General features: G+C 54.2%; 46 protein-coding genes, 1 rRNA gene and 1 pseudogene. 33 read left to right on the forward strand and 15 right to left on the reverse strand.

The window, feature by feature from the left end; genetic code table 11:
• Positions 1-728: 728 nt before the first annotated feature.
• The 4 genes from hemY to hemC are packed head-to-tail and all read right to left on the reverse strand — an operon-like array spanning position 729 to position 4,752.
• Positions 729-1,925: a protoheme IX biogenesis protein HemY gene (gene hemY / locus QLG08_RS00290; RefSeq protein WP_014606992.1), complete on the reverse strand. Its 1,197-nt coding sequence runs from the start codon at positions 1,923-1,925 to the stop codon at positions 729-731.
• 2 nt (positions 1,926-1,927) lie between these two features.
• Positions 1,928-3,061, reverse strand: a complete 1,134-nt coding sequence (gene hemX, locus QLG08_RS00295; RefSeq protein ID WP_014595008.1) for a uroporphyrinogen-III C-methyltransferase — start codon at positions 3,059-3,061, stop codon at positions 1,928-1,930.
• A gap of 24 nt (positions 3,062-3,085) precedes the next feature.
• Positions 3,086-3,814, reverse strand: a complete 729-nt coding sequence (hemD, locus tag QLG08_RS00300) for a uroporphyrinogen-III synthase (RefSeq protein ID WP_015701294.1) — start codon at positions 3,812-3,814, stop codon at positions 3,086-3,088.
• A complete protein-coding gene (gene hemC / locus QLG08_RS00305; RefSeq protein WP_161611024.1) occupies positions 3,811-4,752 on the reverse strand; it encodes a hydroxymethylbilane synthase in 942 nt (313 codons plus the stop codon). The genes hemD and hemC overlap by 4 nt, the downstream gene beginning before the upstream one ends.
• A gap of 313 nt (positions 4,753-5,065) precedes the next feature.
• Here hemC and QLG08_RS00310 point away from each other — a divergent pair, with 313 nt between their 5' ends.
• The 9 genes from QLG08_RS00310 (at position 5,066) to QLG08_RS00350 (ending at position 15,758) form a co-directional block, all read left to right on the forward strand.
• On the forward strand, positions 5,066-7,624 hold the full coding sequence (locus QLG08_RS00310; RefSeq protein WP_013024068.1) for a class I adenylate cyclase: 2,559 nt from the start codon (positions 5,066-5,068) through the stop codon (positions 7,622-7,624).
• Positions 7,625-7,760: 136 nt separating this feature from the next.
• A complete protein-coding gene (locus QLG08_RS00315) occupies positions 7,761-7,976 on the forward strand; it encodes a lipoprotein (protein ID WP_013024069.1) in 216 nt (71 codons plus the stop codon).
• 29 nt (positions 7,977-8,005) lie between these two features.
• Entirely contained in the window at positions 8,006-8,830 is an 825-nt protein-coding gene (dapF, locus tag QLG08_RS00320) for a diaminopimelate epimerase (protein WP_015701292.1), read from the forward strand.
• Positions 8,827-9,531: a DUF484 domain-containing protein gene (locus QLG08_RS00325; RefSeq protein WP_013024071.1), complete on the forward strand. Its 705-nt coding sequence runs from the start codon at positions 8,827-8,829 to the stop codon at positions 9,529-9,531. The genes dapF and QLG08_RS00325 overlap by 4 nt, the downstream gene beginning before the upstream one ends.
• On the forward strand, positions 9,528-10,433 hold the full coding sequence (gene xerC, locus QLG08_RS00330) for a tyrosine recombinase XerC (RefSeq protein ID WP_161611022.1): 906 nt from the start codon (positions 9,528-9,530) through the stop codon (positions 10,431-10,433). The genes QLG08_RS00325 and xerC overlap by 4 nt, the downstream gene beginning before the upstream one ends.
• Positions 10,430-11,146, forward strand: coding sequence for a 5-amino-6-(5-phospho-D-ribitylamino)uracil phosphatase YigB (yigB, locus tag QLG08_RS00335; RefSeq protein ID WP_161611021.1), 717 nt, complete (start codon positions 10,430-10,432; stop codon positions 11,144-11,146). The genes xerC and yigB overlap by 4 nt, the downstream gene beginning before the upstream one ends.
• A 54-nt stretch (positions 11,147-11,200) precedes the next feature.
• Positions 11,201-13,363, forward strand: coding sequence for a DNA helicase II (gene uvrD, locus QLG08_RS00340; RefSeq protein ID WP_014606986.1), 2,163 nt, complete (start codon positions 11,201-11,203; stop codon positions 13,361-13,363).
• Positions 13,364-13,654: 291 nt separating this feature from the next.
• Positions 13,655-14,608, forward strand: a complete 954-nt coding sequence (gene corA / locus QLG08_RS00345) for a magnesium/cobalt transporter CorA (protein ID WP_014606985.1) — start codon at positions 13,655-13,657, stop codon at positions 14,606-14,608.
• A 97-nt stretch (positions 14,609-14,705) separates the two neighbouring features.
• Entirely contained in the window at positions 14,706-15,758 is a 1,053-nt protein-coding gene (locus QLG08_RS00350) for an AbrB family transcriptional regulator (RefSeq protein ID WP_024471029.1), read from the forward strand.
• On the opposite strand, the gene rarD is transcribed toward QLG08_RS00350, so the two are convergent.
• Positions 15,729-16,628, reverse strand: a complete 900-nt coding sequence (gene rarD, locus QLG08_RS00355; RefSeq protein ID WP_105087908.1) for an EamA family transporter RarD — start codon at positions 16,626-16,628, stop codon at positions 15,729-15,731. The genes QLG08_RS00350 and rarD overlap by 30 nt on opposite strands.
• A 120-nt stretch (positions 16,629-16,748) precedes the next feature.
• Positions 16,749-17,126, reverse strand: coding sequence for a helix-turn-helix domain-containing protein (locus QLG08_RS00360; RefSeq protein WP_013024078.1), 378 nt, complete (start codon positions 17,124-17,126; stop codon positions 16,749-16,751).
• Between the two features lie 234 nt (positions 17,127-17,360).
• On the opposite strand from QLG08_RS00360, the gene QLG08_RS00365 reads away from it, so the two are divergent.
• Entirely contained in the window at positions 17,361-17,834 is a 474-nt protein-coding gene (locus tag QLG08_RS00365) for an ester cyclase (protein ID WP_014595017.1), read from the forward strand.
• Between the two features lie 57 nt (positions 17,835-17,891).
• Here the strand turns inward: QLG08_RS00365 and QLG08_RS00370 are convergent, their stop codons facing one another.
• The gene (locus tag QLG08_RS00370) at positions 17,892-18,362 is read right to left on the reverse strand and encodes a thioesterase family protein (RefSeq protein WP_014595018.1); all 471 of its coding nucleotides are present in this window, start codon (positions 18,360-18,362) and stop codon (positions 17,892-17,894) included.
• Positions 18,363-18,552: 190 nt separating this feature from the next.
• On the opposite strand from QLG08_RS00370, the gene pldA reads away from it, so the two are divergent.
• The 3 genes and pseudogenes from pldA (at position 18,553) to rhtC (ending at position 21,904) form a co-directional block, all read left to right on the forward strand.
• Positions 18,553-19,428: a phospholipase A gene (gene pldA, locus QLG08_RS00375; protein WP_014606982.1), complete on the forward strand. Its 876-nt coding sequence runs from the start codon at positions 18,553-18,555 to the stop codon at positions 19,426-19,428.
• Between the two features lie 23 nt (positions 19,429-19,451).
• A complete protein-coding gene (gene recQ / locus QLG08_RS00380) occupies positions 19,452-21,278 on the forward strand; it encodes an ATP-dependent DNA helicase RecQ (RefSeq protein ID WP_088900769.1) in 1,827 nt (608 codons plus the stop codon).
• Between the two features lie 12 nt (positions 21,279-21,290).
• Positions 21,291-21,904, forward strand: a pseudogene (rhtC, locus tag QLG08_RS00385) (threonine export protein RhtC).
• Positions 21,905-21,980: 76 nt separating this feature from the next.
• Here rhtC and rhtB read toward each other — a convergent pair.
• A complete protein-coding gene (gene rhtB, locus QLG08_RS00390) occupies positions 21,981-22,604 on the reverse strand; it encodes a homoserine/homoserine lactone efflux protein (protein ID WP_013024084.1) in 624 nt (207 codons plus the stop codon).
• A gap of 114 nt (positions 22,605-22,718) precedes the next feature.
• Here rhtB and pldB point away from each other — a divergent pair, with 114 nt between their 5' ends.
• Positions 22,719-23,711 carry a lysophospholipase L2 gene (gene pldB, locus QLG08_RS00395; protein WP_014595021.1) on the forward strand — a complete coding sequence of 331 codons (993 nt, stop codon included), beginning with the start codon at positions 22,719-22,721 and terminating at the stop codon, positions 23,709-23,711.
• Between the two features lie 54 nt (positions 23,712-23,765).
• Entirely contained in the window at positions 23,766-24,566 is an 801-nt protein-coding gene (gene yigL, locus QLG08_RS00400) for a sugar/pyridoxal phosphate phosphatase YigL (RefSeq protein ID WP_013024086.1), read from the forward strand.
• A gap of 40 nt (positions 24,567-24,606) precedes the next feature.
• Here yigL and glpT read toward each other — a convergent pair whose 3' ends face one another.
• Positions 24,607-25,947: a glycerol-3-phosphate transporter gene (gene glpT / locus QLG08_RS00405; protein ID WP_013024087.1), complete on the reverse strand. Its 1,341-nt coding sequence runs from the start codon at positions 25,945-25,947 to the stop codon at positions 24,607-24,609.
• A gap of 351 nt (positions 25,948-26,298) precedes the next feature.
• On the opposite strand from glpT, the gene QLG08_RS00410 reads away from it, so the two are divergent.
• Positions 26,299-27,159: a carboxylate/amino acid/amine transporter gene (locus QLG08_RS00410; RefSeq protein ID WP_013024088.1), complete on the forward strand. Its 861-nt coding sequence runs from the start codon at positions 26,299-26,301 to the stop codon at positions 27,157-27,159.
• Between the two features lie 145 nt (positions 27,160-27,304).
• On the opposite strand, the gene QLG08_RS00415 is transcribed toward QLG08_RS00410, so the two are convergent.
• Positions 27,305-27,784: a DUF1456 family protein gene (locus QLG08_RS00415; protein WP_013024089.1), complete on the reverse strand. Its 480-nt coding sequence runs from the start codon at positions 27,782-27,784 to the stop codon at positions 27,305-27,307.
• Between the two features lie 72 nt (positions 27,785-27,856).
• Positions 27,857-28,786, reverse strand: a complete 930-nt coding sequence (gene metR, locus QLG08_RS00420; RefSeq protein WP_014595023.1) for an HTH-type transcriptional regulator MetR — start codon at positions 28,784-28,786, stop codon at positions 27,857-27,859.
• 138 nt (positions 28,787-28,924) lie between these two features.
• Here metR and metE point away from each other — a divergent pair, with 138 nt between their 5' ends.
• On the forward strand, positions 28,925-31,195 hold the full coding sequence (gene metE / locus QLG08_RS00425) for a 5-methyltetrahydropteroyltriglutamate--homocysteine S-methyltransferase (RefSeq protein ID WP_105088844.1): 2,271 nt from the start codon (positions 28,925-28,927) through the stop codon (positions 31,193-31,195).
• A 63-nt stretch (positions 31,196-31,258) separates the two neighbouring features.
• Here metE and QLG08_RS00430 read toward each other — a convergent pair whose 3' ends face one another.
• Positions 31,259-32,095: a dienelactone hydrolase family protein gene (locus tag QLG08_RS00430; RefSeq protein ID WP_238492874.1), complete on the reverse strand. Its 837-nt coding sequence runs from the start codon at positions 32,093-32,095 to the stop codon at positions 31,259-31,261.
• A 303-nt stretch (positions 32,096-32,398) separates the two neighbouring features.
• On the opposite strand from QLG08_RS00430, the gene udp reads away from it, so the two are divergent.
• The 9 genes from udp to tatD all read left to right on the forward strand — a co-directional run bounded on the left by udp (position 32,399) and on the right by tatD (position 40,541).
• A complete protein-coding gene (udp, locus tag QLG08_RS00435; protein WP_014606979.1) occupies positions 32,399-33,160 on the forward strand; it encodes a uridine phosphorylase in 762 nt (253 codons plus the stop codon).
• Positions 33,161-33,315: 155 nt separating this feature from the next.
• The gene (gene rmuC / locus QLG08_RS00440) at positions 33,316-34,815 is read left to right on the forward strand and encodes a DNA recombination protein RmuC (protein WP_238492875.1); all 1,500 of its coding nucleotides are present in this window, start codon (positions 33,316-33,318) and stop codon (positions 34,813-34,815) included.
• A gap of 76 nt (positions 34,816-34,891) precedes the next feature.
• Positions 34,892-35,650 (forward strand): bifunctional demethylmenaquinone methyltransferase/2-methoxy-6-polyprenyl-1,4-benzoquinol methylase UbiE, encoded by a 759-nt coding sequence (ubiE, locus tag QLG08_RS00445; RefSeq protein ID WP_014595026.1) that lies wholly within the window; start codon positions 34,892-34,894, stop codon positions 35,648-35,650.
• Positions 35,651-35,661: 11 nt separating this feature from the next.
• Positions 35,662-36,267, forward strand: coding sequence for an SCP2 domain-containing protein (locus QLG08_RS00450; RefSeq protein ID WP_026021046.1), 606 nt, complete (start codon positions 35,662-35,664; stop codon positions 36,265-36,267).
• Positions 36,264-37,901: a ubiquinone biosynthesis regulatory protein kinase UbiB gene (gene ubiB, locus QLG08_RS00455; protein ID WP_014606977.1), complete on the forward strand. Its 1,638-nt coding sequence runs from the start codon at positions 36,264-36,266 to the stop codon at positions 37,899-37,901. The genes QLG08_RS00450 and ubiB overlap by 4 nt, the downstream gene beginning before the upstream one ends.
• Positions 37,902-38,010: 109 nt before the next feature.
• Positions 38,011-38,265: a Sec-independent protein translocase subunit TatA gene (gene tatA / locus QLG08_RS00460; protein ID WP_013024098.1), complete on the forward strand. Its 255-nt coding sequence runs from the start codon at positions 38,011-38,013 to the stop codon at positions 38,263-38,265.
• A 3-nt stretch (positions 38,266-38,268) separates the two neighbouring features.
• Positions 38,269-38,901 (forward strand): Sec-independent protein translocase protein TatB, encoded by a 633-nt coding sequence (gene tatB, locus QLG08_RS00465; protein ID WP_089517710.1) that lies wholly within the window; start codon positions 38,269-38,271, stop codon positions 38,899-38,901.
• A complete protein-coding gene (tatC, locus tag QLG08_RS00470) occupies positions 38,901-39,659 on the forward strand; it encodes a Sec-independent protein translocase subunit TatC (protein WP_013024100.1) in 759 nt (252 codons plus the stop codon). The genes tatB and tatC overlap by 1 nt, the downstream gene beginning before the upstream one ends.
• A gap of 99 nt (positions 39,660-39,758) precedes the next feature.
• The gene (tatD, locus tag QLG08_RS00475; protein ID WP_019106790.1) at positions 39,759-40,541 is read left to right on the forward strand and encodes a 3'-5' ssDNA/RNA exonuclease TatD; all 783 of its coding nucleotides are present in this window, start codon (positions 39,759-39,761) and stop codon (positions 40,539-40,541) included.
• Here the strand turns inward: tatD and rfaH are convergent.
• Positions 40,538-41,026 (reverse strand): transcription/translation regulatory transformer protein RfaH, encoded by a 489-nt coding sequence (rfaH, locus tag QLG08_RS00480; RefSeq protein WP_014606974.1) that lies wholly within the window; start codon positions 41,024-41,026, stop codon positions 40,538-40,540. The genes tatD and rfaH overlap by 4 nt on opposite strands.
• Positions 41,027-41,327: 301 nt before the next feature.
• On the opposite strand from rfaH, the gene ubiD reads away from it, so the two are divergent.
• Together ubiD and fre are read left to right on the forward strand one after the other, a co-directional pair.
• A complete protein-coding gene (gene ubiD, locus QLG08_RS00485; protein WP_013024103.1) occupies positions 41,328-42,812 on the forward strand; it encodes a 4-hydroxy-3-polyprenylbenzoate decarboxylase in 1,485 nt (494 codons plus the stop codon).
• A 42-nt stretch (positions 42,813-42,854) separates the two neighbouring features.
• On the forward strand, positions 42,855-43,556 hold the full coding sequence (fre, locus tag QLG08_RS00490; protein ID WP_014595029.1) for an NAD(P)H-flavin reductase: 702 nt from the start codon (positions 42,855-42,857) through the stop codon (positions 43,554-43,556).
• Between the two features lie 66 nt (positions 43,557-43,622).
• Here fre and fadA read toward each other — a convergent pair whose 3' ends face one another.
• Both fadA and fadB read right to left on the reverse strand, forming a co-directional pair.
• Complete coding sequence (gene fadA / locus QLG08_RS00495; RefSeq protein ID WP_089517708.1) at positions 43,623-44,786, reverse strand: acetyl-CoA C-acyltransferase FadA; 1,164 nt, start codon at positions 44,784-44,786, stop codon at positions 43,623-43,625.
• An 11-nt stretch (positions 44,787-44,797) separates the two neighbouring features.
• Positions 44,798-46,981: a fatty acid oxidation complex subunit alpha FadB gene (gene fadB / locus QLG08_RS00500; RefSeq protein ID WP_014606972.1), complete on the reverse strand. Its 2,184-nt coding sequence runs from the start codon at positions 46,979-46,981 to the stop codon at positions 44,798-44,800.
• 185 nt (positions 46,982-47,166) lie between these two features.
• Between fadB and pepQ the strand changes: the two genes are divergently transcribed.
• From pepQ to QLG08_RS00525, 5 genes are all read left to right on the forward strand, one after another.
• The gene (gene pepQ, locus QLG08_RS00505; RefSeq protein ID WP_013024107.1) at positions 47,167-48,498 is read left to right on the forward strand and encodes a Xaa-Pro dipeptidase; all 1,332 of its coding nucleotides are present in this window, start codon (positions 47,167-47,169) and stop codon (positions 48,496-48,498) included.
• Positions 48,498-49,115 carry an IMPACT family protein gene (locus QLG08_RS00510; protein WP_013024108.1) on the forward strand — a complete coding sequence of 206 codons (618 nt, stop codon included), beginning with the start codon at positions 48,498-48,500 and terminating at the stop codon, positions 49,113-49,115. The genes pepQ and QLG08_RS00510 overlap by 1 nt, the downstream gene beginning before the upstream one ends.
• A gap of 31 nt (positions 49,116-49,146) precedes the next feature.
• Entirely contained in the window at positions 49,147-50,598 is a 1,452-nt protein-coding gene (gene trkH, locus QLG08_RS00515; protein ID WP_282472766.1) for a Trk system potassium transporter TrkH, read from the forward strand.
• An 18-nt stretch (positions 50,599-50,616) separates the two neighbouring features.
• Positions 50,617-51,153, forward strand: a complete 537-nt coding sequence (gene hemG, locus QLG08_RS00520) for a menaquinone-dependent protoporphyrinogen IX dehydrogenase (protein ID WP_015701289.1) — start codon at positions 50,617-50,619, stop codon at positions 51,151-51,153.
• A gap of 409 nt (positions 51,154-51,562) precedes the next feature.
• Positions 51,563-51,728, forward strand: a 16S ribosomal RNA gene (locus QLG08_RS00525); the annotation flags it as partial.

Below are 51,728 nucleotides of genomic sequence, written 5' to 3' on the forward strand. Positions count from 1 at the left end.
GGCGCGTCCCGCAGGGGCGCGTAATCCTCTCTCGCCGACCATTTTTAGAAACCTGTCTGCAAAGACAGGTTTTTTTTCGCCTGAATAAAAGAGGGTGAGCACCGCCGAAGGCGGTTTGCGCTGGCCGTCAGCGAGACAACGTTGCGCAGGCAGTGTCGTCTTTCAGGGGCGAAAATCCGCTCAGACGGGCACGTCATTTCTCCCGGAAGTGAGTCAGAGCGGAGTCATAGTAATGGCTGTCGCAAAAATGAGACGCTTAAATTACTGTTTTAACACGGATTGACAAGTCTTTACCTTGTTTGTCGCCTGTATGCGACATCCATTTTCTGGTTTGTCGTAATAACACGACGCTCATCGCAAAGAGAAAGAACCCCAAAAAAAGCATTAAGATTTAAGTGATTGATTTATAAAAATAATTAAAATAATAATAGCAACTGGCATGGATTATGCAATAATTAACGCGTAGATGCTCATTCCACCTCTTATGTTTGCTTCGGCTACATAAACCTGGGAATGACGCAGAGCCAATTTTGGGTACCTGTTGTCTGCCTGCCTGTATCGCGAAAGTCTTACAGGGTTATCAGACACCACGTTGAGTCGGGTACCTCTCGGTTGTCTAACCGACCTGATCTTACACCTGCTTTTAGCAGGTGTTTTTTTTTGCCTGAAAGCGCAGACACAAAAAAACCGGGCGAGCCCGGTTTTTTACTTAACGCGATGCTGTGTTATCAGGCATCAGGGTTATTTTTCAGCGTCAGCAACAGGCCTTCACGACGCATTTTTGCCGCCTCTTCCGGACGGCGAAGGCGATCGTAAACGTCCGCCAGCCACGCGTAGTCAAAGGCGTCAGGGCGCTGAGCCAGTGCCTGCTGAAGTGCTTCCGCTGCCTGCTGCCATTCACCGTGGCGCATTAACAACTGCCCCAGGGTACTGTGCAACAGGGGCGTCGCGCCATGCTGTTTGATTTGCTGACGTAAGGCTTTTTCCAGTGCCTCTGGGTTGCCGCTCTTAATACGTGGCATCAGCAGCACCAGACGATCATCGTAATGACGTTTAAGCCCATCCAGCAAGATGTCCTGCGCGGTATCGTGGTCGTCACACTCAATCAAATGGTCAATCATCGCTACCTGCAATGATGTCTCATGGCGAGTTTTACGGCTCAGATTGCCCCACCAGCGCTTCAGTCCCTCGCTGCCCTGATCGGCCATCGCCTGGTTCATCAGGCCCAGCCAGGCCTGTTGCTGTAGCAGGGTGCGTTGCTCTTCTGTCCCGACCTCGGATTTTTCCATGGCGGGAAGAATATCCAGCAGTGCGCTCCAGGCGCTGGTGCGGACATATGCCTGCTCAGCCAGACGAAGCACTTCCGGATGACGAGGCGCGACTTCGAGCAGGCGATCGATGCTGTGGCGCGCTGCATGATCTTCATGACGCGCCAATTGAATGCGGGTACGGGTAATTTCGACCGGAATCACATCATTGCCAGCCAGCTCAGCCGCCCGTTCTAGGTGCTGGTTGGCCCGCATTTCATCGCCACGCTGTTGTGCGGCTTCTGCAGCTAGCAGGTAGTTAGCGACAGGCACATCAGCATGCTCTGCGTCTTTAGACAGCAGTTTCTCTACCTGTCTGAAATCCCCTTCCGCCAGTTTCATCAGGGCATTTTGCGTATGGCGCTGGGCACGACGACGCTTACGGCCAGTGAACCAGCCGCGGGTACGCGCGCCGGTGCGAAATAAACGGCGCAGTATCCATTCCACAGCCAGGATCACAAGCAGGCTAATAATCAGGATGATGGACAGGCCCGTCACGCTGGTTTCAACGTTCCAGTTGTCGGTCTGAATCAGCACGTAGCCCTGATGACCCGCAATCATCGGCCCCAGTACAATGCCGGCAATCAGCAGAACAAAGAGGATAAATACCTTAAGCATGATTAGCCTCCCTGCTGATTAGCGGCGGCAGAAGGCTGTGCCATCAGATTACGAACGCGGGTTTGCATCAGCTTTTCAAGCAGCGGCTGGCTCTCCAGGCTGTCGGGCAGATCCATATTGATGTTCTGCTGGCTTAATTCATCCAGCTGGGCCAGAAACGCTTTGGTTGAGGCATCATTGGTGTCATACCACGCGCGCACCCATGTTGAAACGGTTTCAAGCGACTGCTTGTAAATCTCTTCCTGGTGACGTGGTACGGCCTGAGCAGCAATGAGCAGGCGCGAGCGGATGTTCTCACGCAGATAAACATCCTGATTCGGTGCCAGCAGCGGCTGTGCGGTATTATCGCGACGGCGGATGGTAATAAAGTCATCCATAAAGTTATGCCAGCTCTTCACCAGATTCTGACGCCATTCACGAATGGAACTGGAAAGTTCACCGCTGTCGCTGTCCATAGGCGCATCATCGCTGTCGTTATCTGCCAGCCGCAGATTATCCACACCGTTTGATAACTGATTAAGTTTCAAAATGATGCCGTCATAATCCACCTGGGAGATGGCGGAGAGCGTACTGATATCCTGAGTTAACGCACGACGCACGTTCATGACGCTGGGATCGTTCATGTCTGCCAGGCTGGCATCTGCACTTTTCAGCAGCGCTGCAGCGGTAGTCACGTCCTGATCGCTCCACAATTTACGTCCGGCCAGCTTCACCAGGTAGTCAGCCTGGGCCACTAACCAACTGCGCACGTCATTACCTGAAATTGAAGCCATTTTTTCACGCAGCGTTTCCAGCTCTTTGGCCGATGCCGCCTGCTGTGACTGAGCGGTCTCTAATGCTTTTTCTGTCGCGCTCAACTGTTGGGCCAACTGCTGTTTGTCGCTGTTTGCCTGTTTCTGCAGCGTGGACAGCTGATCACTCAGTTCCTGATTGGTTTGTGCCTGCAGTTCGGCCTGGTGTTTATCGTTCAGGTATAACCCTGCGCCAATCGCCAGTGCGATGACAATCGCGACTGCTCCCAGCACCATGCCACCATTATTGCGATTGCGCGGTGATTTTTCCTGGGTAGAAGAGGGGCGATCAACCGCTGGTGTGGTTTCGTCAACCACGGCGGAGGTGTCTTTTTGTTCCGTCATATCTGGCACATCCCATTGTTAAGTTCAACATAACGCGCGCAACAGCGCATCGTTATCGGCACCATCGGCTACCTGAATAGTCTGCCAACCAAGATCGGCGGCCAGGGAAGCCAAACGTTCGCTGACGACGACTAGTCGACAGCGGAGCAGCCATTCCTCACGATCGACCTCGGGGAACAGCGAATACAGCTGATGCAGCATCTCACCGCTGGTCACGACAAGCGTGTGAATATTACGATCGCGCCAGCGACGGCCTTCGATGGCGCCGTCATAGTGTTTTTGGCAACGTTGATAGCACTCTGCATAGGTGACCTGCGCGCCACGTGCCGCCAGCGTTTCTGACAGCAGCTCGCGCCCCTGATTCCCTCGGAGGATAAGCGCATGCTTACCCGCTATTTGCTGCAATGTCGCCAGTTTTATCAACTCTTCGCTGGTTTCATGCGCGTGAGGGTAGGTCACCTGCAGGCCGCTGATCGTATGAAAAGCCAAAGCGGTACTGCGACCAATTGCATAATAGTCTACGTCAGCGGGCCATGCTTTGATGGCGTGCTGTGCAAAGTGAATAACCTGCTGCGAAAGGAGGAAAACGAGATCGCCGCGTTTCAACGTGGCAAGGGTGGCCGGTAACTGCAGGAGATCGTTACCCGGCGCGAATTCTATCAGCGGCAGGCTCCACGCCTGTTTACCCTGGGCGTGCAGGCGCGAGACCAGCTCCGCCGCTGCGGGTTCCGGGCGCGTCACCAGAATCGTCATACGGGAGGTTGCCCCTGATAAACGTCGCGCAGAATTTCACGTGCGCCACCGTTGAGCAGCTCATCTGCCAGCGAAATGCCCATTTGCTCTGCCTGATCGCGAGGCCCACGGCGTTCACCGCTCACCATGACGCTCCCATCGGGTGCCCCCACCAGACCGCGAAGCCAGAGTTCGTCGCCTTCAAGTACGGCAAAGCTGCCAATCGGAACCTGGCAGCCGCCTTCAAGTCGGGTATTCATGGCGCGTTCCGCTTTCACACAGACCGCCGTATCATCGTGATTCAATGCCTGTAACAGCGCAATTAACGTGCTGTCGTCTAACCGACATTCGATGCCAACTGCGCCCTGACCCACGGCGGGTAAGGAAATATCCGCAGGCAGCGGTTGGCGAATACGATCGGCCAGGCCAAGTCGGTTCAACCCGGCGGCGGCAAGAATAATGGCGTCATATCCGCCAGCATCAAGCTTACTTAATCGTGTGCCCACGTTCCCGCGCAGCGAGCGAATCACCAGATCGGGACGTCGCGCGCTAATCTGGCACTGACGCCGCAGGCTTGACGTTCCAATGACAGCGCCCTGTGGAAGTTCATCAATTGACGCGTAGTGATTGGAGACAAACGCATCGCGCGGATCGTCCCGCTGGCAAATGGTGACCAGGCCCAGGCCTTCCGGAAATGCCACGGGCACATCTTTCATCGAATGTACGGCCAGATCGGCACGGTTTTCTAACATTGCCTGCTCGAGCTCTTTAACGAACAGCCCTTTCCCCCCCACTTTCGCGAGCGGTGTATCAAGAATGATATCGCCCTTTGTCACCATAGGTACCAGCTCCACGCGTAGGCCAGGATGGGCACTGATCAATCGTTGCTGTACATATTGTGCTTGCCACAGGGCAAGTGGGCTTTGTCGTGTAGCAATTCTGAAAATTTTGTTTAACATGCCGTTAACCATTTAGATCGTTCATCGAATATCCTATCATCGTTGAGGGAATGCTGTCAGTTTCAACGGATTGAAAAGAACCGCCTGCGGATTAAACCTGATATATCAGACAGTAATCTCAGGCCAGGCGCAGAGTGAGCGAAAAGTAGACGAAACCGTGCTAAAATGCAGGTAGCGTAACTTTCTTTACGGTCAATCCAGCGAGTGATAGATTGATCACGTTTCCAGCAATTATCTGCACGACATCTCTCTTATTAAGCGGCAGAGACTGGAAACAGGGTGCTTAAACTCCAGGACAACCAGGCGAAACGTCTTGTACCTCTATATTGAGACACTAAAACAGAGACTGGATGCAATTAACCAGCTGCGCGTTGATCGCGCACTCGCTGCCATGGGGCCCGCTTTTCAGCGAGTCTACAGTCTGCTTCCGATCTTACTACATTATCAACATCCGCTGATGCCGGGTTACCTCGAAGGTAGCGTTCCCCACGGCATCAACGTTTTCACGCCTGATGAAAACCAACTGCAGCTGCTTGCAGAGTTAACGGGTAAACAGGAACTCTCCCTGGTCGAAGCCCCTAAAGGTGAACTGCCTATCACCGGCATCTACTCAATGGGGAGCACCTCTTCCGTTGGGCAAAACAGCGTGTCCGATTTGGATATCTGGGTTTGCCATCAATCCTGGCTGGATAATGAAGAGCGCCTGAATCTGCAGCGTAAATGTGCGCTGCTGCAAAAATGGTGTGCCTCGCAGGCCATCGAAGTCAGCTTTTTCCTCATTGATGAAAACCGCTTCCGCCACAACGAAAGCGGCAATCTTGGTGGTGAAGACTGCGGTTCTACCCAACATATTTTGCTGCTGGATGAGTTCTACCGCACGGCGGTAAGAATGGCCGGTAAACGTATTCTGTGGAATATGGTGCCAGGCGAAGAAGAGCATCACTATGATGACTACGTGATGTCGCTGTATGCGAAAGGCGTGCTCACGCCAAACGAGTGGCTGGATTTGGGCGGCCTCAGCACGTTATCAGCAGAAGAGTATTTCGGTGCCAGCCTGTGGCAGCTGTATAAAAGTATCGATTCGCCCTATAAAGCGGTGTTGAAAACGCTGCTGCTGGAAGCTTATAGCTGGGAATACCCGGATACCAAACTGCTGGCGATGGATATCAAGCAGCGTCTGCACGACGGAGAAATCGTCTGCTTTGGCCTTGATCCTTACTGTATGATGCTGGAACGCGTTACACGCTATCTCACCAGTATTGACGATCAGCCCCGCCTTGATTTGGTTCGCCGCTGCTTCTATTTAAAAGTTTGCGAAAAACTCAGCAGTGACGATCACCCACAGCGTAGCGGCTGGCGCCGTGAGATCCTGTCGCAGCTGGTTAAAGCCTGGGGCTGGGACGACGAAAAGATTGCTATTCTGGACAACCGTGCCGAATGGAAAATCGAGCGCGTGCGCGAAGCGCACAATGAGTTGCTGGATGCGATGATGCAAAGCTATCGCAACCTTATCCGCTTTGCCCGCCGCAACAATTTAAGCGTCAGCGCCAGCCCGCAGGATATCGGCGTGCTGACCCGTAAATTGTACGCCGCCTTTGAGGCCTTGCCGGGCAAGGTGACGCTGGTTAATCCGCAGATTTCTCCCGATCTGTCCGAATCCAACCTGACCTTCATTCACGTGCCGCCGGGCCGTGCCAACCGGCCAGGCTGGTATCTGTATAACCAGTCACCGGACATGAGCTCAATCATCAGCCATCAGCCGCTGGAATATAACCGCTATCTTAACAAGCTGGTCGCCTGGGCTTGGTTCAACGGACTGCTGACCAGCAAAACGCGGCTGCACATTAAGGGCAATGAGCTATGCGATCTGGCGCGCCTGCAGGAACTGGTCGACGATGTCTCCAGCCATTTCCCGCTGCGTCTGCCTGCGCCCACGCCCAAGGCGCTCTACAGCCCGTGTGAAATCCGCCATCTGGCCATCATTGTTAACCTTGAGCACGATCCCACCTCGGCGTTTCGTAACCAGGTGGTGCATTTCGATTTCCGCAAACTCGATGTGTTCAGCTTTGGTCAGCAGCAGCAGTGTTTAATCGGCAGTATCGACCTGCTGTACCGTAACTCGTGGAATGAGGTGCGTACGCTGCACTTCAGTGGCGAACAGGCGATGATAGAAGGCCTGAAAACCATCCTGGGTAAAATGCATCAGGACGCTTCCCCGCCTGATACCGTTGAGGTGTTCTGCTACAGCCAGCATTTACGTGGATTGATTCGTACCCGCGTACAGCAGCTGGTGTCAGAGTGCATCGAACTGCGCCTTTCCAGTACGCGTCAGGAGCCAGGGCGGTTCAAAGCACTGCGTATGGCGGGCCAGACCTGGGGGTTGTTCTTTGAACGCATGGGCGTATCGGTTCAGAAGCTGGAAAACGCCGTTGAGTTTTATGGCGCCATTTCCAACAACAAGCTTCACGGCCTGTCGATTAAAGTCGAGTCTAATCAGACGCCACTGCCGCCTGTGGTTAACGGCTATGCCAGCGAAGGGATCATTCAGTTCTTTTTTGAAGATACTACCGACGATCGCGGTTTCAACATTTATATTCTGGATGAAAGTAACCGCGTCGAGGTCTATCACCATTGTGAAGGCAGCAAGGAAGAGCTGGTACGGGACGTCAGCCGTTTTTACTCCTCGTCGCACGACCGTTTTACCTATGGCTCAAGTTTTATCAATTTTAACCTGCCGCAGTTCTATCAAATCGTGAACACAGGTGAACGTTATCAGGTCATTCCATTCAGAAATCAGGTCCTCACCGATCTCTGTGCCTCACCGCCTGATAACGACAATAACGATTATCAGCCACGCTATCAGGTACATTGAGTTCGGTAAGCCCGCAATGATGCTATCTTCAGGGCTTGCCACAACGCTCACGTGATTAGCTGGCATTTCCTGTTGCTTTTCCAACTTCAACTGCGATGATAAGCATCCAGGTCACAGGACATGAAGAGCATAAAGAATGAAGAAAGCGATAAGCCTGTTAGCAATGACAATGGCATTAACAAGCCTTGCAGGCTGTGGATTAAAAGGACCGCTCTACTTCCCGCCGCAGGACACGCCAAAACAAGCTGCGCCAACGTCAGCACCCACGCAAAAACAGAAAGCCGACGCGTCTAAAGCGGATGTAGGTGGTCTGGTGACGGGTGGTTCAAGCTCAAGCTCACAAATGAAATAACACTTATGGCGCATCCGGCGGAGCAAAAAATGCAGTTCTCCAAAATGCACGGTCTCGGCAATGATTTCATGGTTGTGGATGCCGTAACGCAAAATGTCTTTTTTTCGCCGGAATTGATCCGCCGGCTGTCCGATCGCCATCTCGGGATTGGCTTCGATCAGCTGCTGGTCGTTGAGCCGCCTTACGATCCCGATCTCGACTTTCACTACCGCATTTTTAATGCAGACGGGAGTGAAGTCGCGCAGTGTGGGAATGGCGCCCGCTGCTTCGCCCGTTTTGTTCAGTTAAAAGGGCTGACGAATAAAAGCGATATTCGCGTGAGCACCCAGGCTGGTCGCATGGTTCTGAGCGTGACACCAGACGATCTGGTACGTGTGAATATGGGCGAGCCAAATTTCGAACCCCAGCAGGTGCCTTTCCGCGCCAATAAAGCCGAAAACCTTTACCTGTTACGCGTGGCGGAACAAACGGTGATGTTTGGTGCCGTCTCCATGGGCAACCCTCACTGCGTAATCCAGGTGGAAAGCACGAAAACGGCCCAGGTTGAGCTTCTGGGACCGGTCCTGGAAAGCCATGAGCGTTTTCCGGAGCGCGTCAACGTGGGCTTTATGGAAATTATCAGCCCTGAACACATCCGGCTGCGTGTTTATGAACGCGGTGCAGGGGAAACCCAGGCGTGCGGTAGCGGTGCCTGTGCGGCGGTTGCCTGCGGTATCCAGCAGGGTATTTTAAGTCAGAAAGTACGCGTTGATTTACCAGGCGGCACGTTACATATCGCCTGGAAAGGCGTCGGACAGCCGCTCTACATGACCGGTCCGGCCACACATGTCTACGATGGGTTTATTCACTTATGAAAAATATCGAAGAGCAGGTGGAAAATACTGTCCTGCTGGACGATCAGGCCGTCAGTGATTATCTGCGTCAGAATCCTGATTTCTTTATGCGCAACGCCCGTCAGGTGGAACAGATGGCGGTACCGCACCCGGTTCGCGGCAGCGTATCGCTGGTGGAATGGCACATGGCGCGCCAGCGCAATCACATCCAGCGTCTGGAAGAAGAAATTACGCTGCTGATGGAGCAGGCGACCGCAAATCAACAGTTATTCTCACGTCTGCTTTCACTGCAAAGTCACCTGGCCGCCGCCAGCTCACTCCAGGATATGCTTAATCGCCTGCATCGCTGGGCGCGCGATCTCGGACTGGCGGGAGCCAATATCCGCTTGTTTAACGACAAGTGGCGACTGGGTGCGCCGTCTGACTTTGTGCAGCTTGGCCTGGCCCGTCAGGCTTTCGAACCGTTACGCATTCAGCGCTTCGGTAATGAGCAGCACTATCTGGGGAATATCAATGGCCCGGAACTGCTGCTGCTGCTGCCTCAGGCAAAGGCCATTGGTTCAGTCGCCATGTCCCTGATGGGTGATGAGGGCGAGCTTGGCATCATTATCTTCAGTAGCCGTGACAGCCTGCACTATCAGTCGGGCATGGGCACCTTACTGCTTCAGCACCTTTCGCAGATGATACCTGCGCTGCTGGAACGCTGGGTGGAGCGCGCATGAGCAGCGTGTTGCAGGAGACCGTTGACGGCTTTCTGCGCCACCTGAAGGTTGAACGCCAGCTCAGCCCGCTTACCCTGAGCAGCTACGCGCGTCAGCTTGCCGCACTGGTGACGATTGCCGATGAGATGAAAATCAGCGCGTGGTCACAGCTCGATCCCGCCATGGTGCGTAGCATGGCCGCCCGCAGCCGTCGTGCAGGTCTGGCTGCAAGCAGTCTGGCATTACGTCTTTCCGCATTACGCAGTTTCCTTGACTGGCAGGTGAGCCGCGACATGCTGGCGGCTAATCCGGCGAAAGGGATCGCCACGCCGCGCAACGGTCGTCATCTACCGAAAAATATCGATGTTGATGACGTTAACCAGTTGCTGGAGATTGATCTCACCGATCCGCTGGCGATCCGCGATCGTACGATGCTGGAAGTGATGTACGGCGGAGGGTTACGTCTTTCCGAGCTGGTCAATATGGACTGCCCCCATGTCGATCTTGAGGCGGGAGAGGTTTGGGTTTTAGGTAAAGGCAGCAAGGAGCGGCGCGTGCCGATCGGTCGCACCGCCGTCAGCTGGATCCAGCAGTGGTTGCCGCTACGCACCGCGTTTAACCCTGGGGATGATGCGCTGTTTCTCTCCAGCCGTGGCTCTCGTATCTCTGCGCGCAACGTCCAGAAACGCTTTGCCGAGTGGGGAATTAAGCAGGGTCTTTCCAGTCATATACATCCCCATAAGCTGCGCCACTCTTTTGCCACCCATTTGTTGGAGTCGAGTGGCGATCTGCGCGCGGTGCAGGAATTACTGGGCCATGCGAATCTGTCGACCACCCAAATTTACACCCATCTTGATTTCCAGCATCTGGCATCGGTGTACGATGCTGCGCATCCCCGCGCCAAACGAGGAAAGAGTGAATGAAGTTTTATCGCCCTCTGCGTGACATCAAAGCGATCACTTTCGATCTAGACGACACGCTCTACGACAACTATCCGGTGATCCGTAAAACCACGGAAGCCTCTCATGCTGCGCTGCAGGCTTTCCACCCTGCGCTGCGAGCCATAACGCCGGAAGACGTAGCCGACTCGCGCAGTCAGTTACGTGCAAGCGAACCTGAGATCTACCATGATGTCTCTGAGTGGCGTCGGCGTTCAGTTGAACATGTCATGTGCCAGGCCGGTTTAACGCCATCCGAAGCCGCGGCGGGCGCGACGCAAGTTATGGATGTGTTCCATCAGTGGCGCAGCCAGGTCGATATGCCTGCTGAAACCCATGACACGCTGAACGCCCTGGCGAAGAAAGTGCCGCTGGTGGCGATCACCAATGGCAACGCGCAGCCTGAAAAACTCGGGCTGGCACACTACTTCCAGTTTTCACTCCGGGCGGGGCCAGACGGGCGCGCTAAGCCGTGGCTGGATATGTATCAGCTGGCCGCGCAACGTCTTAATATCGCCCCGGAACACATTCTGCACGTTGGCGACGATCTCACCACCGATGTGGCAGGCGCGATTCGTTTTGGCATGCAGGCCTGCTGGATTAACCTTCGTGAGGGTAATCTCATGCAGATCGAGGATGCCCGTCTGCTGCCACACGTTGAAATTTCCCAGTTGGCATCACTCACCTCGCTGTTATAATGGCTGTAAATTTATCCAGTCTTATGCTTCGCATTTTCTGACTTATTGGTGCTTATGGACGTTTCTGAACTGCTCGACGGTTTGAATGACAAACAGCGCGAGGCCGTTGCGGCGCCGCGCAGTAACCTGCTGGTGCTGGCGGGCGCGGGCAGCGGAAAAACACGCGTTCTGGTGCACCGCATTGCCTGGCTGCTGTCGGTAGAAAACTGCTCCCCATACTCCATTATGGCCGTGACCTTTACCAACAAGGCGGCCGCAGAGATGCGCCACCGTATTGAGCAGCTCATTGGTACCAGCCAGGGGGGAATGTGGATAGGCACGTTCCACGGTCTGGCACACCGCCTGCTGCGCGCGCATCATCTTGACGCAGGCCTGCCGCAGGATTTCCAGATCCTCGACAGTGAAGACCAGCTGCGCCTGCTCAAGCGCCTGATTAAGGCGATGAACCTGGATGAGAAGCAGTGGCCGGCGCGCCAGGGCATGTGGTACATCAACGGCAAGAAAGATGAAGGTTTGCGGCCCAAGCATATTGAAAGCTACGGCAATCCGGTCGAACAAACCTGGCTGCGGATATACCAGGCCTACCAGGAAGCCTGCGATCGCGCCGGGCTGGTCGACTTTGCTGAACTGTTGCTGCGTGCTCACGAGCTGTGGTTAAACAAACCCCATATCCTGAATCATTACCGTGAGCGCTTCAGTAACATTCTGGTGGATGAGTTTCAGGATACCAACAATATTCAGTACGCCTGGATTCGCATGCTGGCGGGCGACAGCGGCAAAGTGATTATCGTGGGTGACGACGATCAGTCAATTTACGGCTGGCGCGGTGCGCAGGTCGAAAACATTCAGCGCTTTTTAAAGGATTTTCCCGGCGCGGATACCATTCGCCTGGAGCAAAACTACCGCTCGACCAACAACATTTTGAAGTCAGCGAATGCCCTGATCGCCAATAACAACGGCCGACTGGGGAAAGAACTGTGGACTGACGGCAGCGATGGTGAGCCCATTTCGGTTTACTGCGCCTTTAACGAGCTGGATGAATCCCGCTTTGTGGTCAACCGTATCAAGGCCTGGATGGAAAACGGCAATGCGCTGGCGGATTGCGCCATCCTGTATCGCAGCAATGCCCAATCGCGTGTGCTGGAAGAAGCCCTGCTACAGGCCAGCATGCCGTACCGTATCTATGGCGGTATGCGCTTTTTCGAACGTCAGGAAATCAAGGACGCGCTGGCTTATCTGCGACTGATGGCCAACCGCAACGACGACGCCGCCTTTGAGCGCGTGGTGAATACGCCAACGCGTGGTGTGGGCGACCGCACGCTGGATGTGGTGCGTCAGACGGCTCGGGAAAAGCAGATGACCTTATGGCAGGCAACGCGCGAGCTGCTTCAGTCGCGCGCCCTGGCCGGTCGTGCGGCCTCTGCGCTGCAACGCTTCTGTGAGTTAGTGGATTCGCTGGCAAGCGAAACCGTGGATATGCCGCTGCACGTGCAGACCGACAGAGTCATCAAGGATTCTGGCCTGTGGATCATGTACGAGCAGGAAAAGGGTGAAAAGGGCCAGGCCCGTATCGAAAACCTGGAAGAACTGGTGACGGCAACGCGCCAGTTCAGCTACCAGGATGAAGACGAAGATTTGATGCCGCTGCAGGCATTCCTTTCTCATGCGGCTCTCGAAGCCGGGGAAGGCCAGGCGGACAAATGGCAGGATGCGGTGCAGCTGATGACGTTGCACTCCGCGAAAGGCCTGGAGTTTAGCCAGGTGTTTATTGTCGGGATGGAAGAGGGCATGTTCCCGAGCCAGATGGCGCTGGATGAAGGCGGGCGACTGGAAGAAGAGCGTCGCCTGGCTTACGTCGGCGTCACGCGTGCCATGATGAAGCTGACGCTGACCTATGCGGAAACCCGTCGTCTTTACGGTAAAGAAGTCTACCATCGACCTTCACGTTTTATTGGCGAACTGCCTGAAGCCTGTATTGAAGAAGTCCGTTTACGCGCCAGTGTGACGCGACCGGTCAGTCATCAGCGCATGGGCACACCGATCAGCAAAAACGACACGGGATTCGCCCTGGGGCAACGCGTTCGCCACGCCAAATTTGGTGAAGGCACTATTGTGAATCTCGAAGGCAGCGGAGAACACAGCCGCTTGCAGGTGGCGTTTCAGGGCCAGGGGATCAAGTGGCTGGTGGCCGCCTACGCTAAACTGGAAACCGTCTAGGCGCTGGTTGACGACTTTTTCGTCTCAGCGTAACATGCGCGCACTATTATCATGAGAGGACAATGCCTTGGACACGCCCAGTCGATGCTGGCTCATTAACCTGGTTTTCAGGAATAACATCTAAGGCTATCTCATTACGCTGGTAGCCTTAGCGGTTATCAGCGACCTCCCTTTTTAATCCGTCGCACGAGTCAGCACTGATTTATCCTTTATCCGTGTTCAGGTTCGCGGGTCTGCATTCAGACCGGCCGACAGCGTTGTCCCATAAAGTCTGCAATGGGGAGTCTTGCTATGCTGAGCGCATTTAAACTTGATAACAGTCGCCTGACGCGTCTGGAACTGGAAGATGAAAGCGATAAACTGACCACGTCAGTGTGGGTTGACCTGGTCGAGCCTGAAGAAGGCGAGCGCGACCGCGTGCAATCTGAACTGGGCCAGAGCCTGGCAACGCGCCCTGAACTGGAAGATATCGAAGCCTCGGCGCGTTTCTTCGAAGATGAAGACGGCCTGCACATTCACTCCTTCTTCTTTTTTGAAGATGCCGAAGATCACGCCGGTAACTCCACCGTTGCGTTTACCATCCGCGAAGGGCGTTTATATACGCTGCGCGAGCGCGAGCTTCCCGCTTTTCGTCTTTATCGAATGCGTGCCCGTAACCAGACATTGATCGATGGCAATGCCTATGAGCTGCTGCTTGATCTGTTCGAGACGAAAATCGAACAACTGGCAGATGAAATTGAGAACATTTACAGCGCACTGGAAAAGCTCAGCCGCGTCATCATGGAAGGCCAGCAGGGTGAGGAATACGACCAGGCACTCTCGCGTTTAGCCGAGCTGGAAGATATCGGCTGGAAGGTGCGCTTGTGTCTGATGGATACGCAGCGTGCGCTTAATTTTCTGGTCCGAAAAGCCCGTTTGCCGGGTAATCAGCTGGAGCAGGCGCGCGAGATCCTGCGCGATATCGAATCTCTGCTGCCCCACAATGAGTCGCTGTTTCAAAAGGTCAACTTCCTGATGCAGGCGGCGATGGGCTTTATCAACATAGAGCAGAACCGCATCATCAAGATCTTCTCGGTGGTATCCGTGGTTTTCCTGCCGCCGACGCTGGTGGCATCCAGCTACGGCATGAACTTTGAGTTTATGCCTGAACTGAAGTGGAGCTTTGGTTATCCTGGCGCCATTTGCCTGATGATGCTTGCAGGCCTGGCACCTTATCTCTATTTCAAGCGTAAAAACTGGCTTTAATCATCAGCACGGGCTGTTAATACGGCCCATTTTGCTGGCCTGCCGCCTTAATTCTGCTACTCTAGCCGCTCAATTTTCATAATTGATTAATCATTCTATGGACGCTCTTTCGTTGCGCTGGCAATGGCTGCTGCTGTTAGTGTCATCTGTATTACTTGGCGCAATCTTCCAGTATTTTCACGTGCCGGCCGCCCTGTTGCTGGGACCCATGATCGTTGGCGTGGTCATGGGCCTGTCCGGTGCCACACTGCGTATTAACAAGCGGTTATTTCTGCTGTCGCAGGCGGTGCTGGGCTGCATGATTGCGCAAAGCCTGTCACCTTCTATCCTGACGCCGCTGCTGCAGGACTGGCCAGTCGTGTTAGCGGTCCTGCTGCTGACGCTGGCCGCCAGCGGGCTGTCGGGTTTTCTGCTGGTGCGTTTCAGCCAGCTTCCGGGCCCGACGGGCGCATGGGGATCTTCCCCTGGTGGTGCCTCTGCGATGGTCGCGATGGCGGGCGAATTTGGCGCGGACGTCCGGCTGGTTGCGTTCATGCAGTATCTGCGGGTGCTGTTTGTGGCGGGCGCGGCGGCCATGGTGGCGCGGATCGGGCTGGGCGATGGCGGTCATGCCGGCTCGCTGGTGTGGTTTCCGGCGCTTAACAGCGGTTTCCTGGTGACAATGTGCCTGGTGGTTTGCAGCGCATGGCTTGGCCCATGGCTGCGTATCCCATCTGGCGCGTTACTGATACCTGCGCTGATCGGTGCAACCCTGCATTCAACCGGTACGGCGGTGCTTCAGATGCCAGAATGGCTGCTTGCCCTGGCGTACGCCATGATTGGCTGGAGCGTGGGGTTACGTTTCACCCGGCCGATCTTCAGGCTGGCGTTAAGCACGCTGCCGCAGATGCTGCTGTCCATTTTTGGCCTGATGCTGCTGTGCGGTGGGCTGGCATGGATGTTAACCCGCGTGTTGCATATTGACCTGATGACGGCGTATCTCGCCACCAGCCCAGGCGGGCTGGACACGGTGGCGATTATCGCTGCCGGAAGCCGGGTAGATATGGCTTTTGTGATGGCGATGCAGACCCTGCGATTATTCACCATCTTACTGACCGGGCCGGCAATGGCGCGCTTTCTTTCACGCTTTGCGCATTCGGCTCCGCGCTGAAAACGTCACGGCATCCAGAATAAAGACCAACAGAGCCAGCCAGATAAAGCCGAAGGTTACCATTTTATCTGGCGTAACGGTTTCACCATAAAACAGCACCGCCAGCAAGAACATCAGCGTAGGGCCCAGATACTGAAAGAAGCCCACCGTTGACAGGCGCAGTCGGGTACAAGCCGCGGCGAAGAACATCAGCGGAATCGTGGTGACTATGCCTGCGGCGATCAGTAACAGGTTCAGGCTCATGGGGTTCGCGCTAAGGTGGCTGGTGCTGCTGTCAGCAAAGCCAAACAGATAGAGCGCGGCCAGCGGAAACAGCCACAGCGTCTCTATCAGCATGCCGCTCTGAGCATCGACCTGGATTTTCTTCCTCATCAGGCCATAAAACGCGAAGCTGAACGCCAGCCCTAAGGCAATCACCGGCACTGAGCCAAATTTCCACAGTTGCAGAAGCACGCCGCCAGCCGCCAGGGCGACCGCCAGCCACTGCAGGCGACGGAAACGTTCACGCAGGAAAATCATGCCAAACACAACGTTAATCAACGGGTTGATAAAATAGCCCAGGCTGGCTTCAAGCATATGCTGATTGTTCACCGCCCAGATAAACAGCAACCAGTTTCCCCCTACCGTTACCGCCGTAAGGGCCAGTAGCAGCACTTTTTTTGGCTGGCGCAGCACGCTTCTGACCTGTCCCCAACTGCGACTCAGGGTAATCAGTAACACCATGAACAGTGCTGACCAGATCACCCTGTGGGTCATGATTTCAGTCGCCGGTACGGCCTTCACTAATTTGAAGTAGGCGGGCGCAATGCCCCAAATAAAGTAAGCGCCAAGCGCAAAGCCGATGCCCTGACGGGTTTGCTGGGTATCCATAATTCATCCTGAAATTTCGTACTGTACCGGAGGTCACTGAAATACAGCGGCGTGACAGAGGGCCGCAATGGTAACGCAGTCCTCGTTATCTCTGTAGCCCGATCTGGCGATAATGCTGGGTCAGTCTTTCTCCTGCTCCAGCGCGCGCTGGCGAGAAAGGCAGATGGCCTGATGATTGTTATCTGCCCATGCAATTAATTGCTGCATGGGTTCGAGAAATGAACGGCCTAAATCCGTCAGGCTGTACTCAACGCGCGGCGGCACTTCCGGATAAAGTGTGCGCAGGATATAGCCATCCATTTCCAGCCGTTTCAGACTGCGTGACAGCACCTGACGGGCAACATCGCCAATATGACGGTGAAGTTCATTGAAACGTAAGGTCTGTTCGGCCAGCGCTTCGAGAATCAATAAACTCCATTTGTCGCCTATCCGGTCAAGCACATCCCGGATGGGGCACGGTTGTTGATACGTAAAGGTTGCGGGTGAAGATTTGGGCATCGTGTCGGTTCCTGTGCATCGCTAAGCGTCACTTTCAGGTGATTAAGTCACTCTGGTGTGACTTCTTGTTATCCATTTTGCGCGAATGTAACATCCGTCACGACGTCAGTCTATTTTTGTGACCAGGTGTCCGAGCGAAACCCTGTATCGCATTCGACAGACGTCAGGCAATCCCTGTGTACTCAAAATCTGGTGCCTCGCGACCAGCGCTATGACGAACGATCAAGGAGAATAATGATGGTAGCTTTTCTGAAAACCCTGTTGCTGGCGGCAGGTATCCTGACCGCGGGTGCAGTTTACGCGGCACAACCTGGCGAAGGCCGCGATATCAAGGTGGAAGAGGCCAATCGTGCACTGGTGATCCATTTCTATGATCAATTTTTTAATCACCACAAGGTCGCTGAAGCGGCCCGGGTTATCGCGGATAATTACCGTCAGCACAATCCCGGCGTGCCAAACGGCAAGGCACCGCTTGTTAACTTTTTTACCGACTATTTCAGGAAAAACCCGCAGTCAAAAGCACGCATCGTCCGAAGTGCGACCGATGGCGATTTGGTCTGGCTGCATGTTCACTCCACCAACGGTGAACACGATCGTGGCCAGGCCGTTACGGATATTTTTCGCGTGAAAAACGGCAAAATTGTCGAGCACTGGGATGTGATTCAGGCTGTACCGGCGACGTCGGCGAACACCAATACTATGTTTTGATTCAGGCAGGATAACGCGTGGCAGTACTCAAACGCTGCCACGCGTTCAGTTCTGTGATCAACCTGTCAGATAGGTGGCTGTGGCGGTCGCGATGTAAACGCCCTGATCATTGTGTAACTCCACCCGCGCCACAGAGACTTTATTGCCGGCACGCAGTAAACGACTAGTGGCGATAAAACGCTCGCCGCGACCGGGACGCAGATAGTCTACCCGCATATCAATCGTTCCCATGCGAGACAGTCGCTGGCGGAGCATTTCCTCACTGATTGTTTCCTCACGCGTCAAGGCATGACTGACGCACACCATGCCTGCCGCCACGTCCAGTACGGCGGCGGTGACCCCACCGTGGAGAATCTGTTGAGCGGCATTGCCGACCAGCATGGTTTTGTTCACAAAACTGATTTCAGCGTAGTCGGCGTCAAGGTGATCCAGTTCCAGACCAAGTGCCTGGTTAAACGGCATATGATAAATAAAAATTTCACCGACCAGGCGGCGAGCGTCCTGCTGAGTCAATAGCACGGATGACATGGTGTTTAGTCCTGAACAGCTGACAAATGAACTGTAGATGTTAATGAGTTGTTTATTCTATGCTTCGCTCGACAGGGTTTCCAGTTTAGGAAATCAGCGCTGATGTTCGCTCACATTTGTGTGTAGAATGTCCTGCTTTTTACAACACCCATTCGCTTTTATGAATACGCAGTTTCCACTGGAGAATCCTATGCGTAAGCATCGCGCCTTGCTGGCGGCAATGTTACTTCCTGCTTTGGCGCAGGCGGACGAAGCCACGATCAAACACGTTCACGATGCACCCCAGGTTCGTGGCAGCATTATTGCCAACCTGCTGGAGCAGCATGACAACCCGTTTGTGCTTTATCCTTACGAAAATAACTATCTGCTTTACACGTACACTAGCGACATTAATAAAGAGGCGATTTCCTCTTATAACTGGGCGCAGAATGCCCGTAAGGACGAAGTGAAATTCCAGCTTAGTCTGGCATTTCCACTGTGGCGCGGCATCCTGGGTGACAACTCCGTGTTAGCCGCGTCCTATACTCAGCGCTCATGGTGGCAGCTATCCAATAAAAAAGAGTCGTCGCCCTTCCGCGAGACAAACTATGAGCCGCAGATTTTCCTGGGCTGGGCGACCGATTATTCGTTTGCCGGCTGGACGCTACGTGATGTTGAAGTGGGCGTGAATCATCAGTCCAATGGCCGTAGCGATCCCACGTCACGCAGCTGGAACCGTGTTTATACCCGCCTGATGGCGCAAAACGGTAATTTCCTCGCAGAGATCAAACCCTGGTTCCGTATTTCTGAGAGCGCCAGCACGGACGATAACCCGGATATTACAAAATACATGGGCTACTATCGGGCGAAAGTGGGCTATGCGATGGGTGACAGCATTTTCAGCGTGGAAGGCAACTATAACTGGAATAGCGGTTACGGCGGCGCTACGCTGGGCTGGAGTTATCCCATCACCCAGCACGTGCGTTTTTACACCCAGCTGTTTAGCGGCTATGGTGAATCTCTCATTGACTATAACCACCGTCAGACTCGTTTAGGCGTAGGTGTGACCCTTAACGATTTGTTCTAACCAACCATTAAGTCAGGAATACAGTGGCAACCTCGGCAGTTCTTAATCAGGAAGCGTTGGCGCAGCAGGTATTGCAGGATACCTTCGGCTACCAGCAGTTTCGTCCCGGTCAGCAGACAATCATAAATGAAGCGCTGAGCGGGCGGGATTGCCTGGTGGTGATGCCGACCGGCGGCGGTAAATCACTCTGCTATCAGATTCCGGCGCTGGTGCGCGATGGGCTGACACTGGTGGTGTCGCCACTCATCTCCCTGATGAAAGATCAGGTGGATCAGCTCCTGGCAAACGGCGTGGCCGCGGCCTGTCTGAACTCGACCATGACGCGCGAGCAGCAGCAGGTTGTCATGGCCGATTGCCGCAACGGGCGCGTGAAGCTGCTCTATATCGCGCCAGAACGTCTGATGATGGACAACTTTCTTGACAGTCTGGCGCACTGGCAGCCCTGTATGCTGGCCGTTGATGAGGCGCACTGTATTTCCCAATGGGGACATGATTTCCGACCGGAATATGGCGCGCTGGGACAGATGCGCCAGCGCTTTCCCGATCTGCCCGTCATGGCGCTGACAGCGACCGCTGACGAAACGACCCGTCTTGATATCATTAACCTGCTGCATATGCAGGATCCGCTGATTCAAATCAGCAGTTTTGACCGCCCCAATATTCGTTACACGCTGGTGGAAAAATTTAAACCCACTGAGCAGCTGCTGCGTTACGTACAGGATCAGCGCGGTAAATGCGGCATTATTTACTGTAACAGCCGGGCAAAAGTTGAGGATACCGCCGCACGTCTGCAAAGCCGGGGGTTAAGCGTTGGGGCATATCATGCCGGAATCGACAGCGCCCAGCGCGCCCGCGTACAGGAAGCGTTTCAGCGCGACGATTTGCAAATCGTGGTGGCGACCGTGGCATTTGGGATGGGCATCAACAAGCCGAACGTGCGTTTTGTGGTGCACTTTGATATTCCACGCAACATTGAATCCTATTATCAGGAAACAGGACGTGCCGGACGTGACGGCCTGCCGGCAGAAGCCATGATGCTCTACGATCCTGCTGATATGGCCTGGCTGCGCAAATGCCTGGAAGAGAAGCAGCCTGGCCCGTTACAGGATATTGAACGTCACAAGCTGAATGCGATGAATGCTTTTGCCGAAGCGCAGACCTGCCGTCGTTTGGTGCTGCTGAACTACTTTGGTGAAGGACGTCAGCAGCCCTGCGGGAACTGCGATATTTGCCTCGATCCGCCTAAGCGCTATGACGGCCTGGTGGAAGCCCAAAAGGCACTCTCCAGTATTTATCGCGTCGGCCAGCGCTTTGGTATGGGCTACATTGTTGAAGTATTGCGCGGTGCCAATAATCATCGCATCCGCGAACAGGGACACGACAAGCTGCCCGTTTATGGGCTGGGTAAAGAAAACAGCCACGAGCATTGGGTCAGCGTCCTGCGTCAGCTGATTCATCTGGGGCTGGTGACGCAAAACATCGCCATGCATTCTGCGCTGCAGCTAACTGAAGCGGCCCGACCGGTATTGCGCGGTGAAGTTCCGCTGATGCTGGCGGTGCCAAGACTGATTACCGCCAGACCGAAAAGCAGCGGGTCGGCCAAAGTGTATGGCGGCAACTACGACCGCAAGCTGTTTGCCAAGCTGCGTAAACTGCGTAAAGCGATAGCCGACGAAGAGAATATTCCGCCCTACGTTGTGTTTAACGATGCAACCTTGCTGGAGATGGCAGAGCAGATGCCGGTGAGCGCCTCAGAAATGCTCAGCGTGAACGGCGTGGGGCACCGCAAACTGGAACGTTTCGGTAAGCCGTTTTTGCTGATGATTAAAGAACATCTCGATGAAGAGTAAAGAGGAGTTACCATGTTGATTTTGTTCGGCACGATTGCCCTGGTCCATCTTGTTGCCCTGATGAGTCCCGGCCCGGATTTCTTTTTTGTCTCGCAAACCGCCGCCAGCCGTTCGCGCAAAGAAGCGATGTTGGGCGTTCTGGGCATTACCCTGGCGGTCATGATCTGGGCCGCGGTAGCGTTGATGGGCCTGCATCTGATTTTGCAAAAGATGGCCTGGCTACACCAAATCATCATGGTCGGTGGCGGACTCTAATGGGTTGGCAGTTAATTGGCTCAGCCCGTCAGCGCCACAAACAGCCCGTACAGCAGGAACCTGTCGTCGAACTGCCCAGGAAAGGCATGAGCTTTATTAAAGGCCTGCTGACCAACCTGTCGAATCCCAAAGCGGTTATCTACTTTGGTAGCGTCTTTTCCTTGTTTATCGGTAACGATGTGGGGGGGCTGGAACGCTGGGGGCTGTTCGTCCTGATAAGCGTTGAAACCTTCGCCTGGTTTTCCCTGGTCGCGGCTGTTTTTGCCCTGCCGTGGATGCGGGATAAGTATCAACGTGCTGCGAAGTGGGTAGACGGTGTTGCGGGCGTGCTGTTTGCCGGTTTTGGCATTCATCTGATCCTGTCGCGCTGAGAGTCGCTTACCGGACACGTCAGTCGTTACGGCAAGCCGCCGACAGCGTCACTGTCGTGCGGCAGCCTCAGCCGGGTCAGGCGATACGTCTGGCGCTGGCCAGCAGTCCCCCAATCGCGATGAATAAGCCGCCGAAAATGCGGTTCATTAGCTTCATCTGCCTGGGCCCTTTGATCCATCCTGCAATGCGCGTGGCTAATGTGGCATAGCCAATCATGACGATGATATCCACCAGAACGGTTGTGACGCCCAGCACCAGATACTGCAGCATCAGCGGCTGGTGAGGCAGGATAAACTGGGGAAACAGCGCCGCCAGAAACACAATGCTTTTGGGATTCGTCAGGTTCACCATTACTGCCCGCTTGAACAGGCGACGACGCGGCATGGCTTTCGACATAGCGTTGAGGTCAATCGCGCCCGCAGTGCGCCACTGTTGGATGCCCAACCAGACCAGATAGCCTGCACCGGCCCACTTTAAAATCTCAAACGCCAGCAGCGACTGGGAAAAAAGCGCCCCAAGACCGATCCCCACCAGGGCGATATGCAGGGCAAGACCAACTTGCAGGCCTGAAATAGACGCGACCGCACCACGATAACCGTGGCTGATGCCCGTGCTCATGGTGTTAATGGCACCAGAGCCGGGTGAAAGGCTAAGAATTGTGGTGGTAAGAAGATAAGTCAGCCACCATTCGATGGTCATGGGTTGTACTCCCTGTCACGTCTGAAGTGTGACACAATACGCCAGAATGCTGCGCAGGGCTATGGACATCATGCGGCCGTTCAGACTCTTTTTTTCCGGCAATCAGGAGGGCGGATGAAGCAACACAGAGCAAGCTGGCTGCAACGCGAAAAGGCCTTCGCTGCCTTCGCGACCGGCCCACTGCTTGATTTCTGGCACAGCCGTGAAGAGTGTGAATTTACCGGTGTTGAAAATCTGACCTTGCGTTACGTTCGGTTCATTTCACCGCAACACAAGCGCGTGATTGTAATCGTTCCCGGGCGCATTGAGAGCTACGTTAAATATCCCGAGCTGGCCTACGATCTGTTTCACTGTGGGTTCGATGTGATCGTGCTCGATCACCGTGGTCAGGGGCGATCCGATCGGCTGCTGGATGATTCGCATCTTGGACATGTGGTGGAGTTTTCCCACTATGTTGATGACCTTGAAACGCTCTATCTGAAAGAGATTGTGAGCCGTCATTATCAACAACGTTATGCGTTGGCGCATTCAATGGGGGGCGCAATTCTGGCCCTGTTCCTGGCGCGTCAGCCTGGCGCGTTTCACGCTGCGGCTCTGGTTGCGCCGATGTTTGGCATCGCGCTGCCGTTACCCTCTTTTCTGGCGCATAAGATCCTCGACTGGGCAGAGAAACGACCTGCCGTTCGCGATGGTTATGCATTAGGCACGGGGCGCTGGCGGGCTCATCCCTTTGGCATTAACCGTCTGACGCACAGTCATGAACGTTATCGTCGCAGCCTGCGTTTTTATGCGGACGACCCGGCGATTCGTGTTGGCGGTCCCACCTATCACTGGGTTCGGGAAGGCATTCATGCCGGACGCAACATATTCAGTCAGGTTGATAAAATAACGACGCCGCTACTGCTGCTTCAGGCAAGCGAAGACAGCGTGGTGGATAACCGCTCACAAGATCTGTTTTGCGCCGCCATGGCGGCAGCCGGTCATCCCTGTGAGGGCGATAAGCCCCAGGTTATTAAAGGTGCACGCCACGAGATTCTGTTTGAAAAAGACAGCATGCGCGCCGAAGCATTGAATGGGATCGTCGATTTCTTTTTATCGCATCACTAGTTATCCGTTTACATTACCGGCTACGGCCAACCGACACAGATACCCGAGGTTTTCATGTACCACATTGTTGTGTCCGACCTGGACGGCACACTGCTCTCACCCGAACACCGCCTCACGCCTGATGCCCGAGAAACGTTGCAGCAGCTGGTGGCAAAAGGCATTCACTTTATTTTCGCCACGGGCCGACATCACATTGATGTCGGACAAATGCGCGACAAGCTGGGGATTCCGGCGTATATGATTACGTCAAACGGTGCCCGCGTGCATAATCCAGCCGGCGAACTGATTTTTAGCCATAACCTGGATTGGGATATCGCCCAGGACCTGTTCGGCCTGCAGTACCATCATCCGGAAGTGCTGACGCATGTTTATCGTGACGATGAGTGGTTTGTCAGCCGCTGCAGTCCGGCAGAGAAAGATTACTTTCGCGAATCTGATTTTCATTATCAGGTTTATGAACCGGGCATATTGCCCACTGACGGCATCAGCAAAGTCTTTTTCACCTGCGAAGAGCCTGAACACCTTATTCCAATGGAGCTGGCGATTGAAGCGCGTTGGGGAGACAGGGTCAACGTCAGTTTTTCACTGCCCACCTGTCTGGAAGTGATGGCGGGCGGCGTTTCAAAAGGCCACGCGCTCGAATCTGTGGCAAAACAGTTAGGCTTTACGCTGAAAGACTGTATTGCCTTTGGTGATGGTATGAACGACGTCGAAATGCTGAGTATGGCGGGCAAGGGCTGCATTATGGCTAATGCGCACCAGCGCCTGAAAGATACCCTGCCAGAGCTGGAAGTGATTGGCAGCAATGTTGAGGATGCCGTGCCGGCGACGCTCAGAAAGTTGTATTTATCGTAGTGCGCCTGAGCAGAAGGCCGGTTAACCGGCCTTCTGACGGCTAGGCCAGTTTTTGCTTGTGTTTATGCTCGCTGACCATGGTGAGCAGCAACAAAATCACTGCCAGCACACAGCCCACAATCATGACTAAAAATCCGCCATCCCAGCCAAAATAGTCCACCGTGTAACCCACAATGGCGCTGGCTGCAACCGATCCTCCCAGATAACCGAACAGCCCGGTAAAGCCCGCGGCCGTCCCGGCGGCTTTTTTCGGCGCCAGCTCCAGCGCGTGGAGTCCTATCAGCATCACCGGCCCGTAGATCAGGAAGCCAATAATAATCATACAGGCCATGTCCACACCGGGATGACCCGGCGGATTTAACCAGTAAACCACCGTTGCGATGGTCACCAGCGTCATAAAGAACACGCCCGTCGCGCCACGGTTTCCGCGAAACACCTTATCGGACATCCAGCCGCACAGTAGCGTGCCAGGGATCCCCGCATACTCATAGAAGAAGTAAGCCCAGGACGACTTATCCAGCGTGAAGTGTTTCACCTCTTTGAGGTAAGTCGGTGACCAGTCCAGAATGCCGTAACGCAGCAGATAAACAAACACGTTTGCCAGGGCGATATACCAAAGTAATTTATTCGGCAGAACATACTTCATGAAGATTTGTTTCGCTGTGAACTCTTCTTCATGGCTTTCGTTGTAGTCAGCCGGATAATCGTTTTTGTAGGCTTCGATGGGCGGCAGACCGCAGGACTGCGGCGTATCCCGCATCAGGGCAAAGGCCAGGATGGCGATGACAATGGCGCCAAAGGCCGGCATATAAAGGGCCGCCTTCCAGTCGTTAAACCAGGCCATTCCCAGCAGAAACAGCAGGGGAGGAATGCCGCCGCCGACGTTATGGGCACAGTTCCACACCGAGACAATGCCGCCGCGTTCCTTTTGCGACCACCAGTGCACCATAGTGCGTCCGCAGGGTGGCCAGCCCATTCCCTGAAACCAGCCACAAATAAACAACAGCACAAACATCACCATGATGCTGGAGGTTGCCCAGGGAACAAACCCCATGAACAGCATCACGAAAGCGGCCAGGATCAATCCTGCGGGTAAAAAGACCCGTGGATTAGAGCGGTCGGACACCGAGCCCATAATAAACTTGGAAAAGCCGTAAGCGATGGAGATACCGGAAAGCGCAAACCCCAGATCGCCTCGTGAGAAACCCTGTTCAACCAGATAAGGCATGGCCAGGGCAAAATTCTTTCTGACGAGGTAGTAAGCCGCATAGCCAAAGAAAATACCGATAAAAATTTGCCAGCGCAGGCGGCGGTAGAGTGGATCGATACGATCCTCTGCCACCTGAGGCTGGTGTGGTGCAGGTTTAAAAATACTTAACATTAGGGTGGCCCTCCGGGCGCATTATGGTTTTGATTCCCAGCAGGTTGGGTCGAAAGAAAAAAGGGTGCTCGCAATGCACCATTTCGCGCAGAGAATAGACAGAGGCGGACTGGGTTACTGTGATGAATGACAAATTTGTTACAGTTTTATTACAGTAAGGCGCGAAAATGCCAGGCAGATGCGCTTTTTCGCCCATTTTTAACCTCAGGCATGCTCTCCTGAGCGGATAAAAGTCGGGGTGAGGGATCGTTGCCTGATCGCCTGGTAAATAACCAGATGTCAACCAGATAATGCAGCTCTGATTCAGGACATTGTTTACACTGACGCTCTGTTTATTTCGGGGTTGTTACCGTGCTTTTATTGATTGTTACTACCATTCTGTGGGCATTCTCCTTTAGCCTGATCGGTGAATACCTTGCCGGGCAAGTGGACAGCTGGTTTTCAGTGCTGATGCGCCTGGCGCTGGCCGCCATTGTGTTTCTGCCGTTCCTGCGCTGGCGCGGCTATCGGCCTTCGACGCTCTTGCTCTATATGCTGGTAGGGATGTTGCAGCTGGGCATTATGTATTTGCTGAGTTTTGAAGCCTATCTGTATCTGAGCGTGTCAGAATTCCTGCTGTTCACCGTAATGACGCCGCTGTATGTCACCTTAATCTACGACCTGATAAGTCGAAGGCCCCTGCGCGTGGGCTACATTTTCAGTGCGCTGCTGGCCGTTGCTGGCGCGGCAATCATTCGTTATGACAAAGTCAGCGATAACTTCTGGTTTGGTCTGCTGCTGGTCCAGTTGGCGAATATCTGCTTTGCGGCGGGGATGGTGGGCTACAAACGTTTGCAGGAAACCCGTCCAATGCCGCAACATACGGCGTTTTCATGGTTTTATCTGGGCGCGGTTCTGATTGCGATCGTTGCCTGGGCAGCCTGGGGCAATCCCCATAAATTGCCTACCACGACGCTGCAATGGGGCATTCTGGTCTGGCTGGGCGTCGCGGCTTCGGGGCTGGGCTACTTTATGTGGAACTACGGCGCGACGCAGGTCGATGCCGGCACGTTGGGCATTATGAATAACATGCACGTTCCGGCCGGCTTATTGGTGAACCTGGCGATATGGCAGCAGAAGCCGCACTGGCCAAGCTTTATCGCAGGAGCCATCGTGATTATGGCGTCGCTGTGGGTCCATAAGCGCTGGGTGGTAGGCAACAGCGCAAGATAGTCCGGGGCGGGCCTTGCCAGCGAGTAAACCGTTGCGGGAAAGGAATGCAGGGCATCTGGGCTGGAAACAGGCTGTGAACGCCCCTGAGCCTGACCGGAAGCAGACCGCATGACAGGCGGGCTGCTTCCGGTCAGAGCGTTTCTGATTAAGCGGGTTTACCTGTGGCGGGCCGATGAATCATCGTCAGCCCTTTAAGAAAATTACGCAGGATCTGGTCACCGCACTCGCGGTAGTTTTTATGGTCCGGTTTGCGGAAGATCGCGCCAATCTCAGCCTGAGAGACCGTAAAGTTGGCTTTTTTCAGCACGTCAGGAATGTCGGTAGTTTTTAAATCAAACGCGATGCGCAGCTTTTTCATAAAGATATTGTTGTTCATCTTGCGCTCGATGGAGGGCGCAGGCGCGTCTTCACTTTTTCCGCGGCGATGAAAAATTAAACCGTTAAGAAAATATCCCATCACCACATCGGGGCAGGGGCGAAACGCCGCATCCTCATCTTTCTTCAGCCAACTGGTGATGTCCGCCTGAGCCACTTCACATTCAGCCAGCGCAAAAATCGCCACCATTTTGGCATCGTTCAGATCGAGCATATAGCGCACGCTGCGCAGAATATCGTTGTTAGTCATGGTGAGATCTTCTCATGGTAAATCGACAGGCTGCGCATTATAGGGGATTTTGCCTGCTATCGCGCAGCTTTGTCACTCACGCAATAAAACCTTCGCAGGATGCGCGGCGTCCCTGACAAAGGGCAGATGCTCGCAGGCATGCTGACGGGCAAACCGCATAAATGCTTCCAGTACCGGCTGGCGCTGTTCGCCGTCGCGCACAGCGGCGTAAAGACGACTCCATAACCCTTCGCCCAGCGTTTTGGTGATCACCAGGCCCTGTTTTTCAAAACTTTCGACGACCCAGTGCGGCAGCGCAGCAATCCCCATGCGCGCCGAGACCATTTGAATCATCAGCAGCGTGTTATCGACATTCTTGAGCGCCGGACTGATCCCCGCAGGTTGCAGAAAGTGGCGCCAGATATCCAGGCGCTGGCGCTGTACCGGATAAATCATTAGCACTTCATCCGCCAGGTCTTCAGGTGAAATGTGTTCAACCTGCGCCAGAGGGTGATCTGGCGCCAGCACCAGGCGGACTTCGAAATCAAACATAGGTGAATAGAACAAGCCTGAGCGCGGCAGGATATCCGACGTCAATACAATATCCAGTTCGCCCTGCTGCAGCGCGGGCTGCGGATCAAAGGTTACGCCCGATTTAAAATCCATCATCACCTGGGGCCAGCTCTGACGAAACTTATCTAAAGCCGGTGTCAGCCACTGAATGCAACTGTGGCATTCGATCGCGACGCGCAGCGTGGTCTGATGCGGTTCGTGGCAGGCCTGAAGCGCCTGCTGAATTTGCGGCAGTATCTGCTCTGCCAGCTGCAATAAAATTTCGCCCTGCGGGGTAAAACGCAGTGGCTGACTTTTACGAACAAACAAACGAAATCCCAGCCGCTGTTCCAGATCGCTGAACTGATGTGATAACGCCGACTGTGTCTGATGAAGCTGAGCCGCAGCAGCAGCCAGCGAGCCCGTATTCTGCAGAGCCTGAAGCGTCCGGAGGTGTTTGAATTCGATCATGAGAGTCCTTCACATCGAAGCTGAATAATTTGCGCTTGAGCGACATACAGTACCCGCAGAATATAGCGGTGTAAACATCTGGACGGCTAAACATCATTGGCGACCCGCCAAAGCCGAAGACTTTCTGGAGAATAGTGAATGACTATCTTAAATCATACTCTCGGTTTTCCACGTATTGGTCTGCGTCGCGAGCTGAAAAAAGCACTTGAAAGCTACTGGGCTGGCAACAGCACGCAGGAAGAATTACAGGCGGTGGGTCGCGAACTGCGTGCGCGCCACTGGCAACAACAAAAAGCGGCCGGCGTCGATAAAGTGCCGGTGGGCGATTTTGCCTGGTACGATCATATTCTGACGACCAGCCTGATGCTGGGCAACGTGCCTACTCGCCATCGAAATCAGGACGGATCGATTGATCTGGATACGCTGTTCCGCCTGGGCCGGGGGCGTGCACCGACGGGTGAGCCGGCCGCGGCGGCAGAAATGACAAAATGGTTCAACACGAACTATCACTACATCGTGCCAGAATTCACGCAAGGCCAGTCGTTTTCTTTAACCTGGACCCAACTGCTGGATGAAGTGGACGAGGCGCTGGCGCTGGGTCATAACGTTAAGCCTGTGTTGTCAGGACCGTTAACCTACCTCTGGCTGGGTAAGGTAAAAGGAGAACCCTTTAATCGTCTGTCACTACTGAACGATATTCTGCCCGTTTACCAGCGGGTCCTGACCGAACTGAACGCGCGCGGCGTTGAGTGGGTACAGATTGATGAACCCGTCCTGGCGCTGGAACTGCCACAGGAATGGCGCGAGGCCTTCAAAGCGGCTTACGCTGCGTTAAACGGGCAGGTCAACCTGCTGCTGACCACCTACTTCGACAGTATCGGCCAGAATCTGGATATTATCCGCACGTTGCCAGTGCAGGGCCTGCATGTGGATCTGGTGCAGGGGCAAGATGATATCCAGCAGGTGAACCAACAACTGCCTGCAGACTGGGTGTTATCTGTCGGCGTGATCAATGGCCGCAACGTCTGGCGTGCCGATCTCAGCCGTTGGTTTGAGCGTCTGCAGCCGCTGATCGCCTCACGTGAACACCTGTGGATTGGCACGTCATGCTCGTTGCTGCACAGCCCCATTGATCTGAGTGTGGAAACCCGTCTGGACGAGGAGGTGAAAAGCTGGTTTGCCTTTGCATTGCAAAAATGTGATGAGCTGTCGCTACTGAGTACGGCGCTTCGCCGCAACGATCCCGCATCACTGGAGGAATGGAGCGCACCGGTTCAGGCACGTGCGCATTCCCGCCGCGTCCACAACGCGGCTGTCGCACTGCGTCTGACAAATGTTCAGGCCAAAGACACTGAACGTGCCAGCCCTTACGCCGGGCGTGCCAGCACACAACGTCAGCGTTTCAACCTGCCCGCCTGGCCAACCACCACCATCGGTTCCTTCCCGCAGACCACTGAAATTCGTGGATTACGACTCGACTTCAAAAAAGGCGCGATTGATCGCGCGCATTACCGTACCGGTATCGCGGAACACATTAAGCAGGCGATAGCTGAGCAGGAGCGTTTGGGACTGGACGTGCTGGTTCACGGCGAGGCGGAACGCAACGATATGGTGGAATACTTTGGCGAGAACCTGGACGGCTTCGTCTTTACACAAAATGGTTGGGTACAAAGCTACGGTTCACGTTGTGTTAAACCGCCGGTCATTATTGGTGACGTCAGCCGTCCTGAAGCCATTACCGTGGCGTGGGCAACCTATGCGCAGTCCCTGACTGATAAGCCGGTAAAAGGTATGTTGACCGGCCCGGTCACCATTCTCTGTTGGTCATTCCCGCGGGAGGATGTATCACGTGAAACGATCGCCAAACAGATTGCACTGGCGCTGCGGGATGAAGTTGCGGATCTGGAACACGCCGGCATTGGCATTATTCAGATTGATGAGCCTGCACTGCGTGAAGGATTGCCGCTGCATCAGTCCGACTGGGCAGATTATCTGCGCTGGGCCGTGGAGGCGTTTCGGTTAACCGCCGCTGTCGCGAAAGACGAGACGCAGATTCACACGCATATGTGTTACTGCGAGTTTAACGACATTATGGCATCCATTGCGGCACTGGATGCGGATGTGATTACCATCGAAACCTCACGTTCCGATATGGATTTGCTGGACGCATTCAACGCATTTGAGTATCCGAATGAAATCGGGCCCGGCGTGTACGATATTCACTCCCCCAATGTACCCGACGTCGAGTGGATAGAAAATCTGTTACGCAAGGCCGCACAGCGTATCCCTGAGGAACGTCTGTGGGTGAATCCGGACTGCGGCCTGAAAACCCGCGGCTGGCGCGAAACCCGACAGGCGCTGGCTAACATGGTCAAAGCGGCAAGAAACCTGCGGGGCGAAACCGCCTGATTTCCTGGTGTTGTGTCAATACGTTGTCAGTATGTTGGGGCGCCTGAGCGCCCCTTTTTTCAGTCACTTCGCGGGGGAAACACCGTATTGCGCAAACCAGGCTAACATGCGCGCCCAGCCATCGGTGGCCGATTCGGCGTGATAGCTTGGACGATAGTCGGCGTTAAAAGCATGTCCGGCCTCGGGATAAACAATGATCTCAGCTTTGGCATTGGCCGCGTGCAGTGCCTGGCGCATCTGCTCGACGCTCTCCAGCGGAATGCCGTCATCCTGACCTCCATACAACCCCAGCACGGGCGCGTTTAGATCAACGGCGATATCGATAGGATGTTTTTGCTGCTTCATGGTTTTTTCACCCACCAGGCGACCATACCAGGCTACGGCGGCGCGCAGTTGCGGGTTGTGCGCGGCATAAAGCCAGCTGATGCGTCCGCCCCAGCAGAAACCGGTAATCCCCATGCGGCGAATATCTCCCCCGTTACGGGCAGCCCAGTTCGCCGCGTGATCGAGATCTGCCAGCACCTGGCTGTCGGGCACTTTACTGACCAGCTCTTTGAACAGGGTAGGGATGTCGTTGTAATCGTTGGGATCGCCTTCACGGAAGTACAGTTCTGGCGCGACGGCCAGATAGCCCTCCAGCGCCAGCCGACGGCAAATGTCGCGAATATGTTCGTGAACGCCAAAAATTTCCTGTACCACCAGCACGACCGGCAACGGACCTTCTGCTGACTGCGGCTTCGCATAAAAAGCCGGCAGGTTTTCACCCTGGCTCGGAATGGAGGTTTCCCCCGCATGGATGTTGGCGCTGTCGGTAATAATGGTGGTCGCTGCTGTGGGCTGAACTGCCGGAGCAAACGCGCCTGCAGCTGATTTTTGTGTCATATTATCTTCGGTTTTCATCGTTCTCTCCGTGCAAGCATAGGCGCAATCACGTAACTATAGCCTGGCCACCCATGACAGGCACCGGGCATTGAGTAACAGAGCTGTTAACCAATAAAATTACACTTCTCTTTAACATTCCCGCGATAGCTTCCACATCACCATATGTAGCAATACGCAAGGCGAGAGATGGATGTGTGATCTAAATCACCTTATTTTTCTTTGGGAATGTAACTTTCATTTTCTTAAGTGAATTTAGTCACATATTTACCTCGCCCGGTGACGTAAAGTGGCGTAAAAATTTTCCTTAACCCGGAGTCTGATATGACACAGTCTGACGTATTCCATCTTGGCCTGACTAAAGCTGACCTGCAGGGGGCAACGCTGGCCATTGTTCCTGGCGATCCAGAGCGCGTGAAAAAGATTGCCGGACTGATGGAAGATGCACAGCATCTTGCTTCCCATCGCGAGTTCACCACCTGGCTGGCGAAGCTGGATGGCAAACCGGTTGTTGTGTGTTCGACAGGTATTGGCGGACCTTCTACATCGATTGCCGTTGAGGAACTGGCACAGCTTGGCGTGCGTACGTTCCTGCGCGTGGGAACCACTGGGGCGATTCAGCCCCATATCAACGTCGGCGATGTTTTGGTCACCACAGCATCAGTGCGCCTGGACGGTGCCAGCCTGCATTTCGCCCCCATGGCGTTTCCGGCAGTGGCGGACTTTACCTGTACGACGGCATTAGTCGCGGCGGCGGAAGCCTGTGGCGCTAAAACCCATATCGGTATTACGGCCTCTTCTGACACCTTTTACCCGGGTCAGGAACGATACGATACCTTTTCAGGCCGTGTCGTAAAAAGCTTCCAGGGCTCTATGCAGGAGTGGCAGCAGATGGGCGTGTTGAACTACGAGATGGAGTCGGCGACCCTGTTAACCATGTGTGCCAGCCAGGGGCTGAGAGCCGGGATGGTAGCGGGCGTGATCGTCAACCGCACTCAAAAAGAGATTCCGGATGCCGTCACGATGAAGCAGACGGAAAGCGACGCGGTGAAAATCGTGGTGGAAGCCGCGCGCCGTTTACTGTAATTCCCCTGTTTTAACAGACAGGCCCGTGATCGGGCCTGTCTGTCCTGCCACTCACAAGCCTTTGCGTCGCCTCTTCCAACGCCAGCAAATATATCTGGACATTCATACAGTGCGAATTTACCTTTTCCTTCATTAGCCTGACCAGCGGGGAAAATATGGATCAGCACATCATTATCTACATCTGCGTGGCGCTTGCCGGCCTTGGTGTGGGCTGGATACTGGCGCAAATGCGGGTCGGCCATCAGCTAGCCAGCTTTTCTACAGAACGTCGCCTGCTAAACGAGGGGCAACAGCGTCAGCAGCTGCATATCGACCAGCTCCAGCAAGAGGTGCAGCAGCGTGAACAGGAGCTGAGACAGCTTCATGGCGCGTTAAGCGGGGCCAATGAGCGCCTGCAACAGCTCGACTACTGGCGCAACGAGAGCGAACAACTCACCCGTGAACTTCGTAATCAGCTCGAAGTGAACAGCGCGCAGGAAGCAGAGCTGCGCGAGGTCACGATTCGTCTGGAAGAAACCCGCTTTGCAGCAGAAGAAAAACAGCGACTGCTGACAAACAGCGAGCAGCGACTCAGCGCGCAGTTTGAAAATCTGGCCAACCGTATTTTTGAAAACAGTGGACGTCGGGTTGATGAGCAGAATCGTCAAAGTCTTAACAGCCTGATAGGGCCGCTCCGGGAGCAGCTTGACGGGTTTCGCCGCCAGGTGAATGAAAGCTTCGGTGCCGAAGCCCGTGAGCGCCACACGCTCACTCACGAGATTCGTCAGCTGCAGCAGTTGAATGCCCAGATGGCTCAGGAGGCGCTTAACCTCACGAAGGCGCTCAAAGGCGACAATAAAATTCAGGGCAACTGGGGCGAAGTGGTACTGAGCCGGGTGCTGGAAGCTTCTGGGCTGCGTGAGGGCTATGAGTACGACATTCAGGTCAGCATGCAGAATGAACAGCAAAGCCGGATGCAGCCGGATGTGATTGTTCGCCTGCCACAGGGAAAAGACGTGGTTATCGACGCTAAAATGACGCTGGTGGCCTACGAGCGTTATTTTAATGCCGATGACGATGTGGAACGCGAGCAGGCTATTCAGGAACATGTCAGCGCCATGCGCGGGCACATTCGCCTGCTGGGCCGCAAAGATTATCAACAATTGCCCGGTTTACGCTCGCTGGATTATGTGTTGATGTTTATTCCTGTTGAGCCGGCCTTCCTGTTGGCTATCGATCGTCAGCCCGAACTCATCAGTGAAGCTCTGCAGCAGAACATCATGCTGGTCAGCCCAACTACGCTGCTGGTGGCGCTGCGGACGATTAATAATCTCTGGCGCTATGAGCACCAGAGTCGTAATGCACAGCGCATTGCAGAGCGGGCCTCCAGACTGTATGACAAAATGCGGCTGTTTGTAGACGATATGAGCGGGATTGGTCACAGCCTTGATAAGGCGCAGAACAGCTATCGTGAGGCGATGAAGAAACTGGCAGAGGGGCGGGGCAACCTTATCGCCCAGGCTGAAGGTTTTCGCGATCTGGGTGTAGAAGTAAAACGCGCCATTAACCCGCACCTGGTTGAACAAGCCATGCCTGAGAATGAGCACGACAGTGAGCAAAATGACAAGGACAACGCAGACGAAAGTCATGAGCGGGTTCGGCACCTCCGCGAATAAGCAGGTCACCAGCGTGCCTGACCTCTATGACTCTGATACACTTCAGTGAGTATTGTTTGTGGAGCAGGTAAAACCGATGGCAGATGAATCACAGCAGGAAACTACCCATTTTGGCTTTCAGACGGTCGCCAAAAGCGAGAAAGCCGACAAAGTCGCGGACGTGTTTCACTCCGTAGCGGCAAAATATGACCTGATGAACGATTTAATGTCGTTTGGCGTCCATCGAGTCTGGAAGCGTTTTACCATTGACAGCAGCGGCGTGCGCCGTGGTCAGCGCGTGCTGGATCTGGCGGGTGGAACCGGCGATCTGACCGCGAAATTTTCGCGCCTGGTGGGTGAAACTGGTCAGGTTGTGCTGGCTGACATTAACAGCTCAATGCTGAAAATGGGCCGGGAAAAACTGCGTAATCTGGGCGTGGTAGGCAACGTCAGCTATGTGCAGGCCAACGCCGAAGCATTGCCGTTTCCTGATAACTATTTTGACTGCATCACTATTTCGTTCGGTCTGCGTAACGTGACTGAAAAAGAGAAGGCACTGGCCTCGATGTTCCGCGTGCTGAAGCCAGGTGGACGTTTACTGGTGCTGGAGTTCTCTAAACCTGTTATCGAACCCCTTAGCAAAGCTTACGATGCTTACTCGTTCCATATTTTGCCCCGTATTGGGCAACTGGTCGCCCAGGACGCAGAAAGCTATCGCTACCTTGCTGAGTCAATTCGCATGCATCCCGATCAGGAAACCCTGAAAGCGATGATGAATGACGTGGGATTCGAAAACACGACCTATTCCAACATGACGGGTGGGATTGTGGCGCTGCATCGTGGGTTTAAATTTTAACCATTATGGCGATGACCTTAACACCTGTAATGACCGCCGGTATTGAAACGGCGTTAAACCGCATACTGTATCGCGATCGTAGCCTGAAAAGCGCACGTCAGCGCCTGGTCGGCAAGGTACTGATGCTGCGTTTAAGTGAGCTATCCTGGCCGCTGGTGCTGGTGTTCAGTGAGCAGCAGCTTGACGTGCTCAGTGACTGGCAGGACAGCAGTGACTGCACGGTCATTACCCAGCTTAAGTCCCTGCCAAAGTTACGCGATCGCCAGCAGCTGACGACCTTGATTCGTAGCGGTGAGCTGCAGGTTGAAGGTGACTTGCAGGTGGTTCAGCAGTTTTCTGCGCTGATGGATTTGGCCGAGCTGGATCCCGCTGAATACCTTGCTCCCTGGATCGGTGATATCGCCGCTCAGGGGATGAGCCAGGGCGCGCAGCGTGCATGGCGTTTTTTCAAAGCAGAAACGCAACGGCGTCAGGACTATCTTGGTCAGGCATTAACCGAAGAGTGGCGGGTTGCGCCGGGCGCCCTGGAATTTGCCTGGTTCTCTGAGGAGGTTAGCGCGATGGAACGTTCGCTTGAGGCGCTTGATGCGCGTCTGGCACAGCTGGAGGCGAAATGAGTTTTGGAGAGATCCGCCGGTTATATTTTATTATTAAGGTGTTTTTGACTTACGGCCTTGATGAACTGATTCCGCAGATGCGCCTGACTCTTCCGCTCAGGCTATGGCGGCGCTGCATTTTCTGGATCCCCAACCAGCACAAGCAAGAACTCCTTGGCGTGCGTTTGCGTATGGCGATGGAGCAGTTGGGCCCGGTCTGGATCAAGTTTGGTCAGATGCTGTCGACGCGCCGTGACCTGTTTCCCCCGGTGATTGCCGATGAGCTGGCTGTCCTGCAGGACCGCGTTGCCCCCTTTGATGGCGTTAAAGCGAAAGCGCAGATCGAAGCCTCAATGGGCGCACCGATTGAATCCTGGTTTGATGACTTCAATATCATTCCACTGGCCTCAGCCTCTATCGCTCAGGTACATACCGCAACCCTGAAATCCAATGGCAAGAACGTCGTTATCAAGGTAATCCGCCCGGATATCCTGCCGGTCATCAAAGCGGACATGAAACTCATCTACCGCATTGCCCGCTGGGTACCACGATTGCTGCCGGATGGCCGCCGTCTGCGCCCGGTTGAAGTGGTACGGGATTATGAGAAGACCCTGCTTGATGAATTAAACCTGTTGCGTGAAGCCGCCAATGCCATTCAGCTTCGCCGCAACTTTGAAAACAGCCGCATGCTGTATGTGCCAGAGGTTTATTCGGACTATTGCAGTGAATCCATGATGGTAATGGAGCGCATTTACGGCATTCCCATTTCTGATGTGGCGACGCTGGAGCAGCACGGCGTCAACATGAAGCTGTTAGCAGAACGCGGTGTGCAGGTATTCTTTACCCAGGTTTTCCGCGACAGCTTCTTTCATGCCGACATGCATCCGGGCAATATCTTTGTCAGTTACGATCATCCTGAAGATCCTCAGTATATCGGCATTGACTGCGGCATCGTCGGTTCGCTGAATAAAGAAGATAAGCGCTATCTGGCCGAGAACTTTATTGCCTTCTTCAATCGTGATTACCGCAAAGTGGCGGAACTGCATGTCGATTCGGGCTGGGTGCCTGCCGATACCAACGTTGAAGACTTCGAGTTCGCTATCCGTACCGTATGCGAGCCCATTTTTGAGAAACCGCTGGCAGAAATCTCGTTTGGGCATGTGCTGCTGAACCTGTTTAACACGGCGCGTCGCTTCAATATGGAAGTCCAGCCGCAGCTGGTGCTGTTGCAAAAAACCTTGCTTTACGTTGAAGGCATCGGTCGCCAGCTCTATCCACAACTGGACCTTTGGAAAACGGCAAAACCCTTCCTTGAGGACTGGATTAAGGATCAAATCGGGATTCCGGCGATTATCCGTGCGGTAAAGGAAAAAGCCCCTTACTGGGCAGAAAAACTGCCAGAACTGCCAGAGTTGTTTTACGACAGTATGCGGCAGCATAAGCAATTACGCCTCAGCGTGGATAAACTCGCGAACGATTTAAGTGTCCAACGTTCACGTCAGCAGCAGGCGCGTTACCTGTTTGGCGTAGGCGCGACGCTGTTGATTAGCGGAACGGCGGTGCTCCTCAGCAGGCCTGAGTGGGACCTGTTTCCTGCGGCATTAATGGCGGCGGGCTTTGTCAGTTGGTTAATCGGCTGGCGTAAGACAAACTGATTGTCACCTGCGCCAGAAACGCGGTAATGTCGCTGATTCGGACCCGAATAAACACGGGTTTCGTGGTGCATGACCCCGCAGTTTTTAACAATAAAATCGAGGCTATCTCATGGGCGGTATTAGTATTTGGCAGTTGTTAATTATTGCCGTGATTGTGGTTCTTCTGTTCGGTACCAACAAATTACGTAATCTGGGTTCGGATTTGGGTTCTTCTATCCGTGGGTTTAAGAAAGCCATGAGCGATGAAGACGATAAAAAGGATCAACCGAAAGAGCAGGATGCTGATTTCCATGCCAAAACGCTGGCGGATAAACAGCCAACGTCGGCTCAGAAAGATGACGTCAAGAACGACAAGCAGGTGTAAGCCGTGTTCGATATTGGTTTTGGTGAATTGGTATTGGTGTTCGTGATCGGGCTGATCGTTCTTGGCCCGCAACGTCTGCCCCTTGCGGTAAAAACGGTCATGGGCTGGATCAGAGCGATCCGCTCGCTGGCCGCCAATGTCCAGAGTGAGCTGGCGCAAGAACTCAAGCTTCAGGAGCTGCAAGACAGCCTGAAAAAGGTGGAAGAAGCCGGCCGGGGCACGCTGTCCCCCGAGCTGAAGGAATCCATGGAAGAGCTGCGGAAAACGGCTGATTCAATGAAACGCTCGGTCAAGCAGAGCATTGATATTGAAAGAGACGAAGACGAAGCCAATACCATCCATTCACCTCACCCTGCATCGACCACCGAAACGCTGCACCCCGTTACACCTGCCGCCAGCGAACATCAGTCGCAGGCACCTGTGCAGGCTCCGCTGGCGACGTCTGAACCTGCGGCTTCTCAACCGGCCGACAGCCGCGTTGAGCCCTCCCCGGTTCAGCCGCGACCTGCCTCAGGGCATGCCAGTGCACCGGCACAGTCGCCCGCTCATGCCGATGCGCAAACCGCGGCTAAGCCCGTTAGCGCTGTGCCGTCGGCAGGTTCAGTTTCTACTCCTTCTGCAAGTGATGAGCGATAATGGCCGTTGAAGATACCCAACCCCTGATCAGCCATTTGATTGAGCTGCGTAAGCGTCTGCTGAACTGTATTGTTGCCGTGTTAGTCATCTTTCTGGCGCTGATTTACTTTGCCAATGATATCTACCATGCGGTGGCGTCGCCGCTCATTAATCAGATGCCCGCGGGCGCCAGCATGATCGCCACGGATGTCGCGTCACCGTTTTTTACCCCGATCAAGCTGACCATGATCGTATCGGTATTCCTTGCCGTTCCGGTTATCCTCTACCAGGTCTGGGCCTTTGTCGCGCCAGCCCTCTATCGCCACGAACGCAAGTTGGTCATGCCGTTGCTGTTCTCCAGTACGTTGCTGTTTTACGTGGGCGTCGCTTTTGCTTACTTCATCGTCTTTCCGCTGGCCTTTGGTTTTTTCGCCAAGACCGCGCCCCAGGGCGTCACTATTGCAACGGACATTACCAACTATCTTGATTTCGTGATGACGCTGTTCATGGCCTTTGGCGTGGCATTTGAAGTGCCGGTCGCGATTGTGCTGCTCTGCTGGACGGGCATTACCAACCCCGATGATTTGAAAAAGAAACGCCCCTATATTCTGGTTGGCGCGTTCGTTGTTGGGATGCTGCTCACACCACCAGACGTTTTTTCCCAAACTTTGCTCGCTATTCCGATGTACTGCCTGTTTGAAGTCGGCGTATTCTTCTCACGTTACTATGTGGGAAAAGGCCGCCAGGCAGAGGATGAGGAACATAACGCCGATTCCTGATGTCTGATTGGGCACAACCCGCAAGGCGGGAGAGGAAAGTCAAAAACCGCCGCCAGGCGGTTTTTGTTTAGGGTGTTATTGATAAAGAGTGGAAAAAATATGTTTGATATCGGTGTAAACCTGACCAGCACGCAGTTCGCCTCCGATCGGGAAAAGGTGATCTCACGCGCGCGCGAAGCGGGCGTCACCGGCATGTTGATTACCGGCACCAACGCACTTGAAAGTCAGCAGGCGCAGAAACTGGCTGAGGCCCATCAGGATTATTGTTGGTCAACCGCTGGCGTGCATCCCCATCATGCCAGCGAATGGTCAGCGGACGTTGCTAACACGCTGCGCCGTCTGGCAGAGAAAAAAGACGTAGTGGCAATAGGTGAATGCGGTCTGGATTTTAATCGTAACCTGTCCGCTCACCAGCAGCAGGAGTATGCGTTTGACGCTCAGTTGGCACTGGCGGCAGAGCTTAATATGCCGGTGTTTCTTCACTGCCGGGAAGCCCACGAGCGCTTTGCGGCAGTTCTTGAACCCTGGCTGCCCAAATTGCCTGCTGCAGTGATTCACTGCTTTACCGGCACGCGCGAGGAGCTGACCGCTTGCCTGGACATGGGGCTGTCGGTAGGGATTACGGGCTGGGTATGCGATGAGCGTCGAGGTATCGCGTTGCGTGGGATGCTGCCACTGATTCCGGCAGAGCGGTTATTACTGGAAACGGATGCACCTTACCTTCTGCCGCGTGATATGCGTCCCCGTCCCACGTCGAGACGAAATGAACCCTGCTTCTTGCCGCATATCCTGCAGCAGGTCGCAAACTGGCGCGGGGAGAATGTCGAGATGCTGGCACGTCAGGTGGATCACAATGCGCGTAAACTGTTCGGGCTGATTTAGGCTTTACGGAACTGCCGGTTATCCACGCTGCGTACGACCTGCTTGTTGAGCAGATTCAGCAACAGAATTGAGCGTGCTTCGCCATCCGGTTCAGAGAATATCGCACGCAAGCCCTCGAACGTGCCTTCGGTGATGATCACTTCATCACCGTTTTGCGGCGTTTCGGGATCGAGCAACGTCTGGGGGACGTCGGTTTGCAAGGCATCAATCACCAGGGCGGGCACGGTTGCCGGTGTTGTACCAAAGCGCACAAAATGGCTGACGCCACGCGTACTGCTTATGGTCGTGGTATGAATGGCTTCCGGATCAAATTCGATAAACAGATAGTTTGGAAACAGCGGCTCACTCACGGTCGTCCGCTTACCGCGCACGATCTTCTCCATCGCGATCATTGGACTCAGGCATTTTACCTCTTGCCGCTCAAGATGCTCTTTCGCACGCAATAGCTGCCCACGTTTGCAATAGAGTAAATACCAGGATTCCATAACTGCTCCCAATGAATGGACGCTAAGAATAGCAAACCTCCAGCCAGAGTTATAGCGCATTGGGGCCTGTAACGCGGCGTTGCCTGGAAAATAAACTAAGATTGTTCTGAATGATCAGTGCCACCGCATAAAGTGAGTAAACGTGAGTCATTCGCAACCCACGGGGCAATAACGATCGCCGTACCCAGCCTGACCGTTGTAAGTTACAGGCCAGGTAAAAGATGGGGCGCATAAAGCTCAACACATCCCTACAATCAGCCCTATAATGGCCCATTCACTCTGGCCGGAAAGTTGAAGCCGCATGAAATATCAGGATTTAAGAGACTTTATTGCGCTGCTTGAACAGCGTGGTGAACTGAAGCGTATATCGCACGAGATCGACCCCGAACTGGAAATGACGGAAATTGCTGACCGCACCTTACGTGCAGGCGGCCCGGCATTATTGTTTGAGAACCCTAAGGGTTACGACATGCCCGTTCTGTGCAACCTGTTTGGCACGCCAAAGCGCGTGGCGATGGGTATGGGGCAGGAAGAGGTCAGCGCACTGCGAGAAGTGGGCGAACTGCTGGCCTTTCTCAAAGAACCCGAGCCGCCAAAAGGCTTCCGTGACCTGTTCAGCAAAATGCCGCAGTTTAAGCAGGTGCTGAATATGCCCACCAAAAGGTTGCGCAATGCACCCTGTCAGGAAGAGGTCTTCAGCGGCGATGAGGTCGATCTAACGCGGATTCCGGTCATGAAATGCTGGCCAGGCGATGCAGCACCCTTAATTACCTGGGGGCTCACGGTAACCCGCGGTCCGCATAAAGAGCGACAAAACCTGGGCATTTATCGCCAGCAGGTGATTGGTAAAAACCGTCTTATCATGCGCTGGCTTTCTCATCGCGGCGGGGCACTTGATTATCTGGAGTGGACGAAAGCCCATCCTGGCGAGCGTTTCCCGGTATCTGTTGCGCTGGGTGCCGATCCGGCGACAATTCTTGGCGCGGTGACCCCGGTACCGGACACGCTGTCAGAATATGCGTTTGCGGGCCTGCTGCGGGGGAATAAAACCGAAGTGGTCAAATGTATTTCCAACGATCTGGAAGTGCCTGCCAGCGCGGAAATCGTGCTGGAAGGCTACATTGAACCCGGCGATATGGCCCCGGAAGGCCCCTATGGCGACCATACGGGCTACTATAATGAAGTCGATAGCTTCCCGGTTTTTACCGTAACGCATATTACTCAGCGGCATCAGCCTATTTATCACTCGACCTACACCGGACGTCCGCCAGATGAGCCAGCTGTCCTTGGCGTGGCGTTAAATGAAGTGCTGGTGCCGATTCTGATTAAGCAGTTCCCGGAAATCGTCGACTTTTATTTACCACCCGAAGGATGCTCCTACCGGTTGGCGGTCGTCACGATTAAAAAACAGTATGCCGGTCATGCCAAGCGCGTAATGTTTGGCGTTTGGTCGTTTCTTAGACAGTTCATGTACACCAAATTTGTTATTGTGTGTGACGACGATGTTAATGCCCGTGACTGGAACGACGTCATCTGGGCAATTACTACGCGTATGGACCCGGCGCGCGATACCGTATTGGTAGAAAACACGCCAATCGATTATCTTGATTTTGCGTCACCGGTGTCAGGACTGGGTTCTAAAATGGGCCTGGATGCGACGAATAAATGGCCGGGCGAGACACAACGAGAGTGGGGCACGCCGATTGTTAAAGATCCGGCAGTCACTGCGCGTATCGACGCTATCTGGGATGACCTCGGTATTTTTAAACAGCCATCACAGCGTTGATGGCGCGCAATAACCATAAAGACGACCCGACAGAGGGAACGCATGACAACGTTAAGCTGTAAAGTAACTTCAGTTGAAGCGATTACCGACACGGTGTATCGCGTTCGCCTGATTCCGGAAGCGGAATTTAGCTTTCGTGCAGGACAGTATCTTATGGTAGTGATGGATGAGCGCGACAAGCGTCCGTTTTCTGTAGCCTCTACGCCAATGGAAACCGAAATCATTGAGCTGCATATCGGCGCGTCGGAGCTTAACCTGTATGCGATGGCCGTGATGGATCGCATCCAGCAAGACGGGCAAATCGTTGTTGATATTCCCCACGGCGACGCATGGTTGCGCGAAGAGAGTGACAAACCGTTAATTCTGATTGCGGGCGGCACGGGCTTTTCCTATGCGCGCTCCATCTTACTGACGGCGCTTGCTCAACAGCCTGATCGCGACATTGCGATTTACTGGGGCGGCCGTGAGCTGAAACACCTGTACGATATGGATGAACTGGACGCGCTGGCCATTAAGCATCCTAATCTCAAAGTGATTCCGGTAGTAGAACAGCCTGAAGCAGGCTGGCAGGGTCGTTCTGGCACCGTATTAACGGCCGTCATGCAGGACTTTACTACGCTGAGTGAGCATGAGATTTATATCGCCGGGCGCTTTGAAATGGCAAAAATTGCGCGCGATCGCTTCTGTTCTGAGCGTGGCGCAGTGGAATCACAGATGTATGGCGATGCCTTTGCCTTTATCTGATTTCATTTAGCAAGAAAAAACCCGCCCCTGACAGGCGGGTAAATCCCACAATAACGTCCCAACGTATCAAACGCGTTCGATAACGGTGGCGATGCCCTGACCCAGGCCAATACACATTGACGCCAGACCAAACTGCGCATCGCGGCGTTCCATAATATTCAGCAACGTCGTACTGATGCGTGCGCCTGAGCAGCCCAGCGGATGACCCAATGCGATGGCGCCGCCATTTAAGTTGACCTTGTCATCCAGTTTGTCTGACAGGCCCAAATCCTTAATGCAGGGCAGAACCTGCGCTGCAAAGGCTTCGTTAAGCTCGAAGATGTCAATGTCGTTCACGCGTAGCCCAGCGCGTTTAAGCGCCAGCTTGCTGGCGGGCACCGGACCGTAGCCCATGATTGAGGGATCGCAGCCCACCACCGCCATACTTTTAATACGGGCGCGGGGTTTCAGCCCCAGCTCCCGTGCGCGGCTTTCACTCATAATCAGCATGGCGGCTGCCCCATCTGACAGGGCTGAGGATGTGCCTGCGGTCACCGTCCCGGTCACGGGATCAAATGCAGGTCGCAGTGCCGCAAGGCCTTCCAGGCTGGTATCTTCACGGATCACTTCATCAAAGTCATAGCGTTTCAGCACGCCGTCGGCGTCGTGGCCGTGTATCGCAACAATTTCATTTGCGAAATCGCCGCGCTGTGTCGCCTGCCAGGCGCGCTGATGGGAGCGCAAAGCGAATGCATCCTGCTGCTCGCGGCTAATGTGGTGCATGCGCGCCAGCATCTCTGCGGTTAATCCCATCATCCCTGCCGCTTTCGCAACGGTACGCCCTAAGCCGGGATGAAAATCAACGCCATGGTTCATGGGTACATGTCCCATGTGCTCCACACCACCGATCAAACAGGCATGTGCATCTCCCACCATAATGGCGCGTGCGGCATCGTGTAGGGCCTGCATTGAGGATCCACACAGACGGTTGACCGTTGTGGCGGGTACGACATGCGGGATTTCGGCCAGCAGCGCGGCGTTGCGGGCAATATTAAAGCCTTGCTCCAGCGTTTGCTGTACGCAGCCCCAGACGATGTCATCCAGGGTGGCAGCATTGACTGCCGGATGCCGACTTAACAGTTCACGCATAACGTGCGCTGACAGGTCTTCTGCACGTACGTGACGAAAGGCACCGCCTTTCGAGCGGCCCATTGGCGTGCGCACTGCGTCAATAATGACTACATTTTCCATTTTTTATCACCTCAGGCGCTTCTGAACGCGGCTTCATCAATCGGTTTGACGGCGGGATACCAGCTTTCATGTTGGCGCGCTTTTTCTGACAGCAGGGCAGGCAGCTCATACAGGCCGCCCAGTGCCGTATAGCGTTTCGCCTGATCCACGACATTACTGTTACCCAGCGTGTCGAGATAACGGAAAGCCCCACCACGGAATGGCGGGAATCCCAGGCCGTACACCAGCGCCATGTCTGCCTCGGCAGGTGAAGCAATAATCTTCTCTTCCAGACAGCGGACAACTTCATTAAGCATTGGCAGCATCATGCGGTTCAGGATTTCTTCATCACTGAAGATCCGCTTAGGCTGGCAGGCAGGTTCAAGCAGCGCATCGACCTCGGGATCAGAGACTTTTTTAGGTTTCCCTTTTTTGTCTTCTTCCCAACGCCAGAAGCCTTTACCGTTTTTCTGACCAAAGCGTTTTGCTTCAAACAGAATATCGATAGCATCGCGATAGTCCTTTTTCATACGCTGTGGGAAACCATCCGCCATCACGCTTTGCGCATGATGTGCGGTATCAATCCCCACGACATCCAGCAGCCAAGAAGGGCCCATTGGCCAGCCAAACTGTTTTTCCATCACTTTATCGATTTGGCGGAAATCCGCACCATCGCGCAACAACATGCCGAACGCGGCAAAATAAGGGAACAGAACACGGTTTACGAAGAAGCCCGGACAGTCATTCACCACGACAGGGGTTTTGCCCATCTTGCTGGCCCATGCCACGACTTTACCCAACGTCGCTTCACTGGTTTTCTCTCCGCGAACCACTTCTACCAGCGGCATACGGGGAACCGGATTAAAGAAGTGCATACCGCAAAAGTTTTCGGGACGCTGCAGTGCCTGCGCCAGCTGGCTGATGGGGATCGTAGAGGTATTCGAGGCCAGGATGGCATCACTGCGCATATGCTTTTCTGTTTCAGCCAGCACACTGGCTTTGATCTGTGGATTTTCGACCACGGCTTCGACCACGACATCGGCCTGATCAAATCCGGCATAATCCAGCGTAGGTTGAATGGTGGCAATGACGGCAGCCAGCTTATTCCCGTCTATCTTACCTCGCTCCAGCTGCTTGTTCAGAAGCTTACTGGCTTCGTTCATGCCCAGGGTCAGCGCCTGCGGATGAATATCCTTCATCTTGACCGGCACACCTTTCCACGCCGACTGATAGCTGATGCCGCCACCCATAATCCCGGCGCCCAGCACGGCAGCCTGCTTCGGCGCACCATTTTCGCTGCTGCGTTTTTTTGCCAGCCCTTTAATGTACTGATCGTTGAGGAAAATTCCGACGAGCGCGCGAGCCACATCCGATTGCGCCAACGGAACAAACGCCGCCGTTTCCAGTTTTAACGCATCGTCACGTCCTAATGCGGCTGCGGCCTCGATCGTCTTCACGGCGGTGAGCGGCGCAGGATAATGTTTCCCGGCCGTTTGCATGACCATGCCTTTAGCGATCGTAAAACTCATTGCGGCCTCGACAGGGCTGAGTTTTAACGGCGCTAATTTAGGGGCGCGACGTGCCCGCCAACTGCCATCACTGGCTGCCGCTTTAAGCATTGTCAGCGCTGCATCGCGCAGTTTATCAGGGCTGACAACTGCATCGACCAGACCCAGCCTGAGCGCAGCCATACCATCAATATCTTTACCTGCCGCAATGATTTCCAGCGCGCTGTCAGCACCCAACAGGCGAGGCAGCCGAACGCTGCCGCCAAAACCCGGCATGATGCCCAGCTTGGTTTCAGGTAAGCCCAGGCGGGCGGTCGGCGTGGCAACCCGTAAGTCCGTCGCCAGAACACATTCACAGCCACCGCCCAGCGCGTAGCCATCGATCGCGGCGATGGTGGGAACGGGTAAATCTTCCAGACGATTAAAAATGCTGTTTGCGAACGTCAGCCACTGGCTCAGCTTTTCCGTTGGCGCGTCAAAAAGCGCAAGGAATTCGGTGATGTCAGCCCCAACGATAAAGGCGGGTTTAGCTGAGCTCAGAAGCACGCCGCGCAGATCGGCGTGTTGCTCCAGCACAGCAATCGCTTCGCCGAGGCTGGCAACGGTTTGTGTATCCAGCTTATTAACGGAGCCGGGGGCATCAAACACCAGCTCGACAATGCCGTCGTCCAACTGATTAAGAGTGAGGTTAGCGCCTTGGTAGAGCATGTACGTCTCCTGAAACCGCGAAAGGTGATCTGGTCATACCAGATGATCGTGAGTTTGGGAGCGATGTTAATTTTTTGCAAACAGCTCTTTGTTTATTTGCTAACAAGATCACAGCCTCCCTGAACCCGGCATCCGTATTTAGGCTGTGATAAACTGCGGCTTTTCCGGACACTGGAGAGGCGGCAATGGATTCATTAAAAAGCTTGTATCACGCGCATATTACGACCTTGCAACAACGTGCTCAGCAGGTATTGGCACGTCATAAACTGGATGCCATGCTGATCCATTCCGGCGAGTTGCTCACCGTGTTTCTGGACGATCATACTTATCCGTTTAAGGTTAACCCGCAATTTAAGGCCTGGGTGCCCGTAACCCAGGTGCCAAACTGTTGGTTGTGGATTGACGGTGTGAACAAACCGAAGTTGTGGTTTTACTCTCCGGTGGACTACTGGCATAACGTTGAACCGCTTCCGCACAGTTTCTGGACCGATGACGTTGAGATTATCGGCCTGGCAAACGCGAATGCCATCGGCGATCTTCTGCCAGCCCAACGTGAAAACGTCGCCTACATTGGCCCGGTGATCGAACGTGCGGCGCAATTAGGGATTAAGGCGGGAAATATTAATCCAAAAGGCGTGATCGATTTCCTGCATTACCATCGCAGCATAAAAACCGATTACGAGCTCAGCTGTATGCGTCAGGCGCAAAAAATTGCCGTGGCCGGGCATCGTGCGGCGAAAGAGGCCTTTTCTGCCGGCCTGAGTGAATTTGATATCAATCAGGCTTACCTGACGGCAACCGGACATCGCGATACCGATGTGCCCTATGGCAATATCATCGCCCTGAATGAGCATGCCGCCGTGTTGCACTACACCAAACTGGACCATCAGCCACCTGCTAAGCGTTACAGTTTTTTGATTGATGCCGGAGCGGAATATCAAGGCTATGCCGCCGATCTGACGCGCAGTTATGCCGCACAAAGCGGCACGCTGTATGCCAAAATGGTTGAAGCGATGAATACGGAAGAGCTGGCGTTGATTGCTACGCTGAAAGCGGGCGTGCGCTACACCGATTATCATCTGCAAATGCATCAACGTATTGCGAAATTGCTGACGAAGTTTGATTTGGTGCACGGGATAAGCGAAGAGGCGCTTGTAGCCGAGGATTTGACCGGCCCCTTTATGCCACACGGTTTAGGCCATCCGCTGGGCTTGCAGGTCCACGATGTCGCGGGCTTTATGCAGGATGAAACCGGTACGCACCTGGCCGCGCCAGAGCAATATCCTTATCTGCGCTGCACCCGGGTTATCCAGCCTGGGATGGTGTTAACCATTGAGCCAGGCTTCTATATTATTGATTCACTGCTGGCCCCGCTGCGAGAAGGCAAATTCAGCGCGCATTTTAACTGGCAGGCACTGGATGCGCTTAAGCCTTATGGCGGTATCCGCATTGAGGACAACGTGATTATCCATGCGAACCGCGTCGAAAACATGACGCGCGACCTGCATCTTGCCTGATGGAGGCGTTTGATATTCCTGCGCAGGCGCTCAGCGTCAGCGAGGAGACGATCAAAAAAAGCCGGTTTATTACGCTGCTGGCTCACACCTGTGGCGTGGACGCGGCGCGGGCTTTTGTCCAGCAGGTAAAGCAGGATCATCCCACTGCCCGGCATCATTGCTGGGCCTGGGTAGCGGGTGCGCCCAACGACTCACAGCAGTTGGGCTTTTCCGATGACGGTGAGCCTTCCGGGACGGCAGGTAAACCCATGCTCGCGCAGTTAATGGGTGCCGATATCGGAGAAATTACGGCAGTGGTCGTGCGCTACTACGGCGGCATTATGTTGGGGACGGGGGGCCTGGTTAAGGCTTATGGCGGCGGTGTCCAACAAGGGTTGAAACAGCTTGAGCGCCAGCGAAAAGTTCCGGTAAAACTGTTCACGTTACAGTGCGATTACGCCCAGTTGAGCGATATTGAGCGCCTGGTGCAGCGCTTTGAAGGGAGCATTTCTGAAAGTCAGTATCTTGACCGTATCACTATGACGCTGGCATTGCCTTATGGACATATTGATGGATTTAAGCAAAACCTGTCAGACTTCAGCCGGGGTGCGTTAACGCTTCTTCCGCTTACACCATGATGTTCTTCTCTTTAATTAAAGGAACGGCTTAATGCACTTTCGCGCCATTACCCGCATTGTCGGTCTGCTGGTGATCCTCTTCTCGGTAACGATGATTTTACCCGGCCTCGTTGCGCTGATTTATCGGGATGGCGCGGGCCGCGCCTTCAGCCAGACGTTTATGATGGCCCTGGTGATCGGTTCGTTACTGTGGTGGCCGAATCGCAAGAAGAAAACGGAACTCAAGCCGCGCGAAGGGTTTCTGATAGTCGTATTGTTCTGGACCGTGCTGGGCAGCGTCGGTGCCATGCCCTTTATCTTTGCTGAACAGCCGCACCTGTCCGTTACGGATGCCTTTTTTGAATCCTTTTCCGGATTAACTACCACGGGCGCGACCACGCTGGTGGGGCTGGACTCCTTGCCTAAAGCCATTTTGTTCTATCGCCAGATGCTGCAGTGGCTTGGCGGCATGGGGATCATTGTGCTGGCCGTGGCTATCCTGCCGATTCTGGGCGTCGGTGGCATGCAGTTGTATCGTGCTGAAATGCCTGGCCCATTGAAAGACAACAAAATGCGCCCGCGCATTGCGGAAACGGCCAAGACGCTCTGGCTCATCTATGTGTTGCTGACGATTGCCTGCGCGCTGGCCCTGTGGTTTGCCGGGATGCCTGCCTTTGATGCAATCGGCCACAGTTTTTCCACTATCGCCATTGGCGGTTTTTCAACGCATGATGCCAGTATCGGCTATTTCCAGAGTGGAACGATCAACACCATCGTGGCGGTGTTCCTGCTGATCTCCGGTTGTAACTACGGCCTACACTTCTCATTACTCAGCAACCGCAATCTGCGAGCCTACTGGCGCGATCCCGAGTTCCGGATGTTTATCGGGGTGCAGCTGACGCTGGTGCTGATTTGCACCATCGTCTTGTGGCTCCACAATGTGTATGACAGTGGCTGGCAAACGCTGAACCAGGCCTTTTTCCAGGTGGTATCCATGGCAACCACTGCGGGATTCACCACGGACAGTATTGCGCGCTGGCCGCTGTTTCTACCGGTGTTGCTGTTGTGTTCTGCATTTATTGGCGGCTGTGCGGGTTCTACGGGCGGCGGTTTAAAAGTGATTCGTATTCTGCTGCTGTGCAAACAGGGTAACCGTGAGCTTAAGCGGCTTGTCCATCCCAATGCGGTTTACACCATCAAACTGGGCAATCGTGCGCTGCCGGAACGTATCCTTGAAGCCGTATGGGGATTCTTTTCGGCATACGCGTTGGTGTTCCTGATCAGCATGCTGGCCATTATTGCCACCGGCGTTGATGATTTCTCAGCGTTTGCTGCGGTTGCGGCAACGTTAAACAATCTTGGCCCGGGCCTGGGCGTAGTTGCCGATAACTTCACCTCAATGAACGATGCAGCTAAGTGGATTTTGATTTCTACTATGCTGTTTGGTCGCCTTGAGGTTTTCACGTTGCTGGTGTTGTTCACGCCGACCTTCTGGCGGGAATAACGAATAAGGATGAACATAATGAAAGCGTTAATTCTCTTTTCCACCCGCGATGGTCAGACGCAAAAAATAGCCTCGGCTATTGCTGATGAGATTAAGGGCCAGCAATCTTGCGATGTCATCAATATCCAGGATGCAAAGACACTCGACTGGCAGCAGTACGATCGGGTGTTGATTGGTGCTTCAATCCGCTATGGTCATTTCCAGCCTGTCGTAAACGAATTTGTTAAGCACAACCTGCCTGCACTGCAGCAGCGCGTAAGCGGCTTTTTCTCCGTTAACCTGACGGCGCGCAAGCCTGAGAAGCGCTCGCCGGAAACGAATGCTTATACCGTCAAGTTTTTAGCACAGTCGCCCTGGCAGCCTGATTGCTGCGCCGTCTTTGCTGGCGCACTCTATTATCCGCGCTATCGTTGGTTTGACCGGGTCATGATTCAATTCATTATGCGGATGACTGGCGGTGAAACGGATGCATCTAAAGAAGTGGAATACACGGACTGGCAACAGGTGCAGCGTTTTGCCAGGGATTTTGCACAGTTACCAGGCAAATCGTACTGAAATAACGCGATTTGGCGAAATTTGAGACGAACAGTAATCTTTTTGCAATTAACCCTTGTCAGGCCGCGCGAACTCCCTATAATGCGCCTCCATCGACACGGCACAACGGCTTACGGAATGCGGTGTTGAGAGGGTCAGGAAACTGAGCCGCCGGAGAAAAACTTCTGAAAAAGAGGTTGACTCTGAAGGAGGAAAGCGTAATATACGCCACCTCGCGACAGACGGTTAACCCGCTGTTCGCACTGCTCTTTAACAATTTATCAGACAATCTGTGTGGGCACTCGCAGGATTGATATCAGCGTCTCCGGACGTAAAAAATATCAAAGCCTCACGAGTGAACACATAATGAAATTCATTATGACGTTTTACAGATGAGCACCGCTGAACTGGTTTCAGCAAATCAAACTTTAAATTGAAGAGTTTGATCATGGCTCAGATTGAACGCTGGCGGCAGGCCTAACACATGCAAGTCGGACGGTAGCACAGAGGAGCTTGCTCCTCGGGTGACGAGTGGCGGACGGGTGAGTAATGTCTGGGGATCTGCCCGATAGAGGGGGATAACCACTGGAAACGGT

This window comes from Pantoea sp. V106_11 (assembly GCF_029967885.1).
In the GTDB taxonomy this organism is placed as follows: Bacteria; Pseudomonadota; Gammaproteobacteria; order Enterobacterales; family Enterobacteriaceae; genus Pantoea; species Pantoea ananatis.

Bases quoted from the DNA above. Each gene is read 5' to 3' on its own strand.
- hemY (WP_014606992.1), bottom strand. From the start codon at position 1,925: ATGCTTAAGGTATTTATCCTCTTTGTTCTGCTGATTGCCGGCATTGTA.
- ubiB (WP_014606977.1), top strand. From the start codon at position 36,264: ATGAGTTTTGGAGAGATCCGCCGGTTATATTTTATTATTAAGGTGTTT.
- QLG08_RS00450 (WP_026021046.1), top strand. From the start codon at position 35,662: ATGACCTTAACACCTGTAATGACCGCCGGTATTGAAACGGCGTTAAAC.
- QLG08_RS00510 (WP_013024108.1), top strand. From the start codon at position 48,498: ATGGAGGCGTTTGATATTCCTGCGCAGGCGCTCAGCGTCAGCGAGGAG.
- metE (WP_105088844.1), top strand. From the start codon at position 28,925: ATGACTATCTTAAATCATACTCTCGGTTTTCCACGTATTGGTCTGCGT.
- QLG08_RS00315 (WP_013024069.1), top strand. From the start codon at position 7,761: ATGAAGAAAGCGATAAGCCTGTTAGCAATGACAATGGCATTAACAAGC.
- tatA (WP_013024098.1), top strand. From the start codon at position 38,011: ATGGGCGGTATTAGTATTTGGCAGTTGTTAATTATTGCCGTGATTGTG.
- fadB (WP_014606972.1), bottom strand. From the start codon at position 46,981: ATGCTCTACCAAGGCGCTAACCTCACTCTTAATCAGTTGGACGACGGC.
- glpT (WP_013024087.1), bottom strand. From the start codon at position 25,947: ATGTTAAGTATTTTTAAACCTGCACCACACCAGCCTCAGGTGGCAGAG.
- pldB (WP_014595021.1), top strand. From the start codon at position 22,719: ATGAAGCAACACAGAGCAAGCTGGCTGCAACGCGAAAAGGCCTTCGCT.
- QLG08_RS00360 (WP_013024078.1), bottom strand. From the start codon at position 17,126: ATGCCCAAATCTTCACCCGCAACCTTTACGTATCAACAACCGTGCCCC.
- pepQ (WP_013024107.1), top strand. From the start codon at position 47,167: ATGGATTCATTAAAAAGCTTGTATCACGCGCATATTACGACCTTGCAA.
- tatC (WP_013024100.1), top strand. From the start codon at position 38,901: ATGGCCGTTGAAGATACCCAACCCCTGATCAGCCATTTGATTGAGCTG.
- ubiD (WP_013024103.1), top strand. From the start codon at position 41,328: ATGAAATATCAGGATTTAAGAGACTTTATTGCGCTGCTTGAACAGCGT.
- yigL (WP_013024086.1), top strand. From the start codon at position 23,766: ATGTACCACATTGTTGTGTCCGACCTGGACGGCACACTGCTCTCACCC.
- udp (WP_014606979.1), top strand. From the start codon at position 32,399: ATGACACAGTCTGACGTATTCCATCTTGGCCTGACTAAAGCTGACCTG.
- uvrD (WP_014606986.1), top strand. From the start codon at position 11,201: ATGGACGTTTCTGAACTGCTCGACGGTTTGAATGACAAACAGCGCGAG.
- hemC (WP_161611024.1), bottom strand. From the start codon at position 4,752: ATGTTAAACAAAATTTTCAGAATTGCTACACGACAAAGCCCACTTGCC.
- QLG08_RS00365 (WP_014595017.1), top strand. From the start codon at position 17,361: ATGATGGTAGCTTTTCTGAAAACCCTGTTGCTGGCGGCAGGTATCCTG.
- QLG08_RS00415 (WP_013024089.1), bottom strand. From the start codon at position 27,784: ATGACTAACAACGATATTCTGCGCAGCGTGCGCTATATGCTCGATCTG.
- pldA (WP_014606982.1), top strand. From the start codon at position 18,553: ATGCGTAAGCATCGCGCCTTGCTGGCGGCAATGTTACTTCCTGCTTTG.
- tatD (WP_019106790.1), top strand. From the start codon at position 39,759: ATGTTTGATATCGGTGTAAACCTGACCAGCACGCAGTTCGCCTCCGAT.
- corA (WP_014606985.1), top strand. From the start codon at position 13,655: ATGCTGAGCGCATTTAAACTTGATAACAGTCGCCTGACGCGTCTGGAA.
- rarD (WP_105087908.1), bottom strand. From the start codon at position 16,628: ATGGATACCCAGCAAACCCGTCAGGGCATCGGCTTTGCGCTTGGCGCT.
- rmuC (WP_238492875.1), top strand. From the start codon at position 33,316: ATGGATCAGCACATCATTATCTACATCTGCGTGGCGCTTGCCGGCCTT.
- fadA (WP_089517708.1), bottom strand. From the start codon at position 44,786: ATGGAAAATGTAGTCATTATTGACGCAGTGCGCACGCCAATGGGCCGC.
- trkH (WP_282472766.1), top strand. From the start codon at position 49,147: ATGCACTTTCGCGCCATTACCCGCATTGTCGGTCTGCTGGTGATCCTC.
- ubiE (WP_014595026.1), top strand. From the start codon at position 34,892: ATGGCAGATGAATCACAGCAGGAAACTACCCATTTTGGCTTTCAGACG.
- hemD (WP_015701294.1), bottom strand. From the start codon at position 3,814: ATGACGATTCTGGTGACGCGCCCGGAACCCGCAGCGGCGGAGCTGGTC.
- metR (WP_014595023.1), bottom strand. From the start codon at position 28,786: ATGATCGAATTCAAACACCTCCGGACGCTTCAGGCTCTGCAGAATACG.
- QLG08_RS00370 (WP_014595018.1), bottom strand. From the start codon at position 18,362: ATGTCATCCGTGCTATTGACTCAGCAGGACGCTCGCCGCCTGGTCGGT.
- dapF (WP_015701292.1), top strand. From the start codon at position 8,006: ATGCAGTTCTCCAAAATGCACGGTCTCGGCAATGATTTCATGGTTGTG.
- yigB (WP_161611021.1), top strand. From the start codon at position 10,430: ATGAAGTTTTATCGCCCTCTGCGTGACATCAAAGCGATCACTTTCGAT.
- hemG (WP_015701289.1), top strand. From the start codon at position 50,617: ATGAAAGCGTTAATTCTCTTTTCCACCCGCGATGGTCAGACGCAAAAA.
- xerC (WP_161611022.1), top strand. From the start codon at position 9,528: ATGAGCAGCGTGTTGCAGGAGACCGTTGACGGCTTTCTGCGCCACCTG.
- QLG08_RS00430 (WP_238492874.1), bottom strand. From the start codon at position 32,095: ATGAAAACCGAAGATAATATGACACAAAAATCAGCTGCAGGCGCGTTT.
- rhtB (WP_013024084.1), bottom strand. From the start codon at position 22,604: ATGACCATCGAATGGTGGCTGACTTATCTTCTTACCACCACAATTCTT.
- fre (WP_014595029.1), top strand. From the start codon at position 42,855: ATGACAACGTTAAGCTGTAAAGTAACTTCAGTTGAAGCGATTACCGAC.
- QLG08_RS00325 (WP_013024071.1), top strand. From the start codon at position 8,827: ATGAAAAATATCGAAGAGCAGGTGGAAAATACTGTCCTGCTGGACGAT.
- rfaH (WP_014606974.1), bottom strand. From the start codon at position 41,026: ATGGAATCCTGGTATTTACTCTATTGCAAACGTGGGCAGCTATTGCGT.
- QLG08_RS00350 (WP_024471029.1), top strand. From the start codon at position 14,706: ATGGACGCTCTTTCGTTGCGCTGGCAATGGCTGCTGCTGTTAGTGTCA.
- hemX (WP_014595008.1), bottom strand. From the start codon at position 3,061: ATGACGGAACAAAAAGACACCTCCGCCGTGGTTGACGAAACCACACCA.